Below are 57,671 nucleotides of genomic sequence, written 5' to 3' on the forward strand. Positions count from 1 at the left end.
AACTCAGGATCCCGTGCTTTCAGGTCGGCAAGTTTAGCAGGATCCTGCAACCAACCCCAGCGGTGAATGTCATCAAACCTGTGACCCTCTAATGAAAACTCCAGCAATCTTTCATGTGCGATCTGTTCACGCATCTGGGCCTGCGTCATACCCGGCTTTACGATTGCAAGGTTGGGCAATCCTACACGGCTGCGTATCTGCTGAATGAAAGGATAGGCAGCTGCAGTCTGATTAAGTTCATTCAAACATTCAGCATACATCATTAACACGTCTGCATAACGCATGATCCTTTCATTGATTCCTGAACGCCAGTCAAACTCATCCGGTCTTCCTGAATCATCATTTTGATATTTGCGGCAAAAAAGATCATTGAGGTCAGCCGGGTTACTTGCATATTTTGTTGAAAACAACTGGCCATACAACATAAGCCCTGGCTTATTATATAATATGGTAGCTACCAAACGGGGATCATCTTCTCCGGTTGTGGTTTTTTCCTGCAGAAACTCATTGAAAACAGATCTTGTAGGTTGAACATCCGTCCAGCCAAAACCTCTTGGCGCATACGTAATGGCTCTTGCTGAAGTTTTTCCCCAACCCGGTTGTGGCGGACCACCCCAGCCTACTTCTTTGCCTCCTGCATCTCTTGAAAACTGAACTTCAAAAATTGACTCGCTGTTATTTTCATTTACTTCAGTAAAATTATCGCGGTAATTACTTACCAAACTATACATGCCAGGATCTATGATAGCTTTGAACTGTGCTGCTGCTTCTGTATATTTTTTATTAAACAGGTATGCCTTACCTAAGAAAGCCATCGCAGCACCTTTAGTGGCTCTTCCTATATCTGTTTTATCGGGGCCTGTTACATCTGAATATTTGGCTGGTAATTTTTCAGCTGCTATTTTAAAATCTGCGATCACCTGGTTCCATCCTTGTTCGGGAGTAGATTGAGGAACATTATAATTACCAATATCCTTAACTGTTTCGAGGGGTAATGGCACATTGCCAAAAAAATTGACCAGGTGATAAAAATATAAGCCTCTTAAAAAATATGCCTGCCCGATAATTCTGTCTTTCAGTGCCTGGTCCATTTCGATATTGGGCACGTTTTCCAGCACCTGGTTACTCCTGAATACGCCTTGGTAATAGGTTTCATAAGCCCATCCATAAATGGCAACGTTTCCGGATTGCAGGGCAAACTTGCCTGAGTTATACATCTGGTCCCAGGGACTGTTACTTTTCATATCATCACCTCTTGTATCGGCCATCAAAGGTGTGCATCGCATATAAGCACCGTCGGGCAATAAACTTGAGTAAGCGGCATTTAAACCGGCAATTGCATCCGCTTGTGTTTTCCAGAATGTGGCCGAGGTTTGTGCATTAGGGTTAGCCTGGTCCAATTGTTTTTTACATCCTGCAAAACAGGCGGCTATTAGTATCAGCAAAAAAATATTAAGCTTTTTCATATTAGTCATTTTATCAGTTAGTGATTATAAAGAAAGTTGAACACCTGCCATGAAGGTTCTTGGATTAGGGAAAGATCCAAAGTCGAAACCACGGCTGAATAAACCATCACTCATAAAGTCAGGATCATATCCTTTATACTTTGAGATAGTAAATACATTCTGACCCGATACATATACCCTTGCACGACTTAGCCATTTCATACCATTGAGTTTTTTAAGATCAAGTGTATAACCTAACTGGAAGTTTTGCAGCTTCGCATATCCACCATCTTCTATAAAACGGTTAGATGCCCTCTCGTTGGCATTGGGATCCCCAATAACCGGACGGGGGATATTGGTATTGGTATTAGTGGGTGTCCAGAAGTTCAGTGCATCCACATGGTGGTTGCTGTATTGGCCACGCATGAGGTCATGATAAACCCAATTGACAACTTTGTTACCGGCACTACCCTGCCAGAACATAGAGAAATCAAATTGACTATAACCCAGGTTCACATTCAATCCATAATACAAATTGGGCACCGCACGACCCAGGTAAACACGATCTTCATCTGTTATTTTATTGTCTTTGTTAGTATCCTGGAACTTAATATCACCCGGGGCTGCATTGATTTGCACGGGAGAGCCAGCGACATCAGCTGCATTCTGAAAAATACCAATCATTTTATGTCCGTATAATTCACCAATTGAACGGCCTACTTCTGTTTTACTGGCTGCACCATATATAGGGTCGTCATTAAAGCCCAATGACAGCACTTCATTTTTAAGCGTATGAAGATTGGCGCTTACATCGTACGAGAATTTTCCTTTAGAATCTCTGTACTGCGCTACGAACTCCACTCCTTTATTTCTGATGGATGCAACATTGGAAATAATATTCCATGGAAAAGATCCTATTGAAAGAGGAATTTCTATAGGAGCAATAATGTCACTATTGGTATTAACATAATACTCTGCTGTGAAATTCAGTTTATCCTTCAGTAAACCCAGCTCAATCGCGGCATTCGCAGTTTTTTTAGTTTCCCATTTCACATTCGGATCTACTAAACTAACAGTAGTTGCTCCCGGCGCCAGGGTATTTCCAAATACATAACTGGCATTGGTATTAATGTATGATTGATACTTGTAATCTCCAAATTCCTGGTTACCCAAAGTTCCGGCAGCGCCCCTCAGTTTTAATGAACTGATAATCTCCGGAAGCTGGATGAATTTTTCATTGTGAAGGTTCCAGGCAAGGCCTACTGAGAAATTTTGAGCATCCCGGTTTTGCGAACTGAATTTAGAAGAGCCGTCTAAACGATAGTTGAACGTTAATAAATAACGGCTATCAAAATTATAATTCACCCGGCCTAAATACGACAGTAAGGTGGCTGTGCCGGAAAAGCTGGATAAAGCTTTAGCAGCAGGATCAGTTATAGCGCTGAACGTAAAAAAATACGGCTCCGGCAATCCTACGCCAGTGCCAGTAGTTGAATTATACTGACCTTTTTCAAAAGTTGTTCCCGCTAATAGTTCGGCCTGGTGCTTGCCTTTTATAATTTTATAGTTAAGTGTGTTTTCGATTATTGACCTGTTGTCAACCCCTCTTCTCTCGAACATAAACGACTGTGTATTCAGGTAATACCAACCAAGATCATAAGTGGGTTCAAAAGCAAAATCCTCAGTATTGGTTCTGTCATAACTCAGGTTAATCTTATACTTCAGATTTTTGACCGGCTCTATTTCCGCCCATACATTACCTAGTATCCTGTTTCTGTCAGAATTATTTTTCAGTAATGCATTCATCCCGATCACATTCAGGGTAATGGCCCTTTGGGTGGCATTATCACTACCTCCATATCCTCTCAATCGATTAGGATCATATACCGGCATAGTCGGTATGGCCGTTACCAAACTGGTTACTGTACCGCCGAACATAGCATGAAACGCCATACCATTGAATGGATTTACTTTATGAGATTGAGTATACAGCAACTTGGTGCCATAACTAAAAATGCCTTTCTTTCCGTTTATACCTATATTGGCAGTATAACGATTATAGGTTTGTGGTCCTTTGTAAGTACTTGTCTGGTCAAAATACCCTAATGATACACTATACGTCGCAGCTTCATTACCACCGGATAAACGGACATTATGATCTTGTATAATGCCGGTTTTAAAACCCTCTTTCTGCCAATCGGTATTTACATCTTTAATGAATTGTGGGCTGCTGGGGTCATTGCCCGGGGCAATCATTAAGCCTGCATTCAACTCGGCGGCATTGGTTATTTTTCTATAGCCTTCCGCATCTGTTACATCAATTATTTTTGGTAAATTTTGAGCCCCCACATAGCCATCATAGTCTATTTTCAATTTACCAGCCTTTCCTTTTTTGGTAGTAATGATTACTACACCGGTAGATGCCCTGCTACCATAGATAGCTCCGGCGGATGCATCTTTTAATACTTGTATAGACTCTATATCATCCGGGGAAAAATCATAGGGATTATTAATGATGACACCATCCACCACGAATAACGGATTGTTATTAAGAAATGAACTGATACCACGGATCTTAATGTTCACAAAACCACCGGGTTCACCGGAACCCTGTACAGTTACACCCGGCACCTGGCCCTGCAGCATCTTGGCTACATCATAGCTGGCTGTTTTTTTGGCGTTCGTAGTATTTACTACGGACACCGATCCGGTGAGATCCTTTTTCTTTTGCGTACCATATCCTACTACTACCAGGTCTTCCAGGGCTTCCACTCTTGTAGCAAGAGATACAGCTATATTTCTGCTATCACTTACTTTTGTTTCATTGCTTTCATAACCTATTGATGAGATCACCAGAATATCTCCCGGGCTGGCCGAAATACTAAACCTGCCATCATCGCTGCTGCTCACACTGATCTTTTTGTTCTTTACAGCAACTGTCGCCCCTTTTACCGGGTTTCCTTCTTTGTCTTTTACCTGGCCGGTAACAGGACCCTGAGCCTGGCTGGATTCAATTATCAAAAGAAGAAATGAAATGGCCATCACAAAAACAGGCCAGGTTAAAGGGAATAGTCGTTTTTTACCTTTTTTCATACAGCGTCATTTTGGGTTTTTAAAAAATAAGTGTCAATTTTACAAGTATCAGGAAAGGGCCAAAAAAAAACCCTTTTCAAAAATTGAAATTTAACAGATAACAAAAACGGGAAATAAGATGAAGGATTGCCATGCCTTTAAGCCGGCATATAATAAACAAACAGGTTTGGCAGACAAAGCCGCCGGTCGGGAGAAATTAAGGCAAGTCATCAGCATTTGATTATCGTTAAGCAATCTGAAAAATCGTCAGGGTAAAGTTGATATATTTTTTTTTATAGCTACCATCAAATTGTATCAAAGTTTCGACGTATTCGTTCATTGTGCCAGGATGATATATTAAACGCATTATTGGTTAGTTTATACCAGTTCCGCATAGATGTCACCGTCAGCACCCATGTTGATGTCTTCGAAAAAAACGCCCCACATGGTATTTGCGTCAAACTAAAACCGGTTTTTTTTAGAAAATAGAAATTGCGCCTACCCAATAAGACCGCTACTTGAAATGAGACATTTACTAATTCTTACCAATTACTTCATCTGTTAATCATAAGTACCTACCAACGTAGTGACAGACTTTGCTTCAATGTTAATATTATCCGCCGCTGTTACCGACCGCGATAAACTTTTTGTCGCAGTAGTTTTATAAACATCCAGGTTATTACCTGCTATTTTAATCGTGGATCCCAATCCGGCGAGCTTGAATGTTTTGGCGTCAGCTTTCATATTCACGATCACAAACACCAGTTTTTTGTTGATCACATCTTTATACGCGGATATCATCAGAGAACCGGCGGCGCTGATATCATCAGCAATTCCTTCGATGGAAGCAGCGATCCTTTTCATACCCGGCCTTACAAACCGTGAATAGTTGCCAAAGCACCACAATTGTTTTGAATCTGTCACAATGCCATCAGTTTTACAGGCATTCAGATTAGCATCATAACCTGGATTATTAATACCGGAGGGATCACTAACATATACAAGCCCGTCGCTGTAATTATACGGGTTCATGGACAGCCACCACTGCCATGAGCTCACATTGGCGATGGCCAGGTCATGATGAATCATCTTGGCGACGTACAGCCCATAATCAATACTTATGTTTTTAGGATACCCATTGTATTGTCCGCATATATCTCCCAAAATCCCAAACTCTGTTTGCCACAAACCCAAACCTGCATCCACTGCATTTCTTTTATTCACTACACCGGTGCGGATATTTATCAAATTATTGTCGGGGCAGGTGGTGAAATAACTATGCGCAGAAATTATTTTTGCCGTGTTGGGCACATTCCCGATATAATTGGAAGACGCAGGACTAAACCAATTATAAATCTGATCGCCCCTGTTGTTGTCATAAGTATTGGTAGTAAAATTCCATTGTGCTGCTTCGCCCGCTACAATGGATGTGGCCAATGACCTGCTTTGCAATTTGGGGCCCAACAATTTTACAAGGTTTGCAATTTCAGTGTTGGTGGCTGCAGAACCTTCCTGCGATGCGTTTCCATTGCCCCAGTTCCATTGAGGTTCGTTAAAAGGGCTGATATAATCAAATTTGAAATGATCAGATACTTCGGCAAGAAATTCTGCATAATCCGGCATTTTGCCTGATTGCAGATTGAAAGATGATCGTCCGCCTCCATGTGCCTTTCCATCAAGTGTCATGTAAACCGGCGCAGAAATAGCAAATCCTAATGTATACTTTACTCCCCGTTGTTTGGCTTCATTTAAAAACCATTGACTGCCGGCCTGTTTATTCCAGTTGTAGCTACTATCTGCCTGCAAAAAACATTCTTCTCTTCTCCACTCATCAGGAATCTCACTGTTGGCACCCTGTTCAAAACTTCCGGCACCGATATATACACGCCATAGAGAAAGGCCGATCCCCTTGGGAATTCCATCACTTGCGGTATCCATGCTGAACAGATAATCTGCAATCTTGGTTTTCTTATTGGCGTCAGCCCATTTGCCGATGAACTTGGCAGTCCAGCCATCGGATGCGCCAAAGCTGTGTATAAGCTGCTTCTCATCGTTCAGGTTGATGAAAATAGAAGTCTTCCGGTTTTTACAGGTATCCGTTCCATTTACGATACACTGATTGGGAGGGGGTGGGGGTCCAGCCTTTTTACTGCATGCCAGTCCTGCCAGAAAGGATGCTACCAGAGTAAAATAAAATATTCTCAAGGGTTTATTTTTCTTCATAGTCATAAATCAATGTTTTTGTTACAGTTTTTGTTTATTGAAAAAGCCTAATGATCAGAAATTATTCCACCACCATCACAAATCCGTCATGAGCAGCCATTGAAACGGTTTCTTTTTTACCGGGTTTAACAGCGATGATTTTTTGATCAAAGAATGCTTCTCCTTTTCCATTGAGTATACAGGTTGCCTTTTTGCCTTTGAAGAGATCAAGGCTCAGGGAAATTGTTTTTTCTTTATCAGTGCTGTTTATACCTGCGATATACCATTTGTTGCCACTCTTTCTGCCCAGCACTATATACTCGCTGGGGAAATCTGTAGAACAACGATTCTTGCCGCATTACTGACCATCGATATCAGTAACACCCAAAGGTTTTTTGAAAAAATACAATCCTGCCACCAACTCCTTTTCAACCCTGTTACATGAGGTGAGATTAAATAAATTTAATTTTCATGAACTATTTCATTTGTTTAAATGGCATATAAAAACAGCCCGGGTAAGTTTTATACCCGGGCGAGTGGCTTTTCATATTCACGTATTTTTCACTGGACTATTATTTTCTCATACACGACTTTGTTGGTTCCTGAAATCTTCAGTGTATAAACTCCTTTGGCGAACTTATTGACATTAATCGTTTCAGTATTGTTTATGCCTTTTCTTATCATCATTAGTTTTCCGCTCATATCATAGATTTGAACTTGCGCCTTATCAATGCCGGAGTGTTTAATAGTAATATAGCCAGTTGATGGATTAGGGAATACTTTTAAATACTGCTGGTTATTTTCAGGCAAAAGCTCAGCAGTTGCATTATTAGTACTTGCAGTTGCAGTTGTTCCCCCTGGCCGGGAAGAGCAGGGTGTCTCGAAAGCCCACTTGAAATTATCATTATTCAACCATTCCCATTGAATAATATCATCACCATTGTTCATACCGCTTCCGGTAACGGCAAGACATTTATTGGAATGTCTTGCTACAATTTTATAGTAACCACTTCCCACGCTAACAATCTGGTACCGCTGATGAGAGTGAGTGAAGTCATCCCATTGATTTACGGCAGCGCCATCGACTATGCTATAACCATTAACGGTAAGAACTTTATTATTGTAAGAGGGTTTGATGATGTAACCTGAAGGAGTAAACTGTACACTGAATTTCTGATTGCCCTGGCAAAGATTAGCCCATTGCTCAATAATACCACCATTGTCTGATGACCAGGCTCGTACATCCATCACTTTATTACTATGTTTGGCTTTAATAGTGTAAGTTCCATTGGCTACAGTAGAATCTAAGGCTACCGGAGTGAATTTCCATTTGAAATTATCAGAATTAAGCCATTCCCATTGTTCAATAAGATCGCCATTGTTTAATCCATACCCTTTTACAGAAAGGCATTTTGCGCTATGCCTGGCAACCATTTTATAATAACCGCCGCCAACACTAATAATACTGAAGCGCTGGTTGGATTGCCCAGCATCGCTCCACTGACTTATTGCAGCTCCATTAGCAGTGTTATTTCCATTAACATCGACAACTTTTGCGTTATAAGAAGGCATCAATTTATAACCGGTAGACGTCCATTGCACATTGAACACCTGGTTTGCCTGACCTAATGAATCCCATTGTTCAATAATACCCCCATTGGCCGATGACCAGGCTCGTACATCCATCACTTTATTACTATGTTTGACAGTAATCCTGTAATTGCCGTTTGCAATGGGGGTTGGGTTGCCGGCTAATGTGACCGGAACCACAAAAGTAGTAACAGACCTTGCCGGGGATGTATAGCTGAATCTATTATCAGTGATATTTATACTCGTGAGCTGGGCGCAATCTTCCGTGGATGAGGTGCGGTATGCTGAAGCAGACGTGCCAGCTGAATCAAATAAATTCAGATCAAATTTATAGGATTTACTGCCGGTGGTATCTGCATTTACCAATACAACCACCAGCTCATTATTGGCCGGGTTTAGCGCTGCAATTGTACTTTCATTACTATAAACAACGGTATATCCCGGTTTTATATATTTTGAAAATTGTTTCCGGAAATAATACGATTTTACTTTGTTATAGGTTTTATTGGTGGTGTCATATCTCCATAAACCCCAATAGTCTCCATAAAAATCCATGGCCTGCCAGTCGGCCCATACCACCGCTCTCATGTCTTTCAGATCGGCAATAAGGCGGTTGGCCATAACCAAATAATTATCGATGCCGGTTTCACTAATGTTTGGCCCGGTTTCGGTTTGCCATACCTCTTTTCCCTTAGCGGCTGCAGCCTCATACAATTCTGCACGTTTCGTGCCGCCATAACTATGCGTGGCTATTACGCTTACTTTGTTTATTACTGAATCGGGATAACCGTTCAATCCAGTTAGCGTTTCGTCAATTTCGGAACCATCCATAGCAACTGTCTTGCAATCGGAAAGCATATTTTTTGTATTAAGGTTGTCAGATACCGCATTGATCAGTTTTATTTGATTGGCCACCGAAAAAGCGCAGCCTTCCTGCCAATATCCCTTCTTCCACCAGGTGTTAAACGGCTCATTCATAGGCTCTAACCGGCTGAAGGTAACTCCCTCCACCTCCTTATAATGCTTTACGACTTCGGTGAGATAATCGGCAAACGTGGTATAATCGGAATCATTAAGGTTATCCGAGCCATCTGTATTCCCTGCGCTGCAACCACTTTTCGTCATCCAGTAGGGCGGGGAGTTGGAGAATGCTTCATAGATGGCACCGCTTTTCAACGCATACAATTTCTTTAGTACTTTCCGCTGATTAACATCGGCTGACCAGTCGTAGCTACCGGTACGGGTGGTTTTATATCCGGGCATACCGGCATCAAAGCGCAGGTGATTATGCCCGGAACTATCACCACCACCAATGTTAAATCGAAAATAGTTCATGTTTAATTCGCTGCTGCTCGTAAGCGATGTACATACATCATTGATAGCTGAATCGCCCCAGCCTCCGAGCATATGGGCCCACCATATCAGTGAAACACCAAAGCCCTTCACAGTCTGGTATCTTGCGTTGGGATCAACAACCACAGTAGTTTGGGAAAAACTGAGTACAGAAAATAAAAGGAATAATAAAGATATAAGGATCTTTTTCATACAGACAATTTTAGTGTTAGTTTAAAATGAAAATATATCGGCGAGGATAGCTACTTAATTCAGAGCAAGTGGAGGAACCAAATGCGGAAGATGAACAATATATGCCATGTAAATACAATCAGGCGCCCAAAAAGTGGTATCAAAACCAAGCACAACATTAGCAATCTGGGAGAGACAGATACCTGCCGGAAAACGTTTTTAGGACTTGGTGTCCAGGAAAACAGGTTAGTGGAGTTGGATGCCCAAATCCCATGCCCGGTGGTAAACTGGTAATACTTATTCCCATCTTTTACCAGCGAAGAGGGATCATGCGACCGAATAGACCCATCTAAAGCAAAGGCAGGAAAACGTAATAAAAAAACGATTGCTGTAATAGCAAAAAAGAGTGAGAACTTAGATTTCATATATGCAAGCTTTAATTGATGACAATCGCTATTGAATTCCGTGGGGGTTAATGGTCGCATCTTACTGAGCCAGGCATGCTCGTTTCTTCAAAGGGGTTTATGGCCTTATATGCTTATTGCTTCAAACTATTCGTCAATCATTTAGAAAAAGTATAGGAGAAAAAATTCCAATCGTTTAATGAAAACTGTTACTTGATTTAACGAGTATAAAAATAGTTTTTAGAAATTTTATCTGCTCTGCAAATCCTATCAAACTTTCTTTAAATCATCTCAACTTGAGCATCAAAAAAGTTGTCTGCGTTTTAATAGTATGTAAAAAAAGTCTGAGCAGACAAAAAGAGTGCAGTAACCACGCAGTAAATAGGGCTATCATGCCTGTTGCTATTAAGTATCCATTACAAGCTGCTATCGAACAGGAATCTCAGGCTTGTCAACTGGCAATGGAGGTAAAACATTTAAAACGGCTTACTTTCAGGAATCGAAAATCACTTCAATTAATCATTGGCAAATTCACAAAACCAAAACGAATCGACGTCATACTTTTACGAAAATTGTTGACACTGACAGACCCAAACATTTTTTCGACAATGGGTTGCAATTGGCTTATTTCGTTTTTCACAGCAGAAAAATATCGCATGACGTTGCTTCCTTTAATTCCAGCATCACAACGTTACCATAGGTTTTTGCGGATAGCCTGATACAACTGTCCTTTGCATGGGTAACAACGGCGGAAAGTAAACCACTGAGCACGGTAGCAAACATTTGCAGGTTGGATGCAATCGTTAAACCCGCCGGGATATCATTAACGAAAAAGCTTCTGTTTGAACAGGCTCGCGGAATAAAAGTCCTGATCAATCTCCCCGTCAATTCATGGAGCCCGGTCTCAATAAAGATTTGTTCTTTTTCGCTGTAGGAAATGATTGTCATAACATAGACATTTAAGAATAATAAAAAATAATTCTGAATTAACCAGCTTTTATATCGAATGTTTTGATGATACCATAGGGTACCTTTGCTGTTGGAAACAAAGAAAAATCCTTTGGAAAAAATGACTGCTTCATTCTTCCCGGGAGATCGTTTTGATAATACTTCGTTGTCGACAATCAATTACAAAGAATTACCAATAGGATCGATGCCTTGTAGCCTTTTTAAATGAAATGAGCCATAAAAATTTTCGAGCATCCCGATAGCTATCGGGACCATTTGCCCAAAAAGCAATAAAAAATATACAAATGAAATAATACTCTTGAAACTCTTTTGACTCCGCCGTTCTTACTGCGAAGTTGTATCCAGGTTGTTTAACCATCAGCGCCTAGCTATATTAAGACACTCAAAAATGATTTTAGGGCGACTCACATATTTAATTTTTTTTTGGACTACACATCTAAATACGCCATCAGTCTTTAAGAATCCTCGTGATTTTGGGTTTTTAAAAAATAAGTGTCAATTTTACAAGTATCTGGAAAGGGCCAAAAAAAAAGCCCTTTTCAAAAATTGAAATTTAAACAGATAACAAAACGGGAACTATGGTGAAGGACCGCCATGCGACTGACCGGCATGTTACCAGAGAAACGGGATTGGCAGGCAAAGCCGCCGGTCGGGATAAATTATGGCAAGTCATCAGCATATGATTATCGTTAAGCAATCTGGAAAATAGCAGATGTGAAATTGATACATTTTTTTTTATAGCTATCATCAAATCGTATCAAAGTTTCGACGTATACGTTCATTGTGCCAGGATGATATTTTAAACGCCTTATTGGTTAGTTTATATTTATAATTTTACAGTAATACACTATCCCTTGATCTGTAAAACAACGATTCTTGCCACACTACTTATCATCGTTACCAGCACCGCTGGTCAATCTTACTATTTCCGTCATTACCAGGTAGAAAATGGATTGTCTAACAATGCGGTTATATGCAGCGTACAGGATAAAAAAGGATTTCTATGGTTTGGCACCAAAGACGGGTTGAACCGCTTTGACGGCTATTCCTTCAAAGTGTTTCGAACAGAACCAGGCAAAAAAGGCAGCCTGGGAAATAATTTCGTCCAAAGCTTATTCGAAGATCAAAACGGCGTTCTATGGGTAGGCACTGAAAAAGGATTATATCAATACGATGCCGTTTATGAGCGATTCAGTTTGGTGCCGGCTACGGCCAATCTACCGATCCGGGAAGTGACCGCCAATGGCAAAGGTTACCTTTGGTTTATTAACGGCTTAACGCTTATACGGTATCATCTTGCCAGAAAAACGCTGGAGCAATACCCATTAGACCGCTATTTTGAAGCCACATCCATTTGCTATTCCGGTGACAGCTTATGGATAGCTACATCCAAAGGTTTTTTGAAAAAATACAATCCTGTCACCAACTCCTTTTCAAGTTATAATCTGTTTGCCCATTCCCATTCCTCTACACTAACATGGATTGAAAAAATTTACAGCACTTCCGGCGGAAAGATTTTAGCAGGTACTGCCAATGAAGGAGTAAAATTATTTGACCCTGCCACCGGCGATTACCAAAATATCATTACGCAAAACACAGATAAAACCGCCCTGTTTGTTCGTAATTTTTTGCAAACCTCTGCGGAGGAATACTGGATCGCCACAGAATCGGGGATCTATATTTATAACGAACGCACCAAAAAGATCATCAATCTGAGAAAAATCTATAATGATCCCTATTCTATTTCGGACAATGCTATTTACACGTTTACCAAAGACCGGGAAGGCGGCATTTGGACCGGCACTTATTTTGGCGGCATTAATTATTATCCGAAACAATACACCGCATTTGAAAAAATAACGCCGCGGAACGATGAAAATAGCTTAAGTGGTAATGTGGTCCGCGAAATCAGGGAAGATAAAGAAGGTCATCTTTGGATTGGTACAGAAGATGCCGGATTGAATAAACTGGATAGAAAAACAGGACGGATCACCCAGTTCAAACCCACAGGTGAAAAAGGAAGCATTACTTACTCCAACATTCACGGCCTGCTGGTAAACGGCGATGAATTATGGGTTGGAACTTTTGAGCATGGCATTGATATCCTGAACATCAACACCGGAAAAGTAGTGCGTCATTACTCCAGCAATGAACGACCCTCTTTAAAAAGCAATTTCATCTACTGCATGTACCTGACACCTGCAAAGGAGATCCTCATTGGCACCACTATTGGCGCCTACAAATACAACCCGGGGACGGACGATTTTGAGCTACTGCCAGGAATGCCTTTGTATAATTGGTACACCTCTCTTTTAATGGACTCTGCAGGTGTTATCTGGGCCAGCACATTTAGAAATGGCATTAATTTTTATGATACCAGAACCGGCAAGAGCGGCAACATCCTGCATGATGAAAAAAAGAAGAATAGCTTGTGCAGCGACCGGGTGAACTGTGTATTTGAAGACAAAAGAAAAAACCTTTGGTTTGCCACAGAAGATGGTCTTTCTAAATTCAACAAAAAGACGAATTCGTTTAAAAACTACACGATAAGGGAAGGCTTGCCAAGCAATTTTACCATCAGTATACTGGAAGATGAAAACAACCGCCTCTGGATCAGCACCACCAAAGGACTGGTGGCTTTGAATCCGGACACTGATGAAATAATGGTATATACAAAGGCCAATGGACTGCTGACCGATCAGTTTAACTTCAGCTCGGGCTTTAAAGACGCATCAGGGCGCATGTATTTTGGCAGCGCCAAGGGATTGATCAGTTTTAAGCCTACCGAATTTTTAAAGGATTACTTTACCCCACCTTGTTATATTACCGGCTTCCAGGTAAACAACAAAGAGCTTACAAATGGTAAAGAAAACTCGCCGCTGAAAAAATCCATCACTTATACTGACAAGATTGTTTTGCCTTATGATCAATCTACCTTCAGCATTGACTTTGCGGCCTTGAGTTATACTGCTCCCGAAATGCTGAAATATGCATATAAAATGGAAGGACTTGATGAAGACTGGACCTATCTTAAAATAAACAGGAAAGCCTATTTCACAGGGCTCTCTCCCGGAACTTATACTTTTAAAGTAAAAGCGGCTAATAGCGGCGGCGATTGGAATGTAAAAGAGTCAACACTTATTATTGAAATATTACCGCCCTGGTGGTTGAGCAGGTGGGCCTATGGTTTGTACGCCGTTTTAATAGCTTCTTTCATTTATTATTTATTCCGCAGTTACCATCTCAGGATCAAAGAAAGAAACCGCCGTAAAATGGAGCAGCTGGAATTGCATAAAGAGAAAGAGTTATACGAAGCCAAGATGGATTTTTTTACCAATGTGGCGCATGAGATAAGAACCCCTTTAACCCTGATCAAAGGTCCGCTGGAAAAGGTGGTGAAAAAAGCCGGTGACATGCCTGAGATTAAAGATAGTCTTCGCATCATGGAAAAAAATACCAGCCGGCTGGTTGATCTTACCAATCAATTGCTCGACTTCAGGCAAACGGAGATAAAAGGATTTAGTTTAAGTTTTACCAAAGAAAACATTAGTGAGATTGTTGAAGATATTTTTGCCAGTTTTAAGCCGTTGGCTGAAAAAAAGAATCTTGATTTTAGTTTGGCAGTGCTTCCAAAGAATGTTGTTGCGCTGATCGACGTGGAAGCCTTTAATAAAATTCTGACCAACCTGTTGGGTAATGCGGTAAAATATGCTCAAACAAAAGTAGAAGTTGAATTATTACCTCTTTGTGAGGACGATAAATTTTTTACCATTCAACTAAAAAATGATGGCTACCTCATTCCCTATGAGATGAAGGAAAAAATTTTTGAACCTTTTTTCCGGCTTAAGGAGACGGAAAAACAAAAAGGAACGGGCATCGGCCTTGCTCTATCCCGCTCACTGACCCAATTGCATAAAGGATTTCTCGAATTAAAAAGGCCGGAAAATGGAATGAATGTTTTTTCTTTGATGATGCCTTTTAACCAGGATGGCGTTGAAACCAAAGATGAAGTGAAACCTGTAATGAAACAAGATAATGAAACCACTGATATTACTGGTAGATGATAATGATGAAATACTGGAGTTTCTTGAACATGAGCTGAACGAGAAATACAGTATCATCAAGGCCCTGAACGGGGAGGAGGCTCTCGGTTTATTGGGTGCGAATGCTGTTCAGCTGGTGATATCTGATGTAATGATGCCGGTTATGGATGGGTTTGAACTTTGCAGGCTAATCAAATCAAACTTTGAGTATAGCCATATTCCCGTTATCCTGCTTACAGCACGAAATACCCTGCAATCAAAAATTGAAGGGCTTGAATTGGGCGCCGATGCCTATATTGAAAAACCTTTTTCGCCGGAATACCTGCAGGTGCAAATATCGAACCTGCTGACCAACCGCAATAAGATCAAAGAGTATTTTGCGAGTTCGCCACTGGTGCATATAAAAAGCATCGCTTATTCCAAGGCGGATGAATTATTCCTGGAAAAAGTGAATGACTGCATCGCCAAAAACCTGGAGGATACGGAATTGGATGTAGAAAAACTGGCAAAACTCATGAACATGAGCAAGCCAACATTATACCGTAAGATCAAATCCCTGTCTGATCTTTCGCCTAATGAATTGATCAATATAACAAGGCTAAAGAAAGCAGCAGAGCTGTTATTAGAAGGAAAATATAAAATATATGAGGTAGCCGATTTGGTAGGTTACGCATCTCAAACCAACTTTGGAAGAAATTTTTTAAAACAGTTTGGCATGACGCCGTCAGACTATTTAAACATGAAAGAAGCAGAGAAAAATAAATAAACCAACAGATAAACCAAGACTATGACGAAATATCAAAAGCAAACAAGAATACTGGCGGCTGTGGATTGTATCATTTTCGGATTTGATGGGGAAGTTCTTAAATTATTGCTCATACAACGTGATTTTGAACCGGAGAGGGGTAAATGGAGCCTGATGGGCGGATTTATCCAGCCTAACGAAGGTCCTGATAATGCGGCAACCCGTATTTTGAAAGCGTTGACAGGGTTGGAGGGAGTGTATCTTGAGCAGCTGTTTACCTTCGGCGACCCATCCAGGGATCCGATGGAAAGAACTTTATCGATAGCCTATTTTGCGCTGATCGATATTCATCAGTATGAGAAACAACTGAGCGAAGAATACCATGCCGAATGGTTCCCCCTGAACAAAATACCCGATCTGATATTTGACCATAAGCAAATGGTAAAAATGGCCCAGGAGAAGCTGCGTTATAAAGCGGCACTTCATCCTTTGTTATTTGAATTGCTGCCAAAAAAGTTTACACTTCCCCAATTGCAAAGCCTTTATGAATCGGTATATGATGCGGAATTTGATAAGCGAAATTTCAGCCGCAAGGTACTCTCCACTTCGCTGTTGATCAAGCTGGGAGAGAAAGACAAGGCAAGTTCGAGGAAAGGGGCTTTTTATTATAAACTAAACACCAAAAATTACAAGCAAAACTTCCAGGCTTTTCTGAATATCATTCCGAATTCGCATCTTTTGTAATTTTTTTTTAACCCGAAAAATTTTTTTATTCCAAATTATAAGTGTTAATTTGACACTAATTGTCTTGCCGGTATGAACATTCCGCTCAAAATAGTTACCATATCAACTCTGTTTGTACACAAACAAACCAGCCAGCTCGTAATCCTCAGCAGGCGTTTATTTTCATCTTTTTATCACAGAATAAAGACTTTATAAATTAAAATCAGCATGAAATTTTTTATTGATACCGCCAACCTTGCGCAAATCAAAGAAGCAAATGAACTGGGCATATTGGATGGCGTTACTACTAATCCTTCCCTGATGGCTAAAGAGGGTATCTCCGGACAAGCAGCTATTTTCAAACACTATGAAACCATTTGCAGTATTGTAAATGGAGACATAAGCGCCGAAGTGATAGCTACGGATGTTGATAACATCATTAAAGAAGGGAAAGCATTGGCGGCCATTCATCCCAATATTGTGGTAAAAGTTCCCATGATAAAGGATGGGATAAAAGCCATCAAATGGTTTACCGATAATGGCATTCGTACGAATTGCACATTGGTGTTTTCAGCAGGCCAGGCCATCCTTGCAGCCAAAGCAGGAGCTTCTTATGTTTCTCCTTTCATTGGCCGTATAGACGACAGCGGATGGGATGGCATGATTCTTATTCAACAGCTTTCCAATATCTATACTATACAGGGATATAAAACTGAAATATTGGCGGCTTCTATCCGGAACGCCAATCACATTATAAAAGCAGCCGAAGCAGGCGCACATGTTTGCACCTGCCCACTTGATTCGATACTGGGTTTATTAAAACATCCGCTTACAGATATTGGCCTTGCTAAATTTTTAGATGACGCAAAAAAAATGCAACAGCAATAATGGAACTGCAGGAATTAAAAAATATAGCTTCACAGGTAAGACGTGATATCGTACGCATGGTACATTCCTGCCAGTCGGGCCATCCCGGCGGTTCTCTCGGCTGTACGGATGTAGTGGTCTCGCTGTACTTCGATATGATGAAAATAAACGAAGAGAAAGGCGATAATGGTTTTTTAAAGTTTTCCCGCAAAGGTGAAAATGAGGATTTGTTCTTCCTTTCCAATGGACATATCTCTCCTTTGTTTTATTCTGTACTGGCACGCCGCGGATATTTTTCAATAGAGGAACTTTCTACATTCCGCAAGATCAATTCAAGGTTGCAGGGGCACCCCGCTACACACGAGCATCTTCCCGGCATACGTATCGCTTCGGGTTCACTGGGGCAGGGGCTTTCTGTTGCAGCAGGTGCAGCCTATGCGAAGAAACTAAGAAAAGATGATCGGCTTGTTTATGTATTAATGGGCGATGGCGAGCAACAGGAAGGACAGATATGGGAAGCGGTGCAGTTTGCAGCACATCACGAATTGGATAACCTTATCGCCATCATTGACTGGAACGGACAACAGATTGACGGACCCACCGAAAAAGTAATGAGCAACAAAGATCTGAAAGCAAAATATGAAGCTTTTGGATGGTACACGGTTGTACTTTCAAATGGTAACGATATGCAGTTGACAGTGGATGCGCTGAAAGATGCCAAACAAAAGGCAGGCAATGATAAACCGGTGCTGGTATTGATGAAGTCAGATATGGGATTTGGCGTGGATTATATGATGGGCACGCATAAATGGCATGGCGCCGCACCAAATGATGAGCAACTGGAAGCAGCATTGCTTCAATTGCCGGCAACGTTTGGAGATTATTAAAACAGACTTCACACTTTTGGAATAACTAATGAAAAAATACACATTTACTGAAAAGAAAGATACACGTTCTGGTTTCGGAGCAGGCATGGCAGAATTGGGAAAAACAAATCCCGATGTTATTGCCTTATGCGCCGACCTGGTGGCTTCTTTAAAATTAGATGCGTTTATAAAAGACAATCCGCAACGCTTTATTCAATGCGGCATTGCCGAAGCAAATATGATTGGCGTAGCGGCGGGCCTGGCTATCGGCGGCTATATTCCTTTTGCAACTACGTTTGCCAATTTTGGTTCAGGAAGGGTTTACGACCAGATCAGGCAAAGTGTGGCGTACTCCCATACCAATGTAAAAATCTGCGTATCCCATGCAGGCTTAACATTGGGTGAAGATGGCGCCACGCACCAGATACTCGAAGACCTTGCCATGATGCGGGCCATGCCTGAAATGACGGTTATCAATCCCTGTGATTATAACCAGACAAAAGCGGCGACCATCGCTATTGCCAATTATGATGGGCCGGCTTACCTGCGTTTCGGAAGACCAGTTGTTCCCGTTTTTACAGAAGCTGATCAAAAATTTGAAATCGGAAAAGCATGGATGGTAAATGAAGGAAAGGATGTGAGCATTTTTGCCACGGGTCATTTGGTGTGGGAAGCCATACTTGCCGGGGAAATACTGGAGCAGGAAGGCATTGATGCGGAGATCATCAACCTTCATACTATTAAACCACTTGATGAATATTCAATTTTACAATCCGTATCAAAAACAAGATGTGCGGTAACGGCTGAAGAACACCAGTTGAATGGCGGGCTGGGCGATGCGGTATGCCAGGTGCTAAGCAGGCAGCTCCCCACACCGGTGGAGATGGTTGGTGTAAATAATTCTTTCGGTGAAAGCGGCACGCCTTCACAATTGATGGAGAAATATGGATTGAATGCAAACAGCATTGTAAATGCAGTTCGCAAAGTGATGGGCAGAAAGTAAATTTATTCAAATGAAACTGTTTAAACTTCATAACATCGTACGCTTATGACATGGGTTGGAAAGATTTACACAGATGTTATCTGTGATAATCCGTTTCATTTGTTTTGTCCGTGTTCTGATTTCTCATTTTCAAACAGATTCTAAGAAATTTTTAAAAATATTTTTATGATTGCTTCTGATGTTTATGTAATTGGGGTGGATTATGGTTCTGATTCGGTGCGAACCATTATCGCTGATGCGTCAAACGGAAATGAAATTGCTTCTGCGGTTTTCTATTATCCCCGATGGAGAGACCAATTGTATTGTGATGCGGGAGAAAACCAGTTTCGTCAACACCCACTGGATTATGTGGAGGGTTTGCAAGATACTATCAGGCGCTGTTTATTACTGGCTGGCCCATCGGTAGCTGCCAATGTAAAAGCAATTGCAGTTGACACGACTGGTTCTACGCCTGTAGCAGTTGACAAAGCAGGAACGCCGCTGGCTTTGTTGCCGGGTTTTGAAAATAATCCCAATGCGATGTTCGTATTGTGGAAAGATCATACGGGTGTAAGCGAAGCCGCGGAGATCAACGCACATGCTGAAAAGTTTGATACCAACTACCTGCAATTTGTAGGTGGTATTTATTCTTCGGAATGGTTTTGGGCAAAGCTGTTACATGTTTTGAGAGAAGATGAGCAGGTTCGTCAATCCATTTATTCTTTCGTTGAACATTGCGACTGGATCCCGTTTTTATTGACCGGCGGAAATGATGTGCACCAAATGAAAAGAGGAGTTTGTTCGGCAGGTCATAAAATACTATGGGCAGCAGAATGGGGTGGTCTTCCACCGGATGACTTCTTTAGTTCTCTCGATCCATTATTGAGAGGTTTTACAGCAAGGCTTTTTAAAGAAACGTATACATCCGATCAACAGGCGGGAATCATCAGTAAAGAGTGGGCTGCAAGACTGGGATTGCCGGAAGATGTAGTAATAGGCGTTGGAGCTTTTGATGCCCACATGGGAGCAGTGGGCGGCCAGATCGAACCCTATCATTTAAGTAAGGTAATGGGTACCTCTACCTGTGATATGTTGGTGGCCCCGGAGGAAGAAGTGGGAGATAAATTGATAAAAGGAATTTGTGGCCAGGTGCCCGGTTCGATTATCCCGGGCATGTTGGGAATGGAAGCCGGCCAGTCAGCTTTTGGTGACTGCTATGCATGGTTTAAAAAATTACTGACCTGGCCTTTGCATCAGATTCTTTCCAAATCATCGGTGGTCAATGCTGATACGGCGAAGCAGTTGATAGAAGAAACTGCTGATAAAATCATCCCCGAGTTAAGCAGGCAGGCTGCCTTGTTACCGCTGGATGAATATCATGAGCTGGCAGTTGATTGGTTCAATGGCCGCCGTACACCCGATGCCAACCAGTTACTCACCGGTTCAATTACCGGTCTCGATTTAGGAAGTGATGCGGTAAAAGTTTTCCGGTCAATCGTTGAAGCTACCTGTTTCGGTGCTAAGGCCATTGTCGAACGTTTTGTTGAACAAGGAGTGCCGGTAAAAGGACTGATTGGTTTGGGTGGTGTAGCAAAGAAATCTCCCTTCATTATGCAGATGATGGCCGATGTCATCAATATGCCGATTCGTATACATCGCTCCGAACAAACCTGTGCGCTGGGTGCCGCTATGTTCGCTGCAACAGCCGCTGGTATTTATAGCAAAGTAGAAGATGCGATGAATGCCATGGGCCCCGGTTTCGATACAGAATATTATCCCGATGAGCAGAAGGCAGCAGTATATCAAAAAAGATACGAGCATTATAAAGAGCTGGGCTATTTTATGGAACAACAGGTAAATAAAATGTCCAACGCTGAAAAATCAGCAGTAGAATTACAAACATCATGAGTCGATACAGTCATATACAGCAGGAAGCATTTGCAGCAAATATGCAATTGCCCAAATTAGGTCTTGTTTTATTTACGTTTGGCAATGTTAGCGCCGCAGATAGGAGTCTTGGTGTTTTTGCCATCAAGCCCAGTGGTGTTCCATACGAAGAGTTATCACCGGAAAAAATGGTGATCGTAGATTTTGATGGCAACACGGTGGAGGGATCATTGCGTCCATCATCGGATACAAAAACCCATGCCGTTTTATATAAGCATTGGGAAAAGATCGGTGGCATCGTACACACACATTCTACCTATGCCACAGCATGGGCCCAATCGCAACGGGATATACCCATTTTTGGAACCACGCATGCAGATCATAATACGGTTGACATTCCCTGTGCACCACCGATGAGCGATGACGTGATCAACGGAAATTATGAATATGAGACCGGTTTCCAGATCATGAATTGTTTTAAGGAAAAGGGCCTGAGTTACGAAGAGGTGGAAATGATACTGGTAGGTAACCATGCACCATTTACCTGGGGAAAAACGGCTGATAAAGCTGTCTATAATAGTGCCGTATTGGAACAGGTGGCGCATATGGCTTTACTCACAGAGCAGATCAATCCCTCCGCACCACGCCTGAAAGAAGCCCTGATCAATAAGCATTTTGAACGTAAACACGGACCCGATTCTTACTACGGCCAATAAATTTCTCAGCAAATAAAAAAGCTATATGAAAAAACAAATCCAGTTATTGTCAGCCCTATTCGTCCTATTTTTGGCAGCTTGTAATAACGAAAGCCAAACCAAAAAGGAAGAGGAACAGCAAACAAAAGACTCCATGCAATTCAGCAGCCAGGAAACTGCCTTTGGTTCATACGAAGGCGAAGCTATCACTAAATACACCCTTACCAATCCGGCCGGTATGCAGGTTAGCATACTTAATTACGGGGGAACGCTTACCGATATAATCACACCGGATAAAGAAGGAAACAAGGGAGATGTAATATTAGGTTTTGATTCCCTGAGCGGGTACTTGCAAAAAGGCAACCCCTATTTTGGTTCTTTGATCGGCCGTTATGGCAATCGTATTGCAGATGGAAAATTTACATTGGATGGCAAGCAATACACGTTAGCTGGTAATAATAATGGCAACTCCCTGCATGGCGGAAATAAGGGTTTTGATAAAGTTGTTTGGCAGGCGGAAAAACTACCAGGAGACAGCAGCTTACAATTGAACTACACCAGCAAAGACGGCGAAGAGGGATATCCCGGCAATCTTTCCGTAAAAGTTGTGTACACGCTGACATCAGACAATGCACTGAAAATCGATTATACGGCTACTACAGATAAAGCAACACCGGTTAATCTTACCAATCATGCTTATTACAATTTATCAGCCGGTAAAGATTCAACCATACTGGATCACCAGTTGATGATTAGTGCAGATAAGTTTACTGAAGTAAATGATAAATTAATTCCTACAGGCAAATTGCCAGAAGTAAAAGCTGGCCCGATGGATTTTAATACAGAGAAAGTAATTGGTAAAGATATTCAGCAAGTAAGCGGCGGCTATGACCATAACTGGGTGCTGAACAAAAAAGGAAACGAGTTAGAAAAAGTAGCAACACTTTATCATGCCGGCAGTGGCCGCCTGATGGAAGTGTGGACCACAGAACCAGGTTTGCAGTTTTATTCCGGTAATTTTTTAGACGGCACATTAACCAATACGAAAGGCGGTGCGAAATACGTGAAGCATGCTGCTCTTTGTTTGGAAACACAACATTTTCCTGACAGTCCCAATCAGCCTTCATTTCCTACAACAATATTAAAACCGGGAGAAACATACCGTCAAACAACGGTCTATAAGTTTTCAACCCGGTAATCGTTCCCAACGAACAATACATCATTTTAAATAGAATAAATAACTAATGAAAAGTTTACAATCACTCGAGGTTTGGTTTGTTACGGGCAGCCAGCATTTATATGGTGAAGAAACATTAAAGCAGGTGGCGCAACACTCACAGGAAATTGCCTCGTCACTGGATAATACGGAAGTGATTCCCGTCACCGTTGTTTTCAAACCAACTGTTAAATCGACTGAAGAAGTTTATGCCTTGTGTGCAGAAGCAAACAATGCAAAGAATTGTATTGGCATTATCACCTGGATGCACACATTCTCGCCAGCTAAAATGTGGATCACCGGGTTAAAAATTTTACAAAAACCTTTATTGCATTTACATACGCAATTCAACCGTGATATTCCCTGGAAAGAAATTGACATGGATTTTATGAACCTGAACCAATCAGCACATGGTGACAGGGAATTTGGATTCATTATGACGAGAATGCGGTTAGAAAGAAAAGTAGTGGTGGGACATTGGCAGAATGAGAAAGTGGCACATGATATCAGCGTTTGGAGCCGTGCTGCTGCTGCATGGCATGATTGGCAGGGAGCTAAGTTTGTCCGTTTTGGTGATAATATGCGTTATGTTGCCGTTACCGATGGCGACAAAGTTGAAGCAGAGTTAAAGTTTGGCTATTCCGTCAATACGCATGGTGTTGGTGACCTTGTCAAAGTGATCAATGAAACGTCGGATGCAGAGATCGATCAATTAGTGAAGGAATATGAAGAAAGGTATAATGTTGTTGCCTCATTACGCAAAGCAGGAGAGAAGCATACATCTATACGGGAGGCTGCAAAGATTGAGATCGGTTTGCGCAACTTTTTAGTGGCCGGCAATTACAAAGGTTTTACCGATACATTTGAAGACCTGCATGGCATGGTACAGTTGCCGGGTATTGCTTCCCAGCGATTGATGGGCGAAGGTTATGGATTTGGTGGTGAAGGTGACTGGAAAACATCGGCATTGGTAAGAGCGATGAAAGTGATGGGCACTGGTTTGCCCGGTGGCAATTCTTTCATGGAAGATTATACCTATCACTTCGAGCCAAATAATAATATGGTACTCGGCTCACACATGCTGGAGATCTGTGAAAGCATTGCAGAAGGAAAACCTTCCTGCGAAATACATCCATTAGGCATTGGCGGCAAAGCCGATCCTGTACGACTTGTTTTCAACGTAGCCGGTGGTGCAGCGTTGAATGCTTCTATTATTGATATGGGTAATCGTTTCCGTTTATTGGTAAATGATGTGACGGCTGTTTCGCCCAAGTACGATCTTCCCAAGCTACCCGTGGCAAGAGTATTGTGGAAACCACATCCCGATATGCTTGATGGTTTAGCTGCCTGGATCTATGCGGGTGGTGCTCATCATACTTGTTATAGTCAAAACCTGACTGCTGAATACTTACAGGATTTTGCAGCCATGGCAAAGATCGAATGTGTGTTGATCGATAAAAAAACCGATTTGAACAGGTTTAAGAACGAATTAAAATGGAGTGAAGTATATTACAAGGTTAATGGTTAATACAAACTAAATTTTTAATCTCCCACAATCATCAAAACATAACGATCAATACGTATGAAGAATCTTTCAGTAGCGGACATCTCCGTTTTTGTTATTTACTTTTTTATAGTAGCAGGCTATGGTTACTGGATCTATCGCAAAAAGAAAAAAGCGGTTACTGATACACACGACTTTTTCTTAGCCGAAGGCTCATTGACATGGTGGGCTATTGGTGCTTCACTCATCGCTTCTAATATCTCTGCCGAGCAGTTTATTGGTATGAGTGGCGAAGGTTTTTTTGCCGGTATAGCCGTGGCGGCCTATGAGTGGATCGCCGCCGTTGCCTTAATCATTATCGCCGTTTGGTTCATGCCGGTATACCTGAAGAATAAGATCTTCACCATGCCGCAGTTTCTTAAGCAGCGGTATAATGGCACAGTGGCCATGATCATGACCGTGTTTTGGTTATTCCTGTATGTATTTGTGAACCTTACATCCATTCTGTACCTGGGTGCCGTAGCCATTGATGGACTACTCGGCGGTGGTCATTTGCATACCATCATGATCGTGCTGGCGCTGTTTGCATTGATCATCACATTGGGCGGGATGAAAGTGATCGGTTACACCGATGTGATACAAGTAGCCGTGTTGATCATTGGTGGATTAGCCACAACTTATTTGGCGTTGACCATTGTGAGTGAAAGATTTGGTTTTGGTAAAGATGCCCTGGCCGGTTTTAATGTATTATTAAAGGAAGCCCCGGATCATTTTCATATGATCTTTAATAAGCCTGCACAGGATGCGCCTCAAATACAAATTGACCGTTATCTCGTGTTGCCGGGTATTGCGATGTATTTTGCAGGGCAATGGATCGTTAACCTCAACTATTGGGGATGTAATCAGTACATCACGCAAAGAGCGTTGGGTGCTGATCTGAAAACGGCCCGTACCGGTATTCTCTTTGCCGGCTTTTTAAAATTACTGATGCCGGTGATCGTAATGTTGCCAGGTATTGCAGCCTATGTGTTACACAACGGCAATCACCTGGAAAATTTCAACGGTTCAAAAGATTCCGCCTATTCATCAATCCTTGCGTTTCTTCCAAGTGGATTAAAAGGTTTGTCGATTGCGGCCTTAACCGCAGCTATTGTGGCATCACTGGCAGGCAAGCTCAACAGTATCTCTACTATTTACACCCTCGATATTCATAAAAAATATATCAGCAAGGGTGCCGATGAAAGGAAGCAGGTTTGGACCGGAAGAGTAACCGTATGGGTAGCGATGATCATTGCTTTAATATTTACCTGGGAAGACCTGCTGGGAATTGGCGGTGAAGGTGGTTTCACGTTCATTCAAAAATATACCGGCTTTATCAGCCCGGGTGTATTTGCCATGTTTATCTTAGGTATGTTTTGGAAAAGAACAACAGGCACAGCTGCCGTTGTCGGCGTTGTACTTGGCCTCGTGCTGGCTATTTTCTTCAACAACTATGCGCCTACTGTGTTGGGACACGAAACATGGTTGTATACGGCCTATAAAACAGTTGAAGGGGGTAAAGAGGTTTGGAGAATACCGTTCCTCATTAACATGGGCTGGTCATTCTTTTTTACCGTATTGACCATGATTGCGATTAGTCTCCGCGGACCAAAGGTTAACCCTCACGCTTTCATATTGGATAAGGAAATGTTTAAAGTAAGTCCTGCACATATCGTAATGATCGTGGTGACATTGTTGGTATTGGCTGCCCTTTATATCAGGTTCTGGTAAAATAAGGCATGTAGATTGCCGCAATTTGGACTTTAATCCGGAAGTGCAAAAAGTATAATAGCCATTATGCTTTTTGCACTTTTTTTATTTTGCATTTTTTAATCCATATTGCTGTAACATTGTTATACCATTTGGAAATTAATCTCATCTCATAAACTATTGGTATAATGCCGACAGACATGATGTATTTTCAATAGTATTACTTTTATGTCTCGTCGGTATTATTACTGTTTGTATGGAATCGCTGCGTCCTTTGCTTACTACTTATGCTTATAACATCCTTGGTTCAGTAGATGAGGCCAGGGATGTGGTGCAGGACGCCTTTCTGAAATTTATAGAAATTGATTCCAGTAAAATTGAGAATGAGAGGGCCTATCTTATCCGAACAGTTATTAATCTTTCTATCAACCAAAAAAAACGTCAACGCAAACTGGTAGCTGAATATCCCGGTCAGTGGCTGCCCGAACCTGTAGCGACAGACTATGCTGATACCAACCTTAACAGGAAGGAAATTCTATCGTACTCATTAATGGTGCTGCTGGAAAAGCTAAATCCGAAGCAAAGAGCCGTCTTTATTTTGAAAGAAGGGTTTAATTACGATCATGAAGAAATAGCGGAAGTGCTGGATATAACCGTTGAAAATTCCAGGAAATTATTGAGTCGGTCTAAAGCACTGCTGCAACAGGCACAACCAAGCGAAGAAAGAACTGTTTCACTGGATTATTTGAATAAATATATGCATGTAATTCATGCCGGTGATATGCAGGGGCTGGAACGTTTGCTAACAGATGAAATAACGGTTGTTTCCGATGGTGGTGGTAAGGTTTCCGCATTTATGAAACCTGTCAAGGGAAGGGGATCTGTAGTGGCCCTGTTAATGGGCATTACGAAAAAGTTTTATCACGATATCCGGCTCGAACAAAAATGGATCAATCACCAGCCGGCACTTTTTTATTATGACAACGATAAGCTTGTCAATTGCCAGGTGTTTTCCATAACAAACGGGCATATAGATAAAATATACTTCATGCGAAACCCGGACAAACTGAAGGAGCTGGAAAATATTTCCTGAAACCTGTCACGTTTTGTTGCCCTCGTTTGTTTTTATACAAATCAAAATTTTTTAATCATGGAAAGAATTTCTCACAGGGATTTGCCCAATGGATTGATGCAATCGATGTTGCAGGTACAACATTATATAGACAACTCTGGCCTGGATTTTAAATTATTGGAGCTTGTCCGGATGCGGGTATCACAAATTAATAGCTGTGCTTATTGTTTGGATATGCATTTTAAAGAAGGCGTCGCCGCCGGCGAGACGCCACTTCGTTTAGTATCTGTGTCAGCATGGCGGGAAACACCTTATTATTCGTTGAAAGAACAGGCGGCATTGGCATTTGCAGAAGTTTTAACAAGACTGCCCGAAGAGCAGCATAGTGATGATATTCATGATGAACTGGAAAAACATTTCACCAAAGAGGAGATTGCTAACCTTACCCTTGCCGTTGCACAAATCAATTCCTGGAACCGCTTAACCAGGTCATTCGGTACAGTGCCGGGCAATTACCAGCCAAGACAAGCCGTTGCGGCTAATTAAGATCATCCGACAGGTAATATTGAAAGAGGCTGTCAACAAAGCTTAAAATTTCACGCCTACCTGCGGTAGGCAGGCAGCGAAGGCTAAGCGAAAAGCGGCGCAACGACGAATCAATAGTTTTCAAATCGTCGCATTCCCAGCCTACCGTCAGGCAGGTTTGCTTTCTTTGCCTTTGCGAGAAAATACTTTTGACAGCCTCTTTTATTTGAATTTTTTAGGTAGATGCTAAGTCAAAATAGAATTTAAAAACAAATGCGCTAACTTTTGGCTTTAAATAGCCAAACATGCAGGTACAAACTAACATTGCTTCCGCCAATACATCATTAAAAGGATATGGGTACCCGATAAGGGTTTCGCTAATCGCAGCGCTGGGTGGTTTTTTATTCGGTTTTGAAACAGCGGTTATCTCGGGTGCTGAAAAAACGATTCAACAGCTTTGGTCGTTGAGTTCGGGTTGGTTGGGGTTTACAGTTGCTTCCAGTTTGATCGGTACTGTAATCGGTTCGCTGATTGCCGGTATTCCTGCACAGAAGTATGGAAGAAAAAAAGTGTTGACGGCCATCGCCATACTCTATCTTCTTTCTGCTATTGGTTGTGGTCTTACACCCGTGTGGGCCTTGTTTATCTTTTTTCGTTTCATGGGGGGTATTGCAGTAGGTGCTTCTTCAGTGGTAGGGCCAATGTATATTTCTGAAATAGCCCCGGCAAACATTCGTGGACGGCTAGCCGGTTCTTTCCAGGTCAATATCGTATTGGGTATTCTCATTGCATTCCTTACTAACTTTTTACTGCGGGATATCGGTGATGATGCCTGGCGGTGGATGCTGGGTATCATGGTGATACCGGCGGCTTTGTTCGCCTTGCTGGTAAGAACTATTCCTGAAAGCCCAAGATGGCTGGTATTGAATGGCAGGGACGAAGAAGCCAAAAAGATTTTTGAAAGAACAGGCGAACCCGATGCCGTAGGATTGATAAAAGAAGAACATGAATTATCAAAACAGGGGATCAAAGAAAGTTTATTCAATGGAAAATTCAACAAACCGATTTTTTATGCCGTGCTGTTGGCTATGTTCAACCAGTTGTCCGGCATCAATGCCATTATTTATTATGCCCCACGCATTTTTGAAATGGCCGGATTTGACCAGGCCAATGCTTTTCAGCAATCCGTATACATCGGTGCTGCCAATTTGTTTTTCACACTGCTGGCTATGACCGTGATCGATAAGTTTGGCAGGAAGAAATTGTTATTGATCGGGGCCGCGGGCATGATCGTTTTTCTTGCATTGACGGCTGTAGCCTTCAATAGCCCCGGCGGTGGTGGTAATGCTGTCATTGTTTACCTGATTGGCTTTATTGCCTTTTTTGCCTTTTCGCAAGGTGCTGTTATCTGGGTTTTTATTTCCGAGATTTTCCCAAATTCCATTCGCTCCCAGGGCGGATCGTTGGGAAGCTTTACGCATTGGATCATGGCTGCCGCTATCTCATGGATATTTCCCATCATCGTGGAAGGAAGTCCCAAGGGCGGTTTTTATTCGTTTATCTTTTATAGCCTGATGATGCTGCTGTCTTTTATTTTTATCTGGCGGGTGATGCCTGAAACAAAAGGGAAATCGCTTGAACAGATACAAAAAGAACTGGGGATCAAGTAAGATCTTTCGCAAACAAACGGGTGTGAGGTTTGGTTGGTAAACCTGCTGTCGGCACTTAATTTTGCCGGAATATGTTCAAAGCAATTTTATTCGACCTGAATGGAACGATGATTAATGATATGGAATATCATATCAACGCATGGTACAACCTATTGAATGACCTGGGCGCCCGGCTCAGTATCGAAGAAACAAAGCTGCAGTGTTATGGCAAAAACCAGGAGTTGCTCGAAAGAATTTTTCCTGGCCGGTTTTCTGACCAGGAAATGGAGAAGATGAGCATGGAAAAGGAAAAAAAATACCAGCAAACCTTCCGGCCTCATTTAAAACTCATAGCGGGTCTGGATGAATTTTTGCAGGAGAATAAAGAAACCGGTATAAAAATGGGAATCGGTACAGCGGCTATACGGTTTAATGTAGATTTTGTGCTGGACGGATTACAACTGCATCATTATTTTGACTCAATTATTACTGCTGATGATGTCATCAACAGCAAACCTGACCCGGAAACTTTTTTAAAAGGCGCCGGGCAGTTAGGGGTCCTGCCCGAAGAATGTCTTGTATTTGAAGATTCACCCAAAGGAGCCGAAGCAGCACTGCATGCAGGCATGAAATGCGTGGCTATTACCACCATGCATGAGCCCGGGGATTTTAATGGCGCTAACATTATTAAGTTCATAAGTTCGTATGAAAAAGGATTGATCGATATGCTGAATTGAGAAAGATAGAGAAGATCTAACTTCAATTTTGCACGCCATGCCTTTAAGAAAATATAACGAAACACCTTCGCTTGTCTCTGTTGACTGTGTCATCTTCGGATTTGATGGACAGGATATAAAATTATTACTCATTCACCGCGGGTTTGAACCGGAGAAAGGCAAATGGAGCCTGATGGGTGGATTTGTTCAAAAGAATGAGGGCCTTAATGCTGCGGCTTCACGGGTATTGAAACAACTGACAGGATTGGAAGGTGTGTATATGGAACAACTGCATGCTTTCGGTGATCCGAAACGGGACCCGGTGGAAAGGACAATATCGATCGTCTACTTTGCTTTAATTGACATTCATCAGTACGAAAAACAATTAAGCGACAATTATAAGCCCGAATGGTTTTATTTAAAAGAACTGCCCCATCTCATATTCGATCATGCTGAAATGGTGGATGTAGCACACCAGCGGTTAAAGTACAAAGCTGCTTTGCATCCTATTTTATTTGAATTGCTGTCAAAGAAATTTACAATCCCCAATTTACTGACGCTTTACAAGGCGGTGTATGAAAAAGAGTTTGATAAAAGAAATTTTGTACGGAAGCTGGCCTCCACCGGCATATTGATCCGGCAAAAAGACAAAGAAAAACATACTTCCAAAAAAGGAGCTTTTTATTATAAGCTGGACAAAAGAAAGTATTCGAACAGCCTGCAGGCATTTATGAGCCTTTTACCAACAAAAGATATTTTCAAATAAAAATCCGGAGCAATAGAATAGTTGAACCACAAAGGCACGGAGGCACGAAGGATCACGAAGCAATTAATCTTTGTGTATCACTGGTCTTTGTGGCTTGATGGTTCAAAAAAGCTTACCGTCATTTGACGGTGTATTGATCATAGCGGTTGAAAAATGCTTCCAGTTCATTTTGATCCGGCTTTATTTCGCCATTTGCAATTTTTGATAATTCAATAAAAAAGTTTTCCCGGTTTTTGAAGCCAATGGAAAGTATCTGCATCCTGCTATTGGGAAGGTTGCTGCTGAAACCATGTGGCTGAAACGGAGAAGCGATGAACGTATCACCGGGACGAAGCACTTCAGAATCCTGCGGCAGGTGAAAAGTAAATTCTCCTTCCAGCACAGTGAATATTTCGGTGATGGTTTTATGAATATGCAGACCGGCTTTAAGACCGGCATCTTTATAGTAGCCCTCAAAATAACAGATGTCCTCCTGCACGGGATGTGATGTAAAATGAAAAAGGTACTCGCTTTTCCCGGTGACGGTTTTTGTTTTTTCTGAGCGGCGAATGATCGGCAGTATTTGTGTTATCATTAAGTTTTATTAAAAGGTAAAGATAACAGACGATTGCGGTTGTTTTGGTAGTGTCTCAGGTTGAGTCTTTGTTTTTTCACGCAATGTCGAAAATGGAGCAAAGTCGAAAAAAAATTACTCGACGCTTTGCGGCTTATAATCTTTGCAACTTTGCGTGAAATTTTCAAACTAAGACACTATCTGGCAAGGAAGGAGGCAACACAATTTATATGCGTAACTTAAGTGAAGTATGTTTCGGATAGTTATCAATAATTCAAGTTTGCTCCGAAATCGTCCTGCCATTTACATCCTTTTATTGATTTTGGCGTTACATTTTATAAACTTCAGGATGGAAAAAGAAAAAGTGGTTATAGGATTTACAGGAGATGTGATGATCGGCAGAACGGTGGACCCTGTCATTTCCCGTGAGGGTTATTTGTATGTATGGGGTGATGTATTGCCTGTAATGCGCAGCACCGATGTGAACATCATCAACCTGGAAACCACCTTAACTACAAGCAACAAGAAAGTACCAAAGGTCTTTAATTTTAAAGCCGCTCCTGATAAAGTAAAATCACTCACTGAGGCACACATCACTATTGCTAACCTCGCCAATAATCATATTCTCGATTACTCGGAAGAAGGGATGATAGAAACCATACAGACGCTGAAAAAAGCAGGCATCCTGTATGCAGGCGCCGGCATGAATAGCGACGAAGCCGCGAAGCCCGTAATACTGGAGAAAAAGAAATTCAGGATAGGAGTGCTGGGTTTTACGGATAATGAATCGGGATGGGAAGCAGGCACTGGCAAGAGCGGTACCAATTATATAAACGTATCAAACGAAACGCACAGGCAAAGAGCACTTGAAGCCATAGAGAAACTGGGAAAGCGGGTGGATATAGTGATTGTAAGCCTTCACTGGGGACCGAATATGAGGGAAGCGCCATCCAAACCATTTGTTGCCTTTGCACATGAAATGATTGAACATGGGGCCGATATTATTCACGGGCACAGCGCCCATATTTTCCAGGCAATAGAAGTTTATAAAAACAAACTGATATTGTATGATACAGGAGATTTTGTTGATGATTACGTTGTGCACCCGGTATTGAAAAACGACCACTCATTTTTTTACAAAGTAGAAATAAGCAGCGGGGGTATTGAAAACCTGGAGCTGATTCCCGTGCTGATAAGCAATTACCAGGTAAACCTGGCAGAAAAAGAAAATTATGAGTGGAGCATGAAGCGGGTGCAGCAACTTTCCTCGCCGTTTGGAACCGTTATTAGCAATAACGGTGAAGTAAAAATAGAATAGAGGCAACGTGAATGAGAATAATTCATCGTTAGGGTGCTGAAAAAATCCGAAGCCCGATTGAATTGTTTTAACGACAGTCTAAAATGTATAACATTAAGACGTTAGTTTTCAGTGGCCGTGTCAGATCAAGTTTCTTGTTTTCTTGCCTGTTATAACATAAATTTATGCATTGGCTGCAAGCTATGAGCGTCTAACGTCCTGAAATAGGTTGAAACGAAATCGTGTAATCTAAATCAGGCAACTCATAAAAATGGACAACGTATTAATTACACCATCTAATTTGTTTTACACTTTACCTGATTTTAATTGGTATCTACTCAATAATAAATTTGTAACCCCTGCCATGTACGTTAATAAATTTAAAGGAGTTATCGTCGCTTAATTTCTTACGTAATTTAGACACCAATACATCAACATTTCTACTGATTACAACGATACCTTCATCTTCCCAAATTTCTTTCATCAGCTTTTCCCTTTCCACGATTTGATTTATATTTTCTGCAAATATTTTTAGTGCTTTTGTTTCTTTTTCCGAAAGCGTAATACTTTCCTTCTCATTTTTAAGAACATTATTGCCTGTATAAAATCTAAAGTTTCCTAATTGTATGTAATCACTATTATCGACGATTGATTCTTTCTCTTCTTTTTTCCGAAACTTATCTTTCATATAAAAAACCAGCAAACTCAAAGGAATAATCAACAGCAACAACCAAAAGAAATTAAACTTGTTTTTCTTCAAAAGTTCAATTTCAATAACATAACAACCAACCTCCAGCTTACGGCCTCTGCATGGTGTTAAATCGCCTGCCTGGCCATTTATTTCGAATGCAAACACAGTTTCATTTTGTTTACAATTCCTCAAATTCACTATATAACCGGTTGCCGGTGCATTTTTTTGAAATGTTCGTTGAACTAAATTGATGAGTGAATCTGAAATAAAGCCAAAGTCATTTTGAAAGGAGATCTGATATGTATTTTCATTTAATTTCTTAACCGGCATCACCCGGGATGAAGAATCTTTAGCTGTAAGCAAAAGCTGGTGTCCTAAATCACGTAATACAACTTCTACATGCTTCTCCGGGATTTCATTCTTTTTATTGATAAATGCAACAGCAGAAATCAAAATAGCAATTATCATGATTGAAGATCCGAACAGAATAAATGGCTTCATGTGTGCAAAATAATCTATTAAACCTCAGTTTTCGGTGGTTTTACAAATGTTTTACGTCTCATTTACACTTCTTTACTATTAAAAAGCTCCAGGATAGTTGACGCCCAATATATTTACTTTATTGTTTCACCAAATAAAGTATAGTCATGAAAATCTTTAGCCTTGCGTTTTTGCTCCTTTTTTTATACCCCTTTGTATTTCCGATCACGGATAGTCAGCAAAAACTAAATAAAAATAAGTCGGGGGTTGCAAATATCGTTTTTAAATCTACTGATGGCGGACAAACCTGGCAGGACATCAGCAAAGGGCTGCCAGAAAATTTGCAGAAAGATAGTATCCGGGGAAATAGCTTCTTTGCAAATGATAAAGGGCTGTTTTTAAGGGTTGGAAACGGACTCTATCACAGTACACCAAATGCCACAGCTCCTTTTTGGACCAAAGAGATTTTCCCTGACCAACATCGCAGCATTGCGTCCGGGATAGTTACCAACAATTACTGGGGTATAAATTTGAAAAAATCAGACGGAACGAGTGTATGGTCGCCGATATTCGAAAATTTTCACGAGCCACGGATACGCACCGTTTTTGAGACTGCAGGAGGTGCAATTTTCATCGGCACCGACAGAGGCTTTTTTAAAACTACTAACAGTGGAAATACCTGGAAACATGTCCATGCCGGAGGCCTGGTAGGGCATTTGGCAGAGTCGGATGGCGTACTGCTGGCGACCAGTATGAGAAGGATAATAAGATCCACCGATGATGGCGAAAACTGGGCGGTGGTGACAACTGAGGGCAGTGTGGCTTTCGATATAAAACCGATCAATGGTGGGTTCGCTGCTATCACTGCTGGTTCAGAGAAGGGTACCAGGAGTTTAATGACATCCTACGACGCAGGTAAAACCTGGCAGCCCATTGATGCCAGCGACAAAGTTTTTATTGATTCAATATGGCGGACCTGGAATGATCGCCCTCGTGTGCAAGCCTTCCAGACTTCAATTATCCAGGTTGGTGAAAACTTCTTTTGTACTCATCCTGACGGCATTTTCAGATCATCAGACAAGGGAAAAACATGGAAATTATTACTTCCTTCTGTAGAAGATAAGGGCTTCAATTTATTTGTTTCAGGCAACGTGATCTATGCCATACCCAGCAAGGGTGGATGTTGAAAAACTCAGGTTAACTTTCATCCGTTGTTTAAAATTATCTAAAGTGGCAGATATGGCTAGAAGGACCAAAGTTTGTTGGTTTATTAACCCCGATGTAGAACAAACAGGGAAAAATTAAATAAAAGCAAAAGACCAAAATGATACTGACCTGATCAGTATGATTATTAATAGAACAATAGATCAAACTGTTGCAATGATAGCAAAATGAAATAAATGATTTTTTTATAGAATATTCATATTCATTAAAGTCGATAACATATAAAGTTAAAGCTACTTCAAAAAAAAGTAGTTCATATTAGCCATGCGCCCAACAAGGAGTCCTATGTATATAAGCGTAGGAGAAGTAGTCTATGGTTTAATTTTATTTCTATTGAAAGCAATCCCGAATGCTTTCGCCACCGCATTGTCCGGCTAACCAGGGCTAAAGCCCTTTGGATAAGGTTTTGAGTTTAACTTCAGCCTTAGGCTGGAGTTAATGAAACTCTCAGTAAGGGCTTAGCCCTGGCGACTAATTTATTAGCCGGACAATAATGATTTAATTGATTGCGTGTTTATAAAAGATTGTATCCACTTTCATCAGTGGAAATTGTTTTGGCAATTCCTGCATGGGAATCCGGGTAAAACCATTTTTTTCATAGAAGCGGTGTGATGCCTGCAGTTGTTCAACTGTTCCGAGAAACAGGTTTTTCATTTCGTACTGCGTTGCCCATTCCATCAAAGCCTGCAGAAGCTGGTAAGCTACTTTATAAACTTTTCCCCTGTACTCTGCCTGCACAAACATTTTTCTTATTACGCCTGTATTGTCGCCGATATCTATCAGGCCTATCGTACCGATGGGCTGATCATCGTGCAAGGCGACCCAGAAATTTCCTTTCCCGGTTTGATATATTTCCGGGATTTGCTGAAGATCAGGCTGTGCTTCCAGGGTTACGGGTATATTGAATTCTTTTTGCTGAATGGTCAGTATGAGTTCGATAATGCGGGATAAATATTTATCCCTGTATGTAGTTATTTCAATCATGTTTTAAAATAGCAAAACGGTAACGCAAAATACCCTAAGTATACTGGCAGAAGATGTATCAGATTGAAGAATACGGGATGTATCACATTCTTAAAGCCGGAGTTGCTACTTTGAAATCGAACATACAGCCTATGTTCCGCTGAACATAATTTATGCCCAATCCCCGCCATAAATAGGTATGTTCATGCAATGAGACATATTCCTTCGTTACCGATACAGCAATTCTTCCTGCTATTTGTTCTTTCCGTGGCACCTGCATTTAAATTACAGGCACAGGATATCATCAGTAATTATCAGCAGTTCATTGCAGCGTATAATGAAAAAAAATATGAACAGTGTGTTCAGCTTGGAGCGCCGCTGGCAAAGTACACCGATCATCCGGGTATTCAATACAAGCTGGCAGAGTGTTATTGTCAGACTGATCAGCTCCCCAAAAGCCTGGATCTGCTTGGTCTTCTGGCCAGGCGGGGCCTGCCTTACAAGGTGGAAGAAAATAAAGGGTTTTCGCGGCTGTATGGCGATAAGCGTTTTGCTGAATATACAGAGGCTTTCATGAAAAACCGTACTGTCGTCAACATGAGTACGGTTTCATTTGTGATCAATGATTCCCTGTTAATACCAGAAGGGATCGCATTTGATAGTTTGCATCAAACATTTTTTGTTGGTAGCCTGGCCAGGCACAAAGTGATCCGGTGTTCAGGTAATGGCAACTGCTCCGATTTTGTGACTGGTAAACAGTCCGGCTTCTGGATGGCACTCGGAATGAAAGTGAGTCCTGACTTCAAAAGTTTATGGATATGCAGTGCCTCAGAAAAAGATGAATTGACCGGGTATTCCGGCATATTCAGATTTGAAATACCCTCAGGAAAACTGATCCAAAAATTTGTAGCGGATAATAAAAAGGGGCCGCATTTATTCAATGATCTCGTCATAACCGAAAGAGGCGATATTTATTTTACAGACAGCAAGGGAGGGAAAGTCTGGCGAATCCTTCAGGGAAGTGATACATTGACGGAATATGCTGCCGGCTTTGTTTACCCGAATGGCATTGCAACTGATGAAGAAAAAAAGGTCATTTTTGTTGCTGATTTTACCGGACTACACATAATTGACCTTGTAACAGGAAAACGATCACCACTTAGTCACCGGGGGCAGACCTATCTGAACGGAATTGATGGTCTTTATTATTACAAAGGATCGTTGATTGGTATACAGGATTCCGGAAATCAGGATGACAGAGTAGTCAGGTTTTATTATGATTTAAAAAAGAACACTATCACTAAGACGGAGACACTGCAAACTTTTCGTAAGGATTTTATTATTCCTACAACAGGAACACTGGTAAACGAAGAGTTTCACTATATCGCCAACGCCCAGCTACGGAGCCTGCAGCCAGATGGCAGTCTCACAAATCCTGAAAAGTTAGTGAAGCCGGTTATTCTGAAACTGAAGGTGGAGTAACACCGCTTTAAGAGCGACGAGTTCCTCGCCGAAGACTCCGAAAGTTAGTTAGTTTACACTGGAGGAGACCTCGTCGGGAAGAAATATGAGAAAAGTGATAAAGTTGAAGAATGCAAAGCATAGCTTATGAAAGCGAATTGACCCAGGTTAGCTTGTAACTATCATTGTGCGATATGCAGGTAAACATAAAATTGCTGGTAAATGTGAAATCAACAGTTTCCTTTTCGTTGGCGAGGTGAAGCCGGCCACCTGTCAATACTTCAATAGACGAAATACGAAACGGCGCCCAACCCGGCTGGCTTTCTTCTAAACGATTGTTATCGGCTGGACGAAAAGCTAATCTTTCCACAAGCTTTTGCAACGGGGCAAAATCACAAAGCGAGGCAGTAACAGCAAAAGATGATGAATTGTGTTGACCGGGGTGGTTGGTGTTTGGCTTTTTCATTGTAAAGGCTTTAAGGATTGATGAATTATAATGACTACCTGAAGGTAAAACCACTCAGGGGCTGAAGCCAATAGAACGAGCTATGCTTTTGATGTAATAAAAGGATGGGAGGCATTGTAGAGTTTAAACTACAAAGTTTTCTGAACCCTGGTAGGATTCCATTGTTGTCTGTTTGTTTGATTGATTGCGTGGTGACACGCAATCAGGCTGCCTTGCTTTACGGACACGGGCCACGGCGGAAAATAATAAGGCCTTAAGTTAATGACTATGGGATCTTCATTCACCAACATCAGTAAAAATGAAAGGCCAGGTTTTATTCTATTTTGGAGAAATTCAACAACGATACAAGGTGCGGGCTACTAGTTTTTTGTATCAAGTATTACAGGGGCGTCGCCTTTACCCATAATGATGACCTTGGCGTTTTGAGATTTTGCCAGTTCCAAATACGCTTTTATCTGTTCATACTGCAACTGCTGATTCGTCAGCCCTATGTTGATGATGCGCTGGTAGTCAGCAATACCCTGCGCTTCTACTCTTTTGCGTTCGGCTTCTTGTTTTTCTTTCTGTAGAACAAACTCCATTTTTTGTGCGTCCTGCTCCGCATTGATCTTTTGCTCTATCGTTGCTTTTACGGATTGGGGTAAGGTGATATTTCTTACCAATAATTGCTCTAGTATCAATCCTCTTATTTTAAAATCTTCATCAATGCTTTTGAAAATGCGCGACTGAAATTCATCTCTTTTGGTAGAATATAGAGAAACGGCATCGTAATAAACGGCATTGTCACGGATCTTGGTTCTGGTAAGCGGACGAACAATTTTGTCGGTATAATCAACCCCCGTTTCACGAACCAGTTTCGGCGCTTCTGATGGAAGCAGTTTATATAAAACGGTCAGATCAATAGTTACTTCCAATCCATCTGCTGTCAGCACACGGATAGCGTCATCATCCTTTTTTTGCCCTTCATCAGTCATACCACTCATGGTATAGTTCTGTGTTTTTACATCCAGGCTTCTTATTTCTATAAAAGGATTAATAAAGTGCAGCCCGCTGCCCAGTACTTCGTTTTGTACTTTACCGAACAATACTTTCACACCAATCTGGCCCGCTTCAATCTGTACGATACTTTTTATCAATACCGCGGTTATCATTATTACAACCCCGGCTATCTGTAAGATTTTTGAATAACGGAATAATTCCGGGCTTCTTTTTACAATAAAGCCGGCAATCAAAACAAGAATACCAACAATAAAAACCGCCATATCAAAATCATTTAAGATGAATAAATCTGATAGTTATGATCTGAAATTACGACCCGCCTGCTCCCGGTTTTTTTTTACTAAAACGGTAACACAACTGCTCTGGTCACCGATGCCCGTTACAAATGCCATTTGGCTGTAATGTGAAAGTACTGAAAGGAAAGCTGTTCTGTGATAATATAATGAAAAGAGTTTCCCAGGGTGACAAGCAAACAGGCTGCCTTGCTTTACGGACAGGAGCCAGGGCAGAGGATTTTGTTTGATTGTGAGGCTGTCAACCGGGCTCTTATTTATGGACACGAACCACAGGGGGGATGAAGTAAATGAACGCCGTGATAAAATGGGCAATGAATTACGGAAGCCATGTGAAAAGAGTGAATGCTGCGAGAAAAGTACTACGGTTGTGAATGAACCGTGATGCGTGTCACAGTGCATCATGCGTTTTATCATGTTCGGTTACGTGGGACATGCAGCCGGGCTGCCTAACTTACTGACACGAGCCAATGCAGAGGAAGTCCTCGCCAGATTAAAGCAGTTTTATATGTAAGGAGTAGGAACCGAAACTAATTACAGTAATATCGTTTCTGGCCAGAGCATAAAATACTAAATTTGCAACATGTTTTACAGAAGAAAAATAATACTGGCATTGCTGCAACTGTTTGACGGGCAGTTGGAAAAAATTCGCTTACAAAAGCTTCTTTTCCTTTTCGCACAACGGCAGGCAAAAGCAGAGTATGATTTTGTTCCTTACCGATTTGGCTGCTACTCTTATTCCGCAAATGCCGATATGACTGCAATGGTGAGAAAAGGCATATTGAGCGAAACAAAGGAAAACTTTTCTAAAGCAGACAAAACCGATTACCTGAAATTACTAAAGCCTGAAGACAAAAAAGTTTTGACTGAAACAAAAACACTTTATGGCAGAATGAGTGCAAATGCTTTGATGAAGCACACTTATTTGAACTATCCCTTTTATGCTATCAAAAGTGAGGTGGCAGAGAAGATGTTGAATGCGGAAGAATTTGAGAAAGTTAAGAGGACAAATCCGCAAAACACAGGTACTGTATTATTCACCATTGGTTATGAAGGAATATCTCTTGAAGAATATTTAGTTCGTCTTCTCAAAAACGATGTAAAGATTTTGGTAGATGTGCGGAATAATCCAATGAGCATGAAATATGGATTTAGCAAAGGCCAGCTAAAGAAATATTGTGCAAGCCTTGGCATTGAATATATCCATTTCCCGGAAGTAGGAATACAATCGGAACAAAGGCAAGAGTTAAACACACAAACAGATTACGACAAGTTATTTGAGGCGTATCGTAAAAAGAATTTAACAACCACGGGCAAAGCCCAAACCGAAATTTTAAACTTACTGAAGAAGTATAAGCGTATTGCGTTGACTTGCTTTGAAGCCAATATTTGTCAATGCCACCGCAAGCATTTAGCGGAAGCCATTGAAAACTTGCCAGGTTTTTCTTATGAAGTAAAACACATTTGACAATGGCATTGACAAAAGTTTTAATCACTGTAAAAACATACCCGACACTTTCAGCTAAATATGATGAACTGGTTTGTACGGCTGGTTTTCGTGAAGATGGTACCTGGATAAGAATTTATCCAGTTCCATTCAGGAAAAGACCATATCATGAGCAGTATAAAAAATATGACTGGATTGAACTTGATTTGGTAAAAAATGATAGTGACTTCAGACTGGAAAGTTATCGTCCATATTCACATGACAGCGAAATAAGCATCGTTGGACACATTGACACAGAACGAAATTGGGAGGAGCGGAAAAAGATTTGCCTTGGTAAGATTTATTATAACCTTTCTGAATTAATTGCAGAAGCAAAAAACAAAAACATTAGTACTTCGCTTGCAGTTTTTAAGCCAACGCAAATCTTAGATTTTATAGCAGAACCTACTGACAAAGAGTGGGACAAGGATAAACTGGCGAAACTTAGCCAACTAAATTTGTTTGAAACAAATACAGAAGGAAAATTTGAAGTGGTGAAAAAGCTGCCGTATAAATTCTCTTTTGTATTTACAGACAATCAGGGAAGGAAAAGTCAATTGATGATTGAGGATTGGGAAACCGGACAGCTTTATTGGAACTGTCTTTCCCGGCATGAAGGCGATGAAGCAAAAGCTATTGCTGATGTTCGTAAAAAGTATTTTGAAGATTTTTCTAAAACAAAAGACCTGCATTTCTTTTTAGGTACAACACAGCAATACCACAATGTTGCACCTAATCCTTTTATCATCATTGGGACATTTCATCCGAAGAAAGAAATTCAACCACGACTATTTTAGCCGACGCACCAAGTCAGACATTCCGCCACTGTATATGTTTTAGTTGGCTCATAAAAAGATTGCCCTTCTGAATCGAAAAGCATAGTTCAAATTCCTTAATCTCCTGCCCTAAAACCTCACCACCTCCCAATAAGCCTTCTTCGGTTTAAGCCCCCTATCAAACAACAAAGGATAATCCTCTTTCCCGCACCGGGAAATTATCGAGCCAACTGCTGCGGTCGGAGATGTCCCTGAAAGTAACCGAGGTAATATGGTTTTGTATTCGATATACAACCGGCAAGGGCTTTGTCAGCTGCGGTTTTACTTAAACAAACGCATCAAGGATCAACACCCCGGCTAATCCCAAAACAGAAATGGTTGTTTCCATCAATGTCCAGGATAGAAATGTTTGTGGCAGTGAAAGTTTAAAAAACTCTTTAAACATCCAAAAGCCGGTATCGTTGACATGTGAGCCAAAGACACTCCCGGTACCTACTGCCAGCACCATCAATTCTGGTGAAGCTGATCCTGACACAACCAATGGTGCTACCACACCTGCAGCCGTAATGCCCGCCACCGTAGCCGATCCTATTGTCACCCGCAACAGGGCCGTGATGATCCAGGCAAATAATAATGGTGGCATTTTCCATTGACTGCTGAATGAAGCAATATATTGCCCCGTGCCGCTATCAGTTAATACCTGTTTGAAAACACCGCCTGCTGTAATGATCAACAGGATCATGGCAATACCTGCTATGGCATCACCCAGCCACTTCATCGTGGTGTCGATAGGTTTGCCGGCCCTTAAACCAAATTGCCAGCTTGCGAGTAATACAGCGATTAACAAGGCGATGGTAGAGTCGCCAATAAACGATACTATTTTTCTCAATAAATTTCCTTCCGGTAAAAAAGCATTGCCGATTACAGCCAGTGTGATCAGTATGACCGGTAACAGCGCAATTAAAAAACTTGGCAGGGCAGGTGGTAGGTCCTTAGCCGTTGTATCATTTTTTGAGAAAATACTCCTGACATCTACGTTGACTCCCTTCAACAGTCGTCCCAATACCGGGCCCGCCAATATCACAACCGGGATCGTAATGATTAATCCATAGATCAATGTTTTTCCCATATCCGCTTTAAAGGCATTGACAAGCACCACGGGTCCGGGATGCGGCGGCAGAAAACAATGCGTAGTGGATAGGGCCGCTGCCATTGGTATGGCGATGTATAATAGTGGCAAACCTGTTTTTCTTGCAATGGAAAATACCAGCGGCACGAGTATGACAAATCCTGCATTGTAATACAATGGAATACCGATCAAAAAGCCTGTCAGCAGTACGGCCCATTGAATGTTTTTTTCTCCAAAGCTCTTGATGAGTGTAGCCGAAATTTTTTCAGCAGCGCCGCCTTCTTCTAATATTTTTCCCAATATAGCCCCGAGACAAATAATAAGTGCCAGGCCACCGAGTGTGCTGCCCACGCCTTGCTCTATTGATTTAAGCAGGGCGGCAGGTTGCATCCCCAGCAATAAACCCGCTATGATGGCCACTATCAGCAATGACAGGAAAGGGCTGACCTTTTTGACAGTTAGAAACACCTGCAGAGCGATGGCAAACAAGATTATTAAAAAGGTCATTGCTTAACGCACCGTGTTGATGAGTGTGCCGATATTGTCAATGCTGATTTGGATTTCATCACCGCTTTGCAAGGTGAAATCATGACCCGGTACGATACCCGTGCCGGTCATTACCAGGCAGCCTTTTGGAAAAGAACATTCCCTGTACACAAATGACACCAGCTCTTCCAATGACCTTCGCATTTGATTGATGGCAATGCTTCCTTCAAATACTTTTTGATTTTGCCTGTTGATCTGCAAATGGATCATCGAATTACTATCAATGGATTTGCCGGGTACAAAGATGCAGGGGCCCAACGCAGCGCAGGCGTCATAGGTTTTGGCTTGCGGCAGGTACAATGGGTTTTCACCTTCAATACTGCGGCTGCTCATATCATTACCGATAGTATAGCCAACTATTTTTCCGGATGAAGTAACGACTAATGTCAATTCCGGTTCGGGTACATCCCAAGTTGAATCTTTGCGTATGGCAACTTTTCCCAAATGTCCAACTACACGGTGAGGTGTAGATTTAAAAAAAACTTCGGGTCTTTCTGCTTCATACACTCTTGCATAAAAATCAGCGCCACCCGTTGCTTTTGATTCTTCCTGCCTGCCTACTTTGCTACGCAGGTAAGTGACACCACATGCCCATAGCTCCTGGTTATTACCAATGGGCGCCAGTACCCCATTCAGCACACTTTTATCGGTGGGTTGTAATACGGAGATAAGTTGTTGCAGTTTTTCATAAAGCTTATCGTCGTTGATAAAGGATTCCCAGTCTTCGTTTACAAGAAAAAAATTCTCTGCGGATTCAATGACAATGCCGCTGTTGGTTTTGTATAGTTTCATCTGTTATTTTTTGAGTAATAGTGTTGTTCAATACCCGCCCCGGTTTTTAAAACCACTTAATTTCCTCATGTTGCCCCGCCCAGTCGGGGAAGTGTATTAATTGCAGGTTTTCTATAAGTCCCTCTTCGGGGGATTTAGGGGGCTTTCATTTTCAATCGCAGCACATACATATCATTGGTGATGTATAAAGTTTTTTCATCAGTGGATAATGCTACATTCGAAGCGGATTCTTCCAGTCTTATTTTACCCGCTACTTTCCCGTTGCTATTAAATATCCAAACTCCCCCCGGGCCTGTTGCAAAGATGTTACCTGCCTTGTCAATTTTTAATCCATCCGGCAGTCCTTTTACTCCTTGTCTTTCGTTGGCCGTGCTGTAAAATATTTTTCCATTGATCAATGAATCCCCGCTGATATCATAGATATACCAGTTCGGTCTATCTGAATCAGAACAGGCGATGATCAATTGCTTTTCACCAGGTAAAAATGCAAGGCCGTTGGGACGGGTGATACTGTCTACCAGCAACAGCACTTCTCCATTTGTTTTTAGTTTGTACACGCCGTTCCAGCTAATTTCTTTTTTGGGATCATCATCACTTTGCGATTCCAGTCCATAGGGTGGATCGGTAAAAAATAATTCGCCAGCGGAGTTGTAGACGGCATCATTGGGACTGCTGAATCTTTTGCCCTGGTATTTACCAGCAAGCGTTACAAACTTTGCAGCAGGTTGATCCAATGGCGCATCCATCATTGCCATTTGCCTGTTGCCATGCTGGCATAGAACAAGATTGCCTTTTGTATCCAATGTCAAACCATTTGATCCCATCTCGCCGCCACGTTTTGCGGAATCGGTGTAACCGGAAGGGTTGAGGTAAATTTCCTTTCCTTTTTCTTCGGTCCATTTGTAAACGGTATTGGTGGGCACATCGGAGAATAAAAGCATGTTGTGTTGCTCAATCCATAAGGGGCCTTCGCTCCATTCAAAACCATCCGCAATAATTTCAGGCTGTGCGCCGGCCGAAATAATATTGTCCAGCGAAACATCAATGCGTTCAATTGTTCCCATCGTTTTCAAAGTTGATTCTTGTTTTTTGTTTTGCGGGTTATTATTACAGGCAAAAAGGATAAATGAAGTAAAAATTAGCAGAGCTGGTTTCATGGCATGCAGGGTTGTTTTGATTTCAATAAATGAAAAATAAATTTAAAGAACAGTAGTTATTTCCTGCTGTTTCATTTTGTTCATTAGAATTACAGCACGATGAAGTGTGCGATGCTTCGGCTTCGCTCAGCACAGGCTGAGCAGGCGATGATCCTTCGACGTCGCTCAGGACTGCAATGCTGCTTGCATCATCAGGTCGGCCTCACCCTCCTTCTCCCTCTCCGGGTGGAGAGGGAGCGGCGCTGCATTACAAATCCAAACTTCATAACTACCACATCGGCCTCTCCCACCTTCTCCCTCTCCGGGTGGAGAGGGAGCGGCGCTGCATCTCTCTACTGAACTTCATATCTACCACATCTACATCACACCTCTATTTGGCATTTTCGAAGTCACTGATTACTATCAGCATCTCCGAAAAGCGAGGGCTGTGTGTTGTTCCTCTCCTTCGGAGAGGTTAGGTGAGGCCCTGCTCAGCACTTTCGAAGACTTCGATTTAGAATGCGGAGTCGTTGAAAAGCGAGGGCTGTGCATTGGTGGTTCCGACATTTCGTCGGGATCGGAAGGGGGCCTTTAATGCGAATCTCTCGTCACGACTGAGCCTGAGTTTCCCTGCAAAAAATCCAGGTCAGCGCCTTTATCTGCACCCTGCACATGCTTTACATACATGCTTACATAACCCCGTTTGGCTGCAGACTGTGGTGCCGTCCATGCTGTACGGCGTTTTGCCAGCTCTTCGTCTGAAACATGAAGATGCAATTTTCGTTTCTCTACATCCAGTTCGATCATATCGCCGTTTTGTACCAGGGCAAGATTGCCACCAATAGCTGACTCGGGTGAAACATGTAACACCACGGTGCCATAGGCCGTGCCACTCATTCTGCCATCACTGATGCGCACCATGTCTTTTATACCTTTTTCAAGGATCTTTTTTGGCAAAGCCATGTTGCCTACCTCGGGCATACCGGGATAGCCAACAGGGCCGACATACTTTAACACCATCACACAGTTTTCATCAATATCCAAATTGGGGTCGTCAATCCGTGCATGATAGTCTTCTATGTTTTCGAATACAACGGCCCGGCCGGTGTGTTTCATCAATGCAGGTGTGGCGGCGGAAGGTTTCATCACAGCACCGTTTATAGCAAGATTTCCTTTTACCACAACGCAACCTGCTTCGTCAATAAAAGGTTTTTTGACACTGGCGATGACATCTTCATTATAACAATCGGTACTGCCGGCAATATTATCCTGATGATTTTTACCAGTGACGGTAATCGCTTTTTTGTGCAAATGATCTTTTAATTCATTTAAGATAACCGGCAGCCCGCCTGCATAGAAGAAGTCTTCCATCAGGTATTTGCCGGAAGGCATAAGGTTTAATAGTAATGGTATTTTGCTTCCTACCGTATCAAAATCATCCAGCTTCAGATCAACACCGATTCTTCCGGCAATAGCTGTTAAGTGAATAATGAAATTGGAAGACCCACCTACAGCGGCGTTGACCATGATGGCATTTTCAAATGCCTCTCTTGTCAATATTTTATCTATGGTTAAATTTTCTTTTACCATTTCCACAATTCTTCTGCCGCTTAGCTGTGCCAAGGTTTTTTTACGGGAGTCAGCGGCGGGGATGGCGGCGGCGCCTGATAAGGTTAATCCCAGCGATTCGACCATGCAGGCCATGGTGCTCGCTGTGCCCATCGTCATACAATGACCAATGCTGCGGCTCATACAACTCTCCGCATATTCGCAATCTTCCTGTGTCATTTTTCCCGTCTTCATATCTTCATCAAACTTCCAGACATGTGTGCCGGAGCCGATGGTCTGTCCTTTGTATCTCCCGTTAAGCATAGGACCGCCGGGTACTACGATTGTTGGAAGGCCTACACTGGCTGCACCCATCACTGTTGAGGGTGTTGTTTTATCACAACCGGTAAGCAATACAACACCATCAATAGGATTGCCTCTTATCGACTCCTCTGCATCCATGCTGGCGAGATTGCGAAACAACATCGCTGTTGGTTTTAGCAGTGTTTCACCCAAACTCATAATTGGAAATTCCAATGGAAATCCACCGGCTTCCAGTACGCCCCGCTTTACCATTTCAGCCATGTCGCGGAAATGCGCATTGCAGGGTGTCAGTTCACTGAATGTATTACAAATGCCAATAACAGGCCGACCGTCAAACAGATCGGTGGGCATACCCTGGTTTTTCATCCAGCTCCTGTAAATGATCCCGTCTTTATCTTTTCGGCCAAACCAATCGTGGCTGCGGAGTTTTTGTTGTTCTTTCATTTCAAAAAATTAACCTATAAAATCATCCATTGCTCCAACAAGGAACCTGGATTGTTTATCATAACACAACAAAGCTATGTGTTATGATCCTTGCAAATATCAGCTTTGATAATAACAATAATACAGACGGCTTTGCAGTATTATGGAATACGATAATGAACTGAATTTTCTTAATAACCGGGCAAGGAACAGGTCATTCCTTACCCGATTTGTTTTTTAACATTGGCTGATTTAAAAACCTTTGAAACCTTTGAAACCTCTGAAACTCATTGAACCTTTTAAACTTTTATCTACAGCCAATAACATTCATTTTTTTTTTACTGTTTATCCCACCATACTCTTGTGCTCAATTTATCTGCTCCCTGTGCGGCGATGGCTGCATTTACATTGGTAGCGTTGACAGAAAGTTCAGAAGTTGGATAAGTGAGTCTCCTGATAAATGTTCCGTTTGGCACATCCGGGTTGTTCGGTTGGCCATAGGGGTTGGCTGTTAATGTCGGGAAACCACTTCTTCTAAAATTGGCAAAGGCCTCCGGTCCGTTTAGAAACGATGCGATCCAGTATTGCGTATTGATCTGTTCTAACTCGGTGCTGGCAGTCAAAGGATTTGCGCCAACATAGGTATCCCGCGCCGTAGCCGATACCGCTGATGCGGCATCGTAGGTGGCCATTTGATCCATATGAGCTCTTATGCCATCGGAAAAATATTGTTCAGCCGTGCCGGTACTGATCCAACCTCTGAAGGCAGCTTCAGCCAATAACAATTTTGTTTGCGCAGCGGTTACAAAAAATATGGGCGCTGTCGTTTTTGCCATCCGCCTGCGGTCTACCTGGCTGTAATCGTAGAAACTGGCAAGTCCATCAGCAGTCGCTCTTGCCACAATTGTACCATTGTCATAACCGATCGGCATTCCAATTTGGTCAGCAGGGCTGGTAGTGCCAATAGCCACTGTTTGACCTGGTCCCGAAGTAGCGCCTTTATATCGAATAGCTATCGACGACAAGCGGGGGTCATTCGTGGTTTTTAAATGATCCACAAAAGGTTTTGTCAAATAAAAATTCGCTGCCTCTGTACCATTCAGCATATTGCCGATTGGTGACGCATAGTTAGCATCATGCCGCATATAGGCATTGTCGTCGTTTACCATTATGACACCACCAGTCACCGCAGCTTGCACCGTGGCTTGTGCTTTGGCTGCATCAATTTTGCTAAGCCGCATGCCGGCACGCAGCAATAAAGAGTAGCCAAATTTTTTCCATTTATCTATATTGCCACTGTATAAAACATCGGCCGTTTCAATTGTTGATGTTGTGTTTAACGCTGCTGAAGCTTCCGTTAATTCCTGTATGATCTTTGGATAGATATCCTGTTGTGCATCATATTTAGGAAAGAATAGCTGGTCGGCGTAGCCAATGCCTCCTTCGGTATAAGGGACGTATCCATATTCATCGGTCAATATCATAAAGGCATAAGCCTGGAAAATGCGGGCCATATTATACAAATTGCTCCTGGCGGGATTCTCCTTCGTTTTCACGATAGCATCCTGGGTGTACTTAATGACATTCTGATAATAAACTGACCATAATCCTGCCAGCGTCGCATCACGGCTATCCTGGTTAAAATTAGCCCCGGCTAATACACCACCGTTGGGAGTAACCATTTGCTGAACAATGCCAACATCGAAGATCACCGTTCTTGTCGGAAAAGATGTGTTGATGACGGCATTGTTCAACAGCAATGCAGGATCGACTGCAGTAGGACTGGTTTTATTTTTATTCAATCGTTCCAATCCTTTTTCACACGAAACTGTCACTACTACCAGTGTGATTAGTAAGCTGTAGTTTAATATCTTCTTCATCTGAATAATTTTTTATTGTTTAAGGATCGGTTGCGTTAAAATTTGATGTTTAAGTTTAAACCCAATCCCCTGGTCGTCGGCAGGCCGGGTGATTCTAATCCAACCTGGTTGTCAGAAGCAAATCCAAAGCTTTCCGGGTCAATATTGTCAACCCATTTTTTTATGATGAGTACATTGTTGGCAATGAAATCAAGCTTGAGGCCTTTGATGGGCCATTTAGCCGGAACATATTTTGTAAAGTCATAGCCCAATGTAATTTGACGCAGTTTCCAATAACCACCATTATATATCACCCGTTCTACGATCTGTTGTGACCGCAAGTGTTCCCAATAAGTTTGAACAGCGGCTCTCTTTGTGTTCACCCCACCGGATGTGTTCACACCCTGTCCGAGCACACTATCCACTCTGCCTTCGAGAGTAATTTTGTGTAAACCATGACGTATTGCATTGAAATTTGTTCCCGAAAGCATTTTATTGCCTAGCTTGAAGTCAATGAAAACCGCCAGGCTGATTCCTTTGTAGTTAAATGAATTTAAAAAGCCACCGGTCCATTTGGGCAAGGCGCTGCCAAACAAAACCAGGCTGCTTGTACGCAAAGGCAATCCATTGGCCTGGAAAATTCGTTGGCCTTTATCATCTGTAGCATAACCAAACCCTGCAATTTGTCCCATCTCTTCACCAACCACATGTCTTACTTCACCGTTGAATACATGGGTTGCAGTTGTAATTCTTTCGCCGGCTTTGTCTGTTAAAATGCTTAATACTTTTGTTTTGTTATACGAAGCATTCGCGGTGAATTCCCACCTGAAGTCTTTCTTTTGAACAGGGATAATATTTAACAATGCTTCATAACCGAGATTACGGCTCTTGCCGCTATTGATACTTGTATTCAAAAAGCCGGAAGCATCAGAAACCTGTACCTGCACGATCTGGTCGCTGGTTATTTTGCGATAGGCAGCAAAATCAAGATTCACCCGGTTTTTGAACAATTTTAATTCAAGTCCAACTTCCGTTTCTGCTACACGACTTGGTTTCAGATTAGGATTAGGTATAGATGTACCACTGGTACCAACAGGTACGGGTGTGCCGGACGGATTGTTGATCAGGTTGGCATTCACAGCATAAAATAACTGGTCTGAGTAAGGAGCTACAGAGCCATCACTTCCCACTTCTGCATAACCGATCCTGACCTTACCAAAAGATAACCATGGAATATTTTGAAGCGTTTCAGAAAATACATAAGCACCCGAAACAGAAGGATAGAGGATACTCCTGTTCTCCGGTGACAGTGTGGAGAACCAATCGTTTCGTACGGTCCCATTTAAGTACAAGGTTCTTTTCCATGATATTTCAGCAGAACTGTATAGCGAGTTGACACCTTGTTCGATCAATGTATAGATCGGGTCCTTGGCTCTGCCATTTTGAACAGTGTAAAGTCCCCGCACAAAGAAGTCTGTTACCACTACATTGTTTATGTTAGCGGTTCTTCTCAATTGGTTACCACCGCCAGTAAGTGTAGCATCAAAGTCTCCAAATTGTTTGGTAGCACTTACCAAGAAATCCAGATTGGTCTCTCTGAAGCGACGGGCTTCTTGCGTATACACACCGTTGGCAAAACCGGGGACAGCAGGTCTTGAAGCATGACCCGTTGGGAAATTATTGAAGTCCTCATCTCTTGACCAATAGTCCTGACCAAAACGTCCCTGAACAAACAACCAGGGGAGTATATTATATTTAGTAAATACATTACCAAATATTCTGTCTCGTTTTACATTGTGAAATTGCTCTGCCAACACCCAATAGGGATTGGTGCGGTTCATAAACCGTGAATAGATATATTCGTTGCCTGCTGCATTGTATTTGTTTGCTTCGAGTACACTCAATGGCATTGAATTAGCCAGGGCCATCAGCGTAGTGGGGATTGAATTATCCTGGTTCGCAATATTGGGTGGGTTCTTATTATTCTCCCTTGAGTAGTTGATGTTACCGCCAAAACTAAACTTGTCTGACAAGTTATAGTTAAAACCAAGATTCATGGTTTTGCGGTTGAACTTATTGTTTGGTACAATGCCCAGGTTGTCGGTATTGTTTAAGGAAAAATGTATTCCACCTTTATCGCCACCCATTTCCATGGTAACCGTATTAGAAATGTTTTGTCCGTTACGATAAAATTCTTTGATCCTGCTGCCTTGTGGTTCATAAGGAACAGTAAGACTATCGAAAAGAATATGCGTCATGCCCGGTGCAAATTTTTCACCAAAGGACCATTGGCCTGAAGTCGGATTACGTGTCGTGGGCCGTTTGCCACCTTCGCCTTGCCCGTATTCTTTTTGATATTCGGTAAAGTCCAAAGGTGTTTCATTCATATAGTTAAGATTATAAGACACACCGATGCCCTTTCCTTTACCTTTTGTTTTAGTGGTGATCATGATCACACCATTCTGTGCCCTTGATCCATACAAAGCCGCTGCCGGTGCACCTTTCAATATGGTCATGCTTTCGATGTCATCCGGGTTAATGCTGGATAAACCATCGCCACCATCGGAATAGCTACCGCCTCCTTTTACCGACACGGCATTATCATTAAAATTGGTGTTATCAATCGGCACACCATTGATGACAATGAGTGGATTGTTTTGACCACCGATAGAAGACTGGCCGCGGATACGGATTTTAGAAGTACCACCCGGGCCTGTGCCGAGTGAAGAAATATTGACACCAGCTACTTTTCCCTGCAGGGCATTGATCATATTCGGCGTTCGGTTGATCGTCAATTCATCCGCCTTTACATTGGTAGCTGAATAGCCCAATCCACGGGCTTGTTTGGTAATACCTAATGCCGTGATCACAACGGCATCGAGGCTTTGAGCCGCCGTTAATAATGTTATATCTACAACCTTTCGTCCGCTGACAGGCATATCTATAGTTGCATAACCCACAGAGCTGACGACCAGTGTAGCATCCGATGCGGCATTAATCGAATACAGGCCGGAAGCATCAGTGGTGGTGCCTACGGAAGTTCCTTTGACAGTGACAGAAACAGAGGAAAGTTTTTTCCCACTTTCATCGGATACCGTTCCCGAAACGGTCTGCGCATTTGCGGCAGATAAACAAAGTAAGAGGGAAAAAGAAAGCAGTAGTTGGGTAAAACCTGTTGCAACAGGCTTTGAATGTTCTTTCATATCGCAAGTTGTTTAGTGATGGAATAGTAGCGTTCTGAAACTTTTTTAATGTTCCAGGGTTCGCAATCCTCGTCCAAAGTATTTATAGTCTCAAATAAAAACTTCCAAAAAAATACGCTGGTGAATTTTGTACTTGCCGGTGAAATAAATTCCCTTTCTTTATGTGGACGAAATGTTGTTGACTATTCAGAGGTTATACAATTACTAATCAGCGAAGCTTGCATGAACCAATTTGTACTTCAGCAGGGAAGTTGCAAAGAGTTGCGGTTGTTTCCGCATATTCTCGAATTGGGTATTAAAAAAAATATCTCTATCCAGCTTAACCATTTTCCGGTAACAACAACAGGCGGTATCAGGATATACTACGTGATGGAAGGGAAATTTGAATGGACCATCCAGCAACAATCATTTACACTTTATCCTGGCGATGTCGCATTGGTGTTGCCCGATCAGCAATTCGGAAGTAATAATGGCGTGTTGGAGATTGGTTCTTTCTCCTGGATACATCTCTGCATACAAAAATTAGAAACAGGTGAAATAATCGCTGGCAAGTGGAGCGGCCTGACCGAAAACGAAGGGCTGGCGATCGGGAAAATGTTGCAGTTAAATAATTCGCCTGTGCTGTTGAAATGTAACGAAGCCGGTAGGATTTTGAAATCTATTCAAAACGAATTGTTTAACCAGGAAATCGGTTTCCATGCCAGTGTCAATCATCAATTGGATGAATTGTTTATACAAATCACCAGGCATCTTACCCGGCAAAGTAATCCCGGCCGTGATTTCCCCAAAACATTTATGAACCTTGAACAAGCCCTTCGTCAGAATCTTTCGCATCAATGGACGGTGGAGGAAATGGCGGCATTAGTAGGATTGGGCACAACCTTATTCAATGAAAAAGTGAAAAATTACTCTGGCTTTTCACCGATCAACTACCTGATCAATATCCGTATTTCGGAAGCCATCAAATTATTAAAGCGTCCCGATATCAGCCTTACCGATATCGCACTCGATACAGGCTTTTATTCGTCGCAACATTTTTCTACCACCTTTAAAAAACTAACCGGCTATACACCCAGTGAATTCAGAAAAAATCATTTAAATGAAAAATAATTTTTAATAACATGAAGGTTATAATCACAATAGAATTAGGAACAAATGCCGTGCGGGTATTTGCATTCGACCTGAAAGGGAATGTGATCGGTTCTTCAAAAGGTTATTGTCCCACTTTTCACACCGAGCCCGATCACAGTGAGCAGGACCCCGAGCAAATTTTTATTACCATGTTATATGTGCTTAAAAATTTGCTGAATGAAAAAATTCATTCGAAAAAATACAAGGTGGCTACCATCTGCTTTAGTTCCTCCATGCACAGTGTGCTGGCTGTAGATAAAAACGGTAATCCCATCGGCAATGCTATCACCTGGGCCGATAACAGGGCGAACAAGGAAGCGCAGGAGTTGAAAAGCGCTGCTGCAGGTAATGCTATCTATAATGCGACCGGAACACCGTTGCATCCCATGTCACCCTTGCTTAAAATATCGTGGATAAAGAATAGTGACAAAGAAAGGTTCCGTCAAACCGCTAAATTTTTATCTATAAAAAGTTATATCATTCATCAACTGACGGGTGAGTATATTATGGATTACAGCATTGCTTCTGCTACCGGCCTGCTCAATATTCATAAAATAAAATGGGAACCTGATGCCTTGAAATTTGCTGGTATATCCGAAACTATGCTACCCGAGTTGGTGACTGTTTATACATCGGCGGGAAAATTGAAAAAGGCTTATCAGAATTCTCTTGGTCTTACCGTCGATACAAAAATTATTGTTGGCTCCAGTGATGGATGCATGGCAACGCTGGGTGATGGTGTAAAAGGTGAGGGCAAAGCGACCATTACCATTGAAGACAGCGGTGCCGTGCGAGTGATGGGCAATAAAGTTTTGCAGGACGAGAAACAGCGTTTCTTCAATTACCTGCTTACGGAAAACTGTTATGTATCGGGTGGCCCTACCAATAATGGCGGTGTGATTTTCGAATGGTTCGCCCGTCAGTTTGGTGATTTTAAAAATCCGTTTGATGTAGAGCAGAGCATGCAGGAACTTATTACCGAAGCTTCGAAAGTTCCCGTTGGCTCTGATGGATTATTGTTTCTTCCCTACCTGTTAGGTGAAAGAGCTCCTATCTGGAATGCCAATGCAAGAGGAGCTTATTTCGGTTTAAATATCAAACATGAGAAAAGGCATTTTGTAAGAGCCACTATCGAAGGCATTTTATATGAGATATACAGCATCGGGAAAATATTGGAAGAACACCGTACTATTAAAAGCCTTTCCATCAACGGCAGTTTTGCAACCATTCCTTTTTGTTCGCAGATGATTGCAGATATGTTCAATAAGCCGGTGAGACTGCGGCAAAATTTTCACAGTGTCAGTTTCGGCGCATTCCTTTTAAGTGCAATTGAAATGGGAATATATCAATCACTGGATGAAGCCGCAACAAAAGTAGAAATGCCGGATGAGTTTAAACCGCAAAAACAAAATCATAATGAATATGCAGGTTACTTCAGCATATTCGAAAGATTAAGCAATAGTCTTGCCGGTGAGTTTGAAGAGATCGCTAACCTGCAGCACAAGGATGTTGCGGCCCAGCGAAAAATTAAAACGGCCCTCAATAAATAATACCGACGAGACATTAGAATCATATTATTGGTGGTTCAAAATGTCTGTCGGGATTATACCATAGCTATAAGATTAAATTAATGTCTAAACGGTATAAACCATCACCTGATTTTAAAACGATAAAACTATTCAGCTGTATGAAAAAATATTTTTTCCTTTTTATGAATGTATGTTTCGTTGCCTTTGTATTGCAGGCACAACAAGTGACACTCACTCCGGATCAAATAAAAGGTTATACGCCGGAATGGAAGGGTGAACGCTTTCCTGATGGCCGGCCAAAAGTGCCCGATAAATTATTGGAGCGATTGAAGAAAATACGACTTGAAGAGGGCTGGGGCATTTTACGTAACAAGGGGTATCATAACCAATTTGAAGGTGACTGGATGGTGCTGAATCCTGATTCAGCTATGACAGGAAGAGTAGTGACGGCGCAATATCTTCCATTGCGGCCGGATATGGATAAAATAATAAAAGATATCGGTAAAACAGAAAAAAGAATTGGCGCCACCAATTCATGGCCGATTGATGTGCTGAAAGATGGCGATGTATACGTAGCCGATAGTTATGGGAAGGTGGTGGATGGTACATTGATCGGCGATAATCTTGGGAATGCGATCTATGCCAAATCACACAGGGGGGTGATCTTTTATGGTTCGGTGCGTGATGCTGAAGGTTTGGAAGAGATCAACGGTTTCAATGCATGGATCAAAGGCTACGATCCTTCTTATATCCAGCAAATGATGCTGGGTGGCATTAATATTCCTATCCGTATTGGTCGTGCTACCGTTTTACCCGGTGATGTGGTGCTGGCAAAAAAAGGCGGTGTTGTTTTTATACCGGCTCACCTGGTGGAAGAAGTGGTGCTGAATGCGGAATTTATTTCATTAAGAGACGCATTCGGTCATCAGCGGTTGAAAGAAGGAAAATATACACCGGGACAAATCGATACGCAATGGACCGATGAGATCAAAAAAGATTTCCTCAAATGGATCGATGAGAATCCGGGCAAGCTGCCCATGTCGAGAGCAGAGCTGGATCAATTTATGAAAGATCGTACATGGTAAGAAAAAAGTTGCAGGTTTCCAGTTACCGGTTTCCGGTAACCTGTAACAACAATCATATAACAATATAAAACTAAATACTATGACACCTTCACAAAAAATCTTAAACAGGCTTGGTTTAAAGGATACCGATAATGCAGAAATTGCTGTTACAGTTAACAATAATGAAGAGAAAGAAAATAGCAGGCGTTCATTCTTTAAAAAATCTGCTATAGGAGGTATGGCTTTGGGTGGCGCCTTTATGTTTTCACCCATTGAAGATATAATAGCCCAAAGCACTTCGAAGGTGAACCGCTACTCCGGTCCTTCGGATTTAAAGATAACAGACATGCGTTACTGTCTTGCAGGTGTAATGGGTGGAACCGCCATCATTCGCATTGATACGAACCAGGGTATATATGGATTAGGCGAAGTAAGGGATGCAGCCGATGTACGATATGCCCTGTTTCTTAAGAGCAGGATATTAGGAAAAAATCCCTGCAATGTTGAGCAGGTATTTAAGTCAATAAAACAGTTTGGTGGCCAGGCTCGCCAGGCCGGGGGTGTTTGCGCTGTTGAAATGGCGTTGTGGGATATATGTGGTAAGGCATACAATGTGCCCTGCTGGCAATTATTAGGTGGCCGGTATCGTGATAAGGTAAGATTGTATGCAGACACTCCTGAATCATCTTCACCTGAAGAACAAAAAAAGCTAATTAAATATCGCACAGAAGAGCAGGGTTATACCTGGTTGAAGATGGACGTTTCAATTGCTAAGCTAAAAGGGATAAAGGATACCATGGTGAACAATAAATTCTGGGAAGATGCGAAGGGAAATCTTGCCCAATGGGGCGACCAGGGTAATTATATGTCATATGGTAATACGCTGCATCCTTTCACACAAATACAAATTACCGACAAGGGCCTGGAAGTACTGCAAAGCCTCGTGGAAAATGTGCGGAGCATGATCGGTTATGAAATTCCTCTCTCCACTGATCATTACGGACATTTTGATTATAACAACGGAATACGTTTAGGGAGGGCTTTGGAGAAATACCGCCTGGCATGGTTAGAAGATGTTGTTTCCTGG

At 41.9% G+C, this 57,671-nt stretch carries 43 protein-coding genes (2 of these 43 only partly in view); 25 read left to right on the forward strand and 18 right to left on the reverse strand.

Annotated features, from left to right (window positions below; all coding sequences use genetic code 11):
- The 7 genes from P2W73_RS01790 to P2W73_RS01820 all read right to left on the reverse strand — a co-directional run.
- Positions 1-1,466, reverse strand: the 5' portion of a protein-coding gene (locus P2W73_RS01790; RefSeq protein ID WP_276500262.1) for a RagB/SusD family nutrient uptake outer membrane protein. Its footprint begins 91 nt before the window's first position; only the first 1,466 of its 1,557 coding nucleotides appear in the window; it begins with the start codon at positions 1,464-1,466; its stop codon lies off the left edge, out of view.
- Positions 1,467-1,490: 24 nt separating this feature from the next.
- A complete protein-coding gene (locus tag P2W73_RS01795) occupies positions 1,491-4,538 on the reverse strand; it encodes a SusC/RagA family TonB-linked outer membrane protein (RefSeq protein WP_276500263.1) in 3,048 nt (1,015 codons plus the stop codon).
- Between the two features lie 540 nt (positions 4,539-5,078).
- Positions 5,079-6,740 carry a glycoside hydrolase gene (locus P2W73_RS01800; RefSeq protein ID WP_276500264.1) on the reverse strand — a complete coding sequence of 554 codons (1,662 nt, stop codon included), beginning with the start codon at positions 6,738-6,740 and terminating at the stop codon, positions 5,079-5,081.
- 61 nt (positions 6,741-6,801) lie between these two features.
- Positions 6,802-7,035 (reverse strand): glycoside hydrolase family 97 C-terminal domain-containing protein, encoded by a 234-nt coding sequence (locus P2W73_RS01805; protein WP_276500728.1) that lies wholly within the window; start codon positions 7,033-7,035, stop codon positions 6,802-6,804.
- Between the two features lie 245 nt (positions 7,036-7,280).
- A complete protein-coding gene (locus P2W73_RS01810; RefSeq protein ID WP_276500265.1) occupies positions 7,281-9,854 on the reverse strand; it encodes an RICIN domain-containing protein in 2,574 nt (857 codons plus the stop codon).
- A gap of 59 nt (positions 9,855-9,913) precedes the next feature.
- Entirely contained in the window at positions 9,914-10,258 is a 345-nt protein-coding gene (locus P2W73_RS01815) for a hypothetical protein (RefSeq protein ID WP_276500266.1), read from the reverse strand.
- Positions 10,259-10,873: 615 nt separating this feature from the next.
- Positions 10,874-11,185, reverse strand: a complete 312-nt coding sequence (locus tag P2W73_RS01820; protein ID WP_276500267.1) for a hypothetical protein — start codon at positions 11,183-11,185, stop codon at positions 10,874-10,876.
- Between the two features lie 875 nt (positions 11,186-12,060).
- Between P2W73_RS01820 and P2W73_RS01825 the strand changes: the two genes are divergently transcribed.
- The 16 genes from P2W73_RS01825 to P2W73_RS01900 all read left to right on the forward strand — a co-directional run bounded on the left by P2W73_RS01825 (position 12,061) and on the right by P2W73_RS01900 (position 31,211).
- Positions 12,061-15,270, forward strand: a complete 3,210-nt coding sequence (locus P2W73_RS01825) for a ligand-binding sensor domain-containing protein (protein ID WP_276500268.1) — start codon at positions 12,061-12,063, stop codon at positions 15,268-15,270.
- Positions 15,242-16,015 (forward strand): response regulator, encoded by a 774-nt coding sequence (locus tag P2W73_RS01830; RefSeq protein WP_276500269.1) that lies wholly within the window; start codon positions 15,242-15,244, stop codon positions 16,013-16,015. Before P2W73_RS01825 ends, P2W73_RS01830 begins: the two co-directional genes overlap by 29 nt.
- Before the next feature lie 21 nt (positions 16,016-16,036).
- A complete protein-coding gene (locus tag P2W73_RS01835; protein WP_276500270.1) occupies positions 16,037-16,738 on the forward strand; it encodes an NUDIX hydrolase in 702 nt (233 codons plus the stop codon).
- A 207-nt stretch (positions 16,739-16,945) separates the two neighbouring features.
- Positions 16,946-17,605 carry a fructose-6-phosphate aldolase gene (gene fsa / locus P2W73_RS01840; protein ID WP_276500271.1) on the forward strand — a complete coding sequence of 220 codons (660 nt, stop codon included), beginning with the start codon at positions 16,946-16,948 and terminating at the stop codon, positions 17,603-17,605.
- Positions 17,605-18,471: a transketolase gene (locus tag P2W73_RS01845; RefSeq protein ID WP_276500272.1), complete on the forward strand. Its 867-nt coding sequence runs from the start codon at positions 17,605-17,607 to the stop codon at positions 18,469-18,471. Before fsa ends, P2W73_RS01845 begins: the two co-directional genes overlap by 1 nt.
- 28 nt (positions 18,472-18,499) lie before the next feature.
- A complete protein-coding gene (locus P2W73_RS01850; RefSeq protein WP_276500273.1) occupies positions 18,500-19,453 on the forward strand; it encodes a transketolase family protein in 954 nt (317 codons plus the stop codon).
- A 165-nt stretch (positions 19,454-19,618) separates the two neighbouring features.
- Positions 19,619-21,340, forward strand: a complete 1,722-nt coding sequence (locus tag P2W73_RS01855) for a ribulokinase (protein ID WP_276500274.1) — start codon at positions 19,619-19,621, stop codon at positions 21,338-21,340.
- The gene (locus tag P2W73_RS01860) at positions 21,337-22,035 is read left to right on the forward strand and encodes an L-ribulose-5-phosphate 4-epimerase (RefSeq protein ID WP_276500275.1); all 699 of its coding nucleotides are present in this window, start codon (positions 21,337-21,339) and stop codon (positions 22,033-22,035) included. Before P2W73_RS01855 ends, P2W73_RS01860 begins: the two co-directional genes overlap by 4 nt.
- A gap of 25 nt (positions 22,036-22,060) precedes the next feature.
- Positions 22,061-23,212, forward strand: a complete 1,152-nt coding sequence (locus P2W73_RS01865; RefSeq protein ID WP_276500276.1) for an aldose epimerase family protein — start codon at positions 22,061-22,063, stop codon at positions 23,210-23,212.
- Between the two features lie 46 nt (positions 23,213-23,258).
- Positions 23,259-24,758, forward strand: a complete 1,500-nt coding sequence (gene araA, locus P2W73_RS01870) for an L-arabinose isomerase (protein WP_276500277.1) — start codon at positions 23,259-23,261, stop codon at positions 24,756-24,758.
- A 54-nt stretch (positions 24,759-24,812) separates the two neighbouring features.
- A complete protein-coding gene (locus P2W73_RS01875) occupies positions 24,813-26,504 on the forward strand; it encodes a sodium:solute symporter family transporter (RefSeq protein WP_276500278.1) in 1,692 nt (563 codons plus the stop codon).
- Positions 26,505-26,739: 235 nt separating this feature from the next.
- Complete coding sequence (locus P2W73_RS01880) at positions 26,740-27,576, forward strand: sigma-70 family RNA polymerase sigma factor (RefSeq protein ID WP_276500279.1); 837 nt, start codon at positions 26,740-26,742, stop codon at positions 27,574-27,576.
- Positions 27,577-27,633: 57 nt separating this feature from the next.
- Positions 27,634-28,101 carry a carboxymuconolactone decarboxylase family protein gene (locus P2W73_RS01885; RefSeq protein WP_276500280.1) on the forward strand — a complete coding sequence of 156 codons (468 nt, stop codon included), beginning with the start codon at positions 27,634-27,636 and terminating at the stop codon, positions 28,099-28,101.
- A 284-nt stretch (positions 28,102-28,385) separates the two neighbouring features.
- Positions 28,386-29,750, forward strand: a complete 1,365-nt coding sequence (locus tag P2W73_RS01890) for a sugar porter family MFS transporter (protein ID WP_276500281.1) — start codon at positions 28,386-28,388, stop codon at positions 29,748-29,750.
- A gap of 71 nt (positions 29,751-29,821) precedes the next feature.
- On the forward strand, positions 29,822-30,466 hold the full coding sequence (locus P2W73_RS01895; RefSeq protein WP_276500282.1) for an HAD family hydrolase: 645 nt from the start codon (positions 29,822-29,824) through the stop codon (positions 30,464-30,466).
- A 37-nt stretch (positions 30,467-30,503) separates the two neighbouring features.
- Positions 30,504-31,211 (forward strand): NUDIX hydrolase, encoded by a 708-nt coding sequence (locus tag P2W73_RS01900; protein WP_276500283.1) that lies wholly within the window; start codon positions 30,504-30,506, stop codon positions 31,209-31,211.
- Between the two features lie 118 nt (positions 31,212-31,329).
- On the opposite strand, the gene P2W73_RS01905 is transcribed toward P2W73_RS01900, so the two are convergent.
- The gene (locus P2W73_RS01905) at positions 31,330-31,785 is read right to left on the reverse strand and encodes a cupin domain-containing protein (protein WP_276500284.1); all 456 of its coding nucleotides are present in this window, start codon (positions 31,783-31,785) and stop codon (positions 31,330-31,332) included.
- 328 nt (positions 31,786-32,113) lie between these two features.
- Here P2W73_RS01905 and P2W73_RS01910 point away from each other — a divergent pair, with 328 nt between their 5' ends.
- Positions 32,114-33,082, forward strand: coding sequence for a CapA family protein (locus P2W73_RS01910; protein ID WP_276500285.1), 969 nt, complete (start codon positions 32,114-32,116; stop codon positions 33,080-33,082).
- Positions 33,083-33,395: 313 nt separating this feature from the next.
- On the opposite strand, the gene P2W73_RS01915 is transcribed toward P2W73_RS01910, so the two are convergent.
- On the reverse strand, positions 33,396-34,220 hold the full coding sequence (locus P2W73_RS01915) for a helix-turn-helix domain-containing protein (RefSeq protein ID WP_276500286.1): 825 nt from the start codon (positions 34,218-34,220) through the stop codon (positions 33,396-33,398).
- Positions 34,221-34,399: 179 nt separating this feature from the next.
- On the opposite strand from P2W73_RS01915, the gene P2W73_RS01920 reads away from it, so the two are divergent.
- Complete coding sequence (locus tag P2W73_RS01920; protein ID WP_276500287.1) at positions 34,400-35,419, forward strand: WD40/YVTN/BNR-like repeat-containing protein; 1,020 nt, start codon at positions 34,400-34,402, stop codon at positions 35,417-35,419.
- Positions 35,420-35,954: 535 nt separating this feature from the next.
- Here the strand turns inward: P2W73_RS01920 and P2W73_RS01925 are convergent.
- Complete coding sequence (locus tag P2W73_RS01925; RefSeq protein ID WP_276500288.1) at positions 35,955-36,440, reverse strand: GNAT family N-acetyltransferase; 486 nt, start codon at positions 36,438-36,440, stop codon at positions 35,955-35,957.
- A 189-nt stretch (positions 36,441-36,629) separates the two neighbouring features.
- On the opposite strand from P2W73_RS01925, the gene P2W73_RS01930 reads away from it, so the two are divergent.
- Complete coding sequence (locus P2W73_RS01930) at positions 36,630-37,901, forward strand: SMP-30/gluconolactonase/LRE family protein (RefSeq protein ID WP_276500289.1); 1,272 nt, start codon at positions 36,630-36,632, stop codon at positions 37,899-37,901.
- 124 nt (positions 37,902-38,025) lie between these two features.
- Here P2W73_RS01930 and P2W73_RS01935 read toward each other — a convergent pair whose 3' ends face one another.
- Both P2W73_RS01935 and P2W73_RS01940 read right to left on the reverse strand, forming a co-directional pair.
- Complete coding sequence (locus P2W73_RS01935; protein ID WP_276500290.1) at positions 38,026-38,346, reverse strand: hypothetical protein; 321 nt, start codon at positions 38,344-38,346, stop codon at positions 38,026-38,028.
- A 359-nt stretch (positions 38,347-38,705) separates the two neighbouring features.
- Positions 38,706-39,608, reverse strand: a complete 903-nt coding sequence (locus P2W73_RS01940) for a prohibitin family protein (RefSeq protein ID WP_276500291.1) — start codon at positions 39,606-39,608, stop codon at positions 38,706-38,708.
- Positions 39,609-40,221: 613 nt separating this feature from the next.
- On the opposite strand from P2W73_RS01940, the gene P2W73_RS01945 reads away from it, so the two are divergent.
- Positions 40,222-41,106, forward strand: coding sequence for a DUF488 domain-containing protein (locus P2W73_RS01945; RefSeq protein ID WP_276500292.1), 885 nt, complete (start codon positions 40,222-40,224; stop codon positions 41,104-41,106).
- Positions 41,107-41,108: 2 nt separating this feature from the next.
- The gene (locus P2W73_RS01950; protein ID WP_276500293.1) at positions 41,109-41,921 is read left to right on the forward strand and encodes a DUF8758 domain-containing protein; all 813 of its coding nucleotides are present in this window, start codon (positions 41,109-41,111) and stop codon (positions 41,919-41,921) included.
- A 304-nt stretch (positions 41,922-42,225) separates the two neighbouring features.
- Here P2W73_RS01950 and P2W73_RS01955 read toward each other — a convergent pair whose 3' ends face one another.
- From P2W73_RS01955 to P2W73_RS01980, 6 genes are all read right to left on the reverse strand, one after another.
- On the reverse strand, positions 42,226-43,536 hold the full coding sequence (locus tag P2W73_RS01955) for a gluconate:H+ symporter (RefSeq protein WP_276500294.1): 1,311 nt from the start codon (positions 43,534-43,536) through the stop codon (positions 42,226-42,228).
- 3 nt (positions 43,537-43,539) lie between these two features.
- Positions 43,540-44,367, reverse strand: a complete 828-nt coding sequence (locus P2W73_RS01960; protein ID WP_276500295.1) for a fumarylacetoacetate hydrolase family protein — start codon at positions 44,365-44,367, stop codon at positions 43,540-43,542.
- Between the two features lie 134 nt (positions 44,368-44,501).
- Positions 44,502-45,524: an SMP-30/gluconolactonase/LRE family protein gene (locus P2W73_RS01965; protein ID WP_276500296.1), complete on the reverse strand. Its 1,023-nt coding sequence runs from the start codon at positions 45,522-45,524 to the stop codon at positions 44,502-44,504.
- Between the two features lie 570 nt (positions 45,525-46,094).
- A complete protein-coding gene (locus P2W73_RS01970; RefSeq protein WP_276500297.1) occupies positions 46,095-47,819 on the reverse strand; it encodes an IlvD/Edd family dehydratase in 1,725 nt (574 codons plus the stop codon).
- Positions 47,820-48,136: 317 nt separating this feature from the next.
- Positions 48,137-49,678, reverse strand: coding sequence for a SusD/RagB family nutrient-binding outer membrane lipoprotein (locus P2W73_RS01975; RefSeq protein WP_276500298.1), 1,542 nt, complete (start codon positions 49,676-49,678; stop codon positions 48,137-48,139).
- Between the two features lie 35 nt (positions 49,679-49,713).
- Entirely contained in the window at positions 49,714-52,860 is a 3,147-nt protein-coding gene (locus P2W73_RS01980; RefSeq protein ID WP_276500299.1) for a SusC/RagA family TonB-linked outer membrane protein, read from the reverse strand.
- Positions 52,861-52,980: 120 nt separating this feature from the next.
- On the opposite strand from P2W73_RS01980, the gene P2W73_RS01985 reads away from it, so the two are divergent.
- The 4 genes from P2W73_RS01985 to P2W73_RS02000 all read left to right on the forward strand — a co-directional run.
- Positions 52,981-53,970 carry a helix-turn-helix domain-containing protein gene (locus P2W73_RS01985; protein WP_276500300.1) on the forward strand — a complete coding sequence of 330 codons (990 nt, stop codon included), beginning with the start codon at positions 52,981-52,983 and terminating at the stop codon, positions 53,968-53,970.
- Positions 53,971-53,981: 11 nt separating this feature from the next.
- Positions 53,982-55,541: a gluconokinase gene (locus P2W73_RS01990; RefSeq protein ID WP_276500301.1), complete on the forward strand. Its 1,560-nt coding sequence runs from the start codon at positions 53,982-53,984 to the stop codon at positions 55,539-55,541.
- A gap of 137 nt (positions 55,542-55,678) precedes the next feature.
- A complete protein-coding gene (locus P2W73_RS01995; RefSeq protein ID WP_276500302.1) occupies positions 55,679-56,605 on the forward strand; it encodes an RraA family protein in 927 nt (308 codons plus the stop codon).
- 79 nt (positions 56,606-56,684) lie between these two features.
- A protein-coding gene (locus tag P2W73_RS02000; RefSeq protein ID WP_276500303.1) for a mandelate racemase/muconate lactonizing enzyme family protein crosses the window boundary here: on the forward strand, positions 56,685-57,671 show its 5' portion. It continues 510 nt past the right edge of the window; only the first 987 of its 1,497 coding nucleotides appear in the window; its start codon is at positions 56,685-56,687; the stop codon falls past the right edge of the window.

The organism is Terrimonas pollutisoli (assembly GCF_029360765.1).
GTDB lineage: Bacteria > Bacteroidota > Bacteroidia > Chitinophagales > Chitinophagaceae > Terrimonas_B > Terrimonas_B pollutisoli.

Excerpts from the sequence above, each read along its gene's own strand:
- P2W73_RS01795 (WP_276500263.1), bottom strand. The coding sequence starts at position 4,538 with ATGAAAAAAGGTAAAAAACGACTATTCCCTTTAACCTGGCCTGTTTTT.
- P2W73_RS01800 (WP_276500264.1), bottom strand. The coding sequence starts at position 6,740 with ATGAAGAAAAATAAACCCTTGAGAATATTTTATTTTACTCTGGTAGCA.
- P2W73_RS01810 (WP_276500265.1), bottom strand. The coding sequence starts at position 9,854 with ATGAAAAAGATCCTTATATCTTTATTATTCCTTTTATTTTCTGTACTC.
- P2W73_RS01815 (WP_276500266.1), bottom strand. The coding sequence starts at position 10,258 with ATGAAATCTAAGTTCTCACTCTTTTTTGCTATTACAGCAATCGTTTTT.
- P2W73_RS01820 (WP_276500267.1), bottom strand. The coding sequence starts at position 11,185 with ATGACAATCATTTCCTACAGCGAAAAAGAACAAATCTTTATTGAGACC.
- P2W73_RS01830 (WP_276500269.1), top strand. The coding sequence starts at position 15,242 with ATGAAACCACTGATATTACTGGTAGATGATAATGATGAAATACTGGAG.
- P2W73_RS01835 (WP_276500270.1), top strand. The coding sequence starts at position 16,037 with ATGACGAAATATCAAAAGCAAACAAGAATACTGGCGGCTGTGGATTGT.
- fsa (WP_276500271.1), top strand. The coding sequence starts at position 16,946 with ATGAAATTTTTTATTGATACCGCCAACCTTGCGCAAATCAAAGAAGCA.
- P2W73_RS01845 (WP_276500272.1), top strand. The coding sequence starts at position 17,605 with ATGGAACTGCAGGAATTAAAAAATATAGCTTCACAGGTAAGACGTGAT.
- P2W73_RS01850 (WP_276500273.1), top strand. The coding sequence starts at position 18,500 with ATGAAAAAATACACATTTACTGAAAAGAAAGATACACGTTCTGGTTTC.
- P2W73_RS01855 (WP_276500274.1), top strand. The coding sequence starts at position 19,619 with ATGATTGCTTCTGATGTTTATGTAATTGGGGTGGATTATGGTTCTGAT.
- P2W73_RS01860 (WP_276500275.1), top strand. The coding sequence starts at position 21,337 with ATGAGTCGATACAGTCATATACAGCAGGAAGCATTTGCAGCAAATATG.
- P2W73_RS01865 (WP_276500276.1), top strand. The coding sequence starts at position 22,061 with ATGAAAAAACAAATCCAGTTATTGTCAGCCCTATTCGTCCTATTTTTG.
- araA (WP_276500277.1), top strand. The coding sequence starts at position 23,259 with ATGAAAAGTTTACAATCACTCGAGGTTTGGTTTGTTACGGGCAGCCAG.
- P2W73_RS01875 (WP_276500278.1), top strand. The coding sequence starts at position 24,813 with ATGAAGAATCTTTCAGTAGCGGACATCTCCGTTTTTGTTATTTACTTT.
- P2W73_RS01880 (WP_276500279.1), top strand. The coding sequence starts at position 26,740 with ATGGAATCGCTGCGTCCTTTGCTTACTACTTATGCTTATAACATCCTT.
- P2W73_RS01885 (WP_276500280.1), top strand. The coding sequence starts at position 27,634 with ATGGAAAGAATTTCTCACAGGGATTTGCCCAATGGATTGATGCAATCG.
- P2W73_RS01890 (WP_276500281.1), top strand. The coding sequence starts at position 28,386 with ATGCAGGTACAAACTAACATTGCTTCCGCCAATACATCATTAAAAGGA.
- P2W73_RS01895 (WP_276500282.1), top strand. The coding sequence starts at position 29,822 with ATGTTCAAAGCAATTTTATTCGACCTGAATGGAACGATGATTAATGAT.
- P2W73_RS01900 (WP_276500283.1), top strand. The coding sequence starts at position 30,504 with ATGCCTTTAAGAAAATATAACGAAACACCTTCGCTTGTCTCTGTTGAC.
- P2W73_RS01905 (WP_276500284.1), bottom strand. The coding sequence starts at position 31,785 with ATGATAACACAAATACTGCCGATCATTCGCCGCTCAGAAAAAACAAAA.
- P2W73_RS01910 (WP_276500285.1), top strand. The coding sequence starts at position 32,114 with ATGGAAAAAGAAAAAGTGGTTATAGGATTTACAGGAGATGTGATGATC.
- P2W73_RS01915 (WP_276500286.1), bottom strand. The coding sequence starts at position 34,220 with ATGATAATTGCTATTTTGATTTCTGCTGTTGCATTTATCAATAAAAAG.
- P2W73_RS01920 (WP_276500287.1), top strand. The coding sequence starts at position 34,400 with ATGAAAATCTTTAGCCTTGCGTTTTTGCTCCTTTTTTTATACCCCTTT.
- P2W73_RS01925 (WP_276500288.1), bottom strand. The coding sequence starts at position 36,440 with ATGATTGAAATAACTACATACAGGGATAAATATTTATCCCGCATTATC.
- P2W73_RS01930 (WP_276500289.1), top strand. The coding sequence starts at position 36,630 with ATGAGACATATTCCTTCGTTACCGATACAGCAATTCTTCCTGCTATTT.
- P2W73_RS01935 (WP_276500290.1), bottom strand. The coding sequence starts at position 38,346 with ATGAAAAAGCCAAACACCAACCACCCCGGTCAACACAATTCATCATCT.
- P2W73_RS01940 (WP_276500291.1), bottom strand. The coding sequence starts at position 39,608 with ATGGCGGTTTTTATTGTTGGTATTCTTGTTTTGATTGCCGGCTTTATT.
- P2W73_RS01945 (WP_276500292.1), top strand. The coding sequence starts at position 40,222 with ATGTTTTACAGAAGAAAAATAATACTGGCATTGCTGCAACTGTTTGAC.
- P2W73_RS01950 (WP_276500293.1), top strand. The coding sequence starts at position 41,109 with ATGGCATTGACAAAAGTTTTAATCACTGTAAAAACATACCCGACACTT.
- P2W73_RS01955 (WP_276500294.1), bottom strand. The coding sequence starts at position 43,536 with ATGACCTTTTTAATAATCTTGTTTGCCATCGCTCTGCAGGTGTTTCTA.
- P2W73_RS01960 (WP_276500295.1), bottom strand. The coding sequence starts at position 44,367 with ATGAAACTATACAAAACCAACAGCGGCATTGTCATTGAATCCGCAGAG.
- P2W73_RS01965 (WP_276500296.1), bottom strand. The coding sequence starts at position 45,524 with ATGAAACCAGCTCTGCTAATTTTTACTTCATTTATCCTTTTTGCCTGT.
- P2W73_RS01970 (WP_276500297.1), bottom strand. The coding sequence starts at position 47,819 with ATGAAAGAACAACAAAAACTCCGCAGCCACGATTGGTTTGGCCGAAAA.
- P2W73_RS01975 (WP_276500298.1), bottom strand. The coding sequence starts at position 49,678 with ATGAAGAAGATATTAAACTACAGCTTACTAATCACACTGGTAGTAGTG.
- P2W73_RS01980 (WP_276500299.1), bottom strand. The coding sequence starts at position 52,860 with ATGAAAGAACATTCAAAGCCTGTTGCAACAGGTTTTACCCAACTACTG.
- P2W73_RS01990 (WP_276500301.1), top strand. The coding sequence starts at position 53,982 with ATGAAGGTTATAATCACAATAGAATTAGGAACAAATGCCGTGCGGGTA.
- P2W73_RS01995 (WP_276500302.1), top strand. The coding sequence starts at position 55,679 with ATGAAAAAATATTTTTTCCTTTTTATGAATGTATGTTTCGTTGCCTTT.